The sequence below is a fragment of the Actinomyces ruminicola genome, assembly GCF_900103885.1.
Classification (GTDB): domain Bacteria; phylum Actinomycetota; class Actinomycetes; order Actinomycetales; family Actinomycetaceae; genus Actinomyces; species Actinomyces ruminicola.
On sequence record NZ_FNIM01000007.1, the window covers coordinates 57,672 to 115,342 of the forward strand.

The window sequence follows — 57,671 nt, forward strand, 5'->3', positions numbered from 1 at the left end:
GGATCAGCAGCGGCGGTCGGGGGTGAGCCGGGGGCCGCCAGGGCGGCGTCGTCGGGGGTGCCGACGGCGTCGGGACGCCGGTACAGGGCGGCGACGACGTGGGCGAGCAGGTCGGCGGGGTCGGGGGAGCCGGCGTGGGCGAGGCCGGCGAGGGCCTGGAGGGCAGGCGCGGTGAGGTTGCGCAGGTGGATCGGGTCGCCGAGCGCACCGGCGGGGACGGCGGCGCGGCGGGAGGCGACCCACTGCTCCAGGTCGGCGCGTGTCTCCAGGACGACGGCGTCGGCGGGCATGTCCACCCCGAACACGTCGCGGGCGAAGGCGAGCATGCGGGAGGGGTCGCCGCCGTCGCCCAGGGTGGCGGAGGTGGCCACGGGGCAGACGGGCCCGAGCGGGGAGGCGTCGAAGGCCTGCCGGCGCGGGTCGTCGTCGGGCAGGAGGTCGCGCAGGGCCAGGCCGAGGCGCCGCAGCAGCATGGCCACGTCGGTGCCCTGGGCGCCGTCGTAGGTGTGGAACTCGTCCAGCACCAGGTAGGTGAGGGAGGCGGCGGAGGCCCGCCACAGCTCGCGGTCCTCGGGGCGCAGCAGGAGCTGGTCGAGCATCTTGTAGTTGGTCAGCAGAATGTCCGGCGGGGACTTGCGCAACTGGTCGCGGTAGGTGATGAGGGAGTCGGCGGTGACGCGGCTGTGGTCCTGGGCGGTGTCACCGGTGTAGAGGCCGGCGGTGACACCTGCCAGGGCCGGGTCGGTGGCGAGCAGGTGGGCGAGGCGGGCGGCCTGGTCGGCGGCCAGGGCGTTCATCGGGTAGAGGATGAGGGCCTTGATGCCGGTGATGCCCTGGGCGCGGGCGCGCAGCACGTGGTCGAGGACGGGGTGGAGGAAGGCCTCGGTCTTGCCGGAGCCGGTGCCGGTGGTGACGATGGTCGGCTCGGGGCGGTGGCCGCCCTTGGTGGTCAGGCGGCGGTAGGCGTCGGCCTGGTGCCGGTAGGGGGCGAGGCCGGGGTCCCAGTCGAGGGCGTCGGAGCGGGCGCTCGCGGGCAGGTAGGGCAGGCGCAGCCGCACGTAGGGGCCCACGAAGATGCCCTGCTCGGGGTCCTGGAGGAAGTCGGCGAGGGCCCGCCGCGGCTCCGCGTCCGTGAGTGCGAAGTTGGTGGAGAGGTAGTCGACGATGGACCGGCGGATGCGTTCGGCCTGGAGGCTGGGCAGTAGGAGGGACACGGGTCAGCCTCGCGGGCCGTAGGGGCGGGGGAGGGGACGAAGGAGACTGAGCCCGGCGGTGGGGGTGAGGGTGAGCTTGATGGTGGGGGTGAGGCGGCGAGCCCCGGGCGGGGTGTTAGGACGCGGACGACGGGCCCGGTGGGAGATGCGGCTCACAGGGGCGAGGGTACCGCAGGGGTGGTGACAATCTTGGGAAAACGGGGTAGCGCGGTCTTGAGGGAGCTTTGCCAGAGGAACCTGAACAACCGCCTCTGACCAACTCTGGGCTCATGACAGAAACGGTACAGTAAGCATGCGGGACACATCGATGCGCAGACGTACGTTCAGGCTGATCCGTAGACCTCGAAGCCGCCCTTTGTGACCGTCTGCACATAGGACGCGGCACCCGCAATCAGACGTAGCTGTTCATCACTAGCTGAACCAATACTCATGCCCGGTTGTACGACGATCGTTGTGAACCGAGGAAACAGAGTAGGCGCCTTCTGCCTGATCGCGTGCAGTATCGCGCGGTCGCCTATCTCAAATGGAGAACGACCGAAGGTCTTTATGTAATTAGTGGTCCGGCGCGCAAGATGATCGAGAAGCGGTGAAGCTGCCTTGTCTCGCCATCGTGCGCCCCGCATCGCTTGACCGCAGACTTCATAAAGATCTGCGAGGCGAGCCCCGGGCGTAGGTTGCGACGAATACTTGCAGTGTACGAGAGTGACGTGCAGGTCGCCGCCCTCGACCCTGAGCCCGACTAGGTCGGCCGCTTCCCCGGACCTATCGTCGTCAATGAGAACGTCGAAAGTTCGGTTGTCCATTAGGTAGCGCGCCATAAACGCTTGAATCGAGTCTTTGCGTCGGTCTGGGCCTTGCGATTCGACCTTAATATCCACGCCGCCGCCGGCCCAGTTGAGCGGCCGCAATTGATCGCGCGGATATGGTGGTGGCTCGGACCGAGATTCCAATAACCTGCCATCGCCGGTGATTAGCCGGTCGCCGGCTAATAGAAGAGTGGGTTTATGGTTGTTCAACCACTTAGACAACGTAACAGCCTGCCTGCGCCCACCTTCAACGGTAGCTTCGTCTTCCACGGCGCGATAATGAACGCCTGAAGCGCCGAAACGCGCCTCATACTGAAGGTCCCAAAATGGTGTGACGATGGAGAAACGAAGCGGCCCCTCCACGCCATAATCATCGACCTTAAATTCAGCATCGGTCAAAAAGGTGTCGCGATTGTTGTAGACAATGTGGGGCAAGGTCTCAGTTCCAAGATAAAGGCTCCAGGGCCACTCGATCGCAAGGCACGGATAAGGTGGGCGTTCCTTGACATCGGTAGGGATGATCATATCGCGGAACAGGGAGTGGACGTCAATGGTTGAGTCGCGTAGCTTTCTGCCTTGTTCATGGCACCACCACCGCCATTCGGCGAGACTTGACGCGGTCCGTGTTGACCAAAAACGTCCCGACAATGCTGCTGCAATAGTGATGCGTTCCCCTTCCTGAAATGCCTTAGCTGCTATATGGGTGTTGGCTTTGTGAGAGCGTTCGGCTTCCGTGAGTGCGGTCTCGACGTCGCTGCCAACGTGCATGGAAAATCGTTTGTCTCGGTCTCTGGCATCAAGGAGTCCTATGTTCGTCGGTATAAGACGGTCGAGGTTGGAGAAGACCTTGAAAGTGTCGTAACCTTTGACAGGAATCGCCTCGTGGTCGAGTACCGCCTCGACCAGGTCATCTAGGGCACGTTTTGTATCGGAGCAATGGATATAGAGCAGCCCCAGTGCTCGGTCCAGAAAGAGCGCAATCAGCATATAGTCCGTCGTCCGTAAGGACGGAATACTCCCCCAACGGAGGTCTGTGACGTTCTCGATTACGAACCACGCCATAGTATTCTCGCGGTTGACGCTGATCGCATCGTCCAAGATTGCGTCGCCGTAGACGTCGCGTGCGGCGAATGGATCCCAGTCGTCTGTTGTTGTCGCAAAAGCGCGAGCGCTCATTTTCGGCTGTAGGAGGGCAACTGGTACCTCGGGCGGATTATCAATGAATGATCCCTCGAACCTACTGGCCTCATCGGCGCGTTCCGTTGCTCGCTCCGTTGTGTCACTGAGAACCTTGTCCCAATCGGGATCCTCACGCAGGAGGGACCGTAGCGGTGAGAGTGCATGCCTTGGTTCCTGCCGAATGAAGACGCTAGCTTTGCCGATTGGGACCGGGGCGGAAGTGCGAGCGAGTCGCCCGATGAGCTGGATCATAGGGCTGAGAGACTGGTGCGTGTCATGAAACGCTCCGATTTTGAGCGTGGGAAGGTCAAAACCTTCTCCGAGCATGTCGACACAGACAATAACCCGACTCAATCGATCCCGCATCGCTTGGACCGCTGCGTCCCGCTCGGCAGCAGGTAGCGAGTCGTAGATAACCTTAGGATGGAGATCGGGGGCGAGGGTGGAGTACAGTGCGTGGACCGCGTCGGCTCGCTGTTTCGTTCCAACTCTGGCCAACAGCAGGTGCTCATAGCCAGCTTGTAAATCTTCGCGAAGCCTGGTCAGGGCGGCGTTTGCGAGCGCTTCGTCGTCGTCATCAAGGTCGAGAACTGCAGTAAAATCGATTTTGCTGAAGTACCCTTCACGTTGTGCCTCACGGAGAGGAAATCGATAGATAATGCGCCCTGGCAGTGTTCGGCCATCGCGCCGGTAAGGAGTTGCGGTGAATAGCAGTACGGGACGCTCGTCGAAGGCGTGGATAATCTCCGCCCACGTTCGCGCGCACGCGTGGTGTGCCTCGTCGACCAGGAGATGGGTGAAGCCTGAGAAGAAGGACGCGCGAACGGATGATTTCGATGCGCGGATAGCGCTCGGAGTTGCGACAACGACGTTGCAGGCGGCTACGAAACTTGTAGCCGCCTCTTCGCTTTCGAATTGTCCCGCAACACGCCCGACCCGCGGTCTCAACGCGGTAGCGCTGACGATTTCCTCTCGTTGGAGGATTCCGAGAGTTTCGAACTTCGATGCGATCTGGTCTCGCAGGGCAGAGGAAGGGACCACTACAAGTACGTGTTCTGGGCGCTGTGTGACCAGCCACGCGAGCATCGTTTCGGTCTTACCCGTTCCTGTAGGCATGACAACGATCCCTGGTTCGGTCATTCCGGAAGATTGGTAGCCAATAATGGAATGTAATGCCCCGATCTGCGGGCGGCGGAGACTGTGTGGGCGGCTGTGTGGCGTGAACCCGATCGCTCCGTCGAAGGAGTTGCGAACGGCTTCTGTAGGTGTTGGCTCCCGCTGCCCGACCCAAGTGACTGTGGTGTCGGTGACGCCATCGGCGGGAATTAAGGCCCGGAGTTCGCCGTCTGCTGGAGTGACGTAATCGGGTGCTGTGGGCCACTCGCCGTAACGGCTGCGAATGCGCGGAGGCACTTCATTTGTCAGTTCAAGTCCGTCGTGTGCCGGAACGAGCAGCTGTCGGATTATGTTCTTGCCGACGGTGCTCACCTGTGCCCAGACCTCATCGGTTCTCAAAGAAACTGTAGCGGTCATGACTCGCTTCGTACCTCTCGCATCGGTTGTTCGTCGGGAGGAGTGAAGATGGCCGGTGGTTCCTGGAATACTGCGGGTTGTTGATGATCTTGCTGTTCTGGGTGAGGGACACCTTCAAGGTGAATGCTACAGCATGCGTGTATCCGGACGTGGGGGTGCAGGTGGGGCGCGTGGCGCCGGTGTGTGTGGCCGGTGTGGTACTGCTGGGAGAGACGGCGCTTGCTGTGGGTGTATGGGTGGGGCCTTGATCCGACGTTGGTGCTGTGGTGCGGAGATGGGGCTGTGCATGATCCGGGTGAGACCGCTTGCGATCTGGCGCTGAGTGTGGCTGGGGGCGGGGACTGCTAGTCGGACTTGGCCCGGTTCTGATGCGAGCTGGCGGCGCTCGGGCGGGTTGCATCGCATCCGGCGGAAACACGCTGGCGTAGGACATTGAGGCGGTTCAGGAGGCGATTATGAAGGCGCGCCCGAGTGCGGGAGCTGGCAGGCCGCTATGCGCTGGATGCCTTCATCAGTGCTGGAGGGGTCGGGTGGTTGACATGGAGTCACCTGGCCGACGCGCACTACGAGAAGCGGTACCAGGGGCGCATGGGCGGGGACTAGCGTATATGAGCAAGATGTACATCTTGGGCGTTATTGCTCATACTGAGCATCATGATCGAGATCAGTGTCTCCGCCGCGCGCAGCAGGCTCGCTGACGTCATTGATGACGCCCGCGTGCACCATGCACCCGTCTTCCTTACTCGCCGGGGCCGCCGTCTTGCGGCGGTCATCGATGCGGAGGACCTTGAGCGCCCGACCGAAGCCGCGGAGGACCTCGAGGACATCAAGGCGGCCGAAGCGGCTCGTGCGGAGGTCGCCGAGCACGGCACCATTCCCTGGGATGAGGTCAAGGCGGACCTCGGACTGGCATGACGTACCGGATCGAGTTCAGCCCCGCCGCCGCGCGACAGCTGCGCAAGCTGGATGGCCGAGCCCGGCTCCGGGTTCAGGCGGTGGTTGAGCTGCTGGCGCAAGAGCCTCGCCCCTCTGGCGCGAAGAAGCTGGTCAGAGGGCGGGGCGAGTGGCGCGTGCGCAGCGGCGACTACCGCATCGTCTACGAGGTCCACGATGGTGTGCTGCTGGTTCTGGTCCTCGCCGTCGGGCACTGCCGCGAGGTCTACCGGCGCAGGTAACGAGTAGTCGTAGGTGTTATGGCTCGAGAGCGCGCTGTGCGGCTTGCCGCTGCCCCGTGTGCCGGTGGGCGAGGGGTCTGGGGCATGTGGTGTCACAATTGATGACAAACGGGGGCGGCGGCGTTGGCCTCCTCGGACGAATCGCTGGAATCATGCGGGTGACGTACTGGCTCTTGAGGGCTGTCGGTGGTGTTTGTCATCGATTTTGACACCGGTACCCCTCGGGCGCGGCTGACGCTCGGACCGCCGTCGGTAGATGGTCGGTAGATGGCGTGTGTGACGGCTCGTCACCTGGACCGCCTCTACAGTGGTGTCAGGGTTTGAGTTGAACTGTGGCGTCTACGAACTCGGCCATCTCGTGATGCACTCCCGGCACCAGGACGAAGACGTCGAGGCACAGGCGAACGCCTTGGCTGCTGAGTTCCTGATGCCTGAGCATGTCATACGCCCCCAGTTGCGTGCGCTCACCCTCGGCGCCGTCAGTGCACAGGAGCGCCAGGACTTCTATAAGCGACTCTCGCGTCGCGGGTGGCGCAAGCAGGAGCCCGGCAGCGACACGTTGCCGCCAGAGACGCCCCGCCTGGCAGCGAGCGTCGGGAAGGCCCTTGCGGACGCCGGGCTCACCGACGCCGAAATCCGCGAGCTCGTCGGTGTTGCGCCTGGCAGGCCCTCGCCCTTCATTCCTGAGGCGCGTGGCTTGCACCTGGTCGCATGACCGGTTGGCATTTTAGACCCGGCAGACTGGCATACAACCGTCTGGGCTGGCGTCTGCCACCGGGCTCTTCGGTCAGCGTTGCTACTCTCACAGGTGAGACCAGGCCTAGCGCTGGCATGCCATGGTGGCGCGTGAGGCTGGCCGGTCGTGGCAGGCGATCGGCGATGTGCTCGGCATGGCCTGCGAATGAGCGAACAAACGGTTCCACGCCGTCCGGCTTTTGCCAGCATTGCGGGCAGCATCGGTGGGGTACCAGCCCTTGGCACACTTCTCGCGGATGAGTACCATGGCAGTACAACAGGCTCACAAGCGGAGGGGAATGGTGGAGCTCGACACGCGTATTCAGGTCCGTACCAACAGCCAGCTCAAGGAGCAGGCCACGAGGACTCTTGACCGGATGGGCATAGACATGCCCACTGCGATCAACATGTTCCTCAGCCAGATCGTCCACGACCAGAGGCTGCCCTTCCAGCCGAGTCTCACCCCATACGCCGATGCGATCCGCGAGGCCGAGGCGGAACCGGCTATCAGGGTCCGAGACGTCGACGAGTTGATGGACCTCATCGACCGTGCGTGAACGTGAGATCGCCTATCGTCCGGCCTTCCTACGCGACGTGAAACGGCTCAAACGCAAGCACTACAACATGGACGCGCTCAAGATCGCGATCCAGGCAGTCGCGGAACGGCGCACCGACTGGCTTAAGCGGCATCGCGACCACCAGCTCACGGGCAACCTTGCGGCCTACCGTGTACTACACATCGCGGCCGACTGGCTACTCCTGTACACCATCGATGCCGACGGCACCCTCATACTGGCGCGCACCGGCAGTCACGACGAGCTCCTTTGACGCAGCCCCAAGGGTTCTGGAGAGCCTGGGTACACCTTTCTCAGCGCTGAAAGATAACGGGCAAGAGTTCGTGTCGGAAGGCGAGGCGTGGGAACCTGGTGGAGGATGAGGCACCGGAGGGAGTGAGTCGTCTGTCTCGGATGGTGTTCGTGCGCCTACGGCCTACGAGGCTGCCGAGATGCTGCTACCCGAGCCGACAGAGCATGGCGTTGCGCTTCCTGCTCTTGGCTTACAAGGGCAGCATTCTTGGCCTCGCTGCGGAGGTCGCGGGCCTGCAGCGACCGACCGTGTTCTCCGCGTTAACCAATGGCCGCCAGACTGAAACATCTCGAAGATGCAAAACAGGGCTAGGGCGGGATGCTGAATTCAATCTGAGTGGTAACCTCAGATGCTTAGAGGTCCTCTTGAATGGTGAAGATCGCACATCCGAGAAAGGCCTTGATCGCCGTGCCGCCCACGGAGGGTAATTAATAGTCGGAACTGTCTCCACGAAACTCCTGCGCTTTCCGTATGGATTTGCGGGAAACTCGTGGTCGACGCATAGGTGCCGTCTACGCTGTGAATAACCCTCCAGAAGCACGATTGACAAGAATACCAAAGGCCACATTAGGAGAATGCTCGTGACCAAAACTATCTTTATCGCGTTCGCCATTGAGGATGAGCGCCAACGCGACCTCCTCAAGGGGCAGTCGCTTCACCCTCGTTCGCCATACGAGTTCATCGACATGTCCGTCAAGGAACCCTATGAGTCGGAGTGGAAAAAGAAGGTGCGTACACGCATCAAGCGTTCTGATGGTGTTATCGTTCTGGTGAGCAATAATTCGCTCACCTCCACCGGCCAGAAGTGGGAAATTCGCTGCGCCCAAGAAGAGGGCAAGCCAATCCGAGGCATTTGGGCGTACAGTTCTGATAGGACGCGCCTTTCAGGGGTAAGTACCTATACGTGGACCGACGCAAATATCGCTGGGTTTATCGACTCGCTATGAGGTGCAACCATGCGGAAAGCTCTAATCGTCGGGATTGATTACTACGACAATATCAGCTCTCTTCGGGGGGCGACTAATGATGCGCACAGCGTCGCGAACGTGCTTGGTCGACATGCTGACGGGACTGTTAATTTCAGCCAGCCTAAGCTCATGGTGAGCGCTGGTAGGGATACAAGAGTGACGCGCACGGAACTTCGCGAGGCGATTAAGGAACTGTTCTGTGACGACGGGGACATTTCCCTTTTCTATTTCTCAGGCCATGGATATATCGACAGTGTTGGAGGTTACCTATGTGCTAGCGATTGCGAGACGGGGGACGATGGCCTCGCTCTATCGGAAGTTATGTCATTCGCCAGTCAATCGCCTGCCAAGAACAAAGTCATCATTCTTGATTGCTGTCATGGCGGAGTCGCTGGTGGTAGTTCCATTTCCTCCGCGTTTGCCGAGATCAAAGACGGCGTTACGATCCTTACGGCATCGACTGCGGAACAGTACGCTATGGAGTCTGATGGTTCAGGCGTGTTCACTAGGCTCCTGGTCGACGCCCTTAATGGTGCAGCAGCGAACCTTGTGGGTGACATAACCCCAGGTAGCGTTTATGCTCACGTGGACCAGTCGCTCGGGCCTTGGGCGCAAAGACCAGTGTTTAAAACTAACGTTAAGAAGTTCGTCTCCCTGCGGAAGGCTGATGCACCGGTACAATTGTCTGACCTTCAGAAACTCACGGTGTTGTTCGAGTGTCCGTCGACGCAACTGCAACTCGATCCGTCATACGAACCGGAACGCAGCGGAACGGAGGGCGAGGGTACCCCGCTGCCCGACCCTGCTAAGAACGCAGATTTTGCCGTGCTGCAGAATTTAACGAAAGTAAACCTCGTCAGGCCTGTCGACGCTCCCCATATGTGGCACGCGGCGATGCAGTCAAAAGCCTGTGAGCTGACGGTACTAGGGCAGCATTATTGGAACCTCGTGAACAAGGGGCTCATTTGATGGAGTCTAATGCTCAGATTCTTACTGCTCTTCAACGCCCCCACGTAATGGAACAACTCGCTTACATTGAACACGACCGATGGGCGCACTGGCAACAGTATGTCCACGATCAGTGTGAGCGCTGCTCGGATGGTTCCTTGATCATCCCGGCCGATCTCGCCAGCCGCTGGCAACAACAGATAGACGCCCCTTATTCTGACCTATCGGAGGCTGAAAAGGAAAGCGATAGGGAACAGGTGCGGCGCTACCTGCCAGTCATAGCTGAGGTACTGAGTTTGTGCCGTGACGAGTGAGTGGAACCTGTGCTGGAATCAGCGAAGGCTGTTGTGGAGGGTGTCCTGCTGTTTTGCTCAACGGCGTTGGCCTGATATCGCCATGCGCTAATCCGGTCATGCGTGCTCCCGACGAAGTCGTGAAAAGCTCTAATAACGGGCGGTAGGGGCTACCTGAGGCGGAATCATATCCCACGCTAATCTCGTGACAAGATTGCGTTGATGCGGCGGAAGTCGGATTCGCGGTCGCGGGTGCGGAAGGGGAGCTCGTAGACGTAGGTTACGCCGGAGCCGGGATGGGTGTGGGTGCGCTCGTCCAGCGGCATGTCGGCGTCCGTCTCTGGGCGCTTGCGCTTTTCCCACGCCTGCCGCACCGGCGTGGGCACCTGACGCCCATTGGCGTCGTAAACATAAGGCTGCTTACTCTTGCTGGCAGCGTGATCGTTGTCGTAGAGCACCGCGAACTGCGTGCGATAGATCGTGCACAGATCCTCGATCGGGACCCCAAGCATGATCGCCACCATCACGTCGACCTCCGCCTGCGCGTTACGACGGTCCTCCGCACGACGGAGGGGAACGTCGGGCGTCCAGACCGGCCCTACCGGGCGCTCATCGTAGCGCTCCAGAATCGGCCCATCCTCAAGGAACGCCTGGTCCCAGCACGCGGCCCACAGGTCGGCGTAGGCGTCGGTCAGGCAGTTCAGACGGAGGGTTCGAAGGGTGGCGCGGATTGCGAGTGGGTGCGATCGTGGTGGTAAGGGAATACGCTCGAAGTCTTGGTTGATGATGTCATTACGGTTCCTCGAACGTACTTGAAAATCGGCAAGAAGCGACGAAGAGACAGCGGCGATCAGGGGTAGGGACGGTGTGTCGGTCAGACTCGTCGAGTAGATCGGATTAACGTGCGCGGCGCCGGGTGGGAGCATAGCCGGGATCAGCGTCCGCTCGCCGGTGTTGGCCGCCATACGGCGCCAGGCGATGCGGTAGTGGTCGCGGGCGGAGGTGGTGCCCCAGTGAGTGTAGAGGCGATCGTAGGCGGCGCGGTCGCCAGCAGGCTTGTACTGGGTGACCGGCTGCGCATCCGCAGGCAGGGCCTCGAAGTCGGTCGGAGTCCAGTCTTGGTTGTGCTTCATCGTCTCATTCGGCTGCTTGTACAGCGGCGTGGAAACATGCAGGTGCGGACCCTGCAGGATTGCGTCTTCCCATGAAGCTCGGCCCCACTCCTTGACGAAGCGGCCCTTCTCAAAGTCTGCTGTCTCGTGCCAACCGGCGGAGAACTCAAGGCCGAGCGACCCAATGCGCTGGCTACGTGACAGCGTTTCCAGAGTACGCGCGGCCGCCGAGTTGACCGTGGAGACCATCGGCGTAGAGCGCCAGTCATCCGCTTCGGTCACCGCCTGCCAGCTCCGAAGCGTGGAATTGTCGACCCGCTGGATGCGAGAGGCATGCGGGCGGAGATCCCAGGTGCCCGTGTGCGGGTCCTTGAATCCTGGCTCCTCGCCGGAGCCGTCGTGCTTGAGAGATCGGGTAACCGTGTTGGGGTGATATAGCGAAACGGCATGGAGAAATCGAGGTGATTGTTCTGAATTATAAATATGGATGCCGTAAATCTTGTGGTGCTCAATGTCGAACAGAAGTAACTCGTTGATAAATCGCCAGTGCCTCCGCAGGTGCCGATACGCGGCCGCACGTAGTTCTAGGGTCTTGGCATCCGTGAAGTGAGTCTCCATGTGGATGAGCCCCGAGGTGCCGCTGGGCTTCTGGTGCTCCCACACCTGGCACATGAAGGCGCGATACAGGTCGGGCTGCCCGCTCAGCAGCGGGTATACGGTCGAATCGCTGAGCAACTCGGACTGCACGATCTGCTCGGCGGTGCCGTCGATTACCAGGTTGCGTATGCCCAGGCGCGCCAGAGTTTCCGGGCGGCGCGCCCGCTTCGCCGCCTCCGAGGGCTTCTTAGACAGCGACCACCACGGGTCGCCCTCCGCCAGGAGTGCGTTCACATCGGTGCGGGGCCGCACCCACGGCGGGTTACCCACCTGCAGGTCAAAGCCGCCGCGCGCAAACACGGTGGCGAAGTCCAGCTCCCAGTGGAAGAAGCCCTGCTCGTCCGCGACCCGCTTGGCCACGCGCAGCCACGGCTGCTGCTCAAGCACCATCTCCACCTTCCGCGCACCGGCGAACTGGAGGTCCCAGGCCTCCGTCTCCTCCAGGCCCTCCCAGGTGGTCGCCTCGGCAAGCGGCACCGCGTTGGCGGGGGCGGCGTCGCCCGCGTAACCGAGCGTGTGCTCCAGCGTCTCCAGCCACTCCTCCAGGCTCGGCGGCTTAACGTCGGTGGTCAGCGGCCAGTACCACAGCGCGCACCACGCATCCATTACCAGCCGCAGGCGCCGGTAGGCCGAATCCGGGCTGGCCAGGTAGGCCTCGATCTGCTCCCGCGTCACCGCCGAACCCGCACCCGCCGGGGCCTGCCGGCCCCACAGGTCGATGCGGCGGGAGGCCTCCGCCTCCGCCACCCGCAGACGCCGCAGCGTCAACTCCCACAGCACCTCCACGCGCCGCGCCAGCGCCGTCAGCCGCTTGACCTGCTTATTCGGCTTGTCCTTCGGTGCCTTGGTGATGTCCTTGCGCCACTCCTTCAGAGCCTTCAAGCGCCCGGCGTCCACCAGGTCGCGCACCTGCTTGGGCACCTCCGTGGCCGAGCCCCAGCCGCCGGCGGGCAACAGGAAGTGATGCACCCGGTCGGTCACATCCAGCGCCTGCCCCAAGCGGTGCCCGGAGGCGGACGCGGCAGGCTCACCCCGGCCTGCGGGCAGACCTCCCGGGCCGGCCGGGCTCGACGGACCATCCGGGCCGACGCCGTCGGCACCCGCCGCACCATCAATGGCCTCGGCCACCTGCCGCAGCGGCTCGGCCACCGGCGTGGTGCTCAACCACTTCCGCTTGCTGCCCAGGGCACTGACCGGATACAGGGCCCGCCTGGCCCCAACCAGTGAATTGCCGCGCCGCAGCCGCAGGCCGAACCACGGCGCCGCCAGACCCTCCACCATCGTGTCCAGCCACAGGGAAATCTCCGCCAACTCCACCGCCGTAGCATTGAGGTCCACGCCGTAGACCTGATGCAGCGCCAGGTATGCCTTCACCTTGGCCAGCTCGCGCGGACGCTCCTCCGGGTCCACGCGCACGCCCAGCTCCCGCTCCCGGCGGGACAGGTACTGCTCGGCCAACTGGCGCACCGCCTCAATCGCGAAGGCGCCCGACCCCAGCGCCGGCTCACACACCGTCAGGTGCAGCACCTCCTCCGCCGTCGTCACCTGGCCGCCCTGATCCAGCAGCTCGGCCAGGGCCTGCTGCACCGTGAAACGCGTCAGCACCTCCGGGGTGTAGAAGGACGCCGACCGCTGCCGATCCCGGCCCGAGAGCCGGAACACGAACTCGCCCGGCTCATAGGTGACGTTGCGGCGCTCACCCGTCACCTCATCCTCCACCGTCACGAAGTCCTTCTCATCCAGGCCCTCCATGACATCCTCGGGCACCACCCACGAGCCCTTGGAGGCGTCCCCGCCCGGCGCCACCTCCCACAGGCGCTCGGTGGCGAAGGAACCCGTGTAACTCATCAGCCCCTCATAGACGGCGCCCAACTGGTTGATACCCAACTCCACATAGGAGATGAAGCCCCGGCCCGTCCGGCCGTTCTCCCTGGTCAGCAGCAGGTGCCGCAGCACCCGCAGCAGGGCCGCATTACCCAGCCCCACCTCATCAATCAGCGCCGTCGCCTCCGGGCGGAACAGGTCCGCCCGCATCGGCTGGAACACCAGGCCGTCGAAGGCCTCCTCCTGATCCGGCGTAACCCCCGTGTTCAAACCCGAATCCACCAGCCGGAACAGCAGCCCCAGGGACTGGTAGATGTGCGTGCCCGCCTGCGCCGTCTCCTCATGCAGCTCCCGCAGCGTGAGCTCCCGCAGTCGCTCCAGGCCGTAGCCGGCGTCGTACTCGGCCGCACCCACCGGCAGCACGCCCAGCTCCGGGCTCGCCTCCGCATACAGCAGGAAGATGATCCGGTAGATGTACCGCAACGACTGCAAAGCCAGCGGCTGCGCCTGCTCCTGGCCCAGCGGTTCCAGGTCCCGGGCGGCCCGACGCCGCACCACCTCGTTCGCGATGATCTCAATGGAGGAGCGCACGCCCTCACGCAGGTCCTTGGACACCCCCACCGTGTGGGCGGCCGAATCCGCGAGCGTGCCCGACCACCAGGTCTCACCCTCCGGAGTCGGCAGCAGGGAGCGGGCGTCCAGGCAGGTCAGTGCCCGCTCCACCTCACCGCCCCGCTTGGCGTCATTGCGCTCCACCACCAGCTGCACATTCACCGCCAGCCAGCGGCCCTCCGGCCACCGCTCCTTCTCCGCCACCAGCGCCCAACGACCCGCCAGCACCAGGGCGAAGGCCGGGCCGTGCTCATCGGTCATCAGCGTGGACAACGCCCGCGCCACCGAAACCACCGGCTCGGCGCCCTCCAGGGCGGGGGCGTCCGGGTCCTCCAGGTCCACTGGCTCCCACGGCTCGGCCAGCGTGGCCGCATCCTTGACCAGCAGGTCCTCCACCGTGGCCGCGGGGCGGGCCCGCAGCAGCGCCAAGGGCGCCGGGCCCTCATCACCGACCGGCCGCACCAGCGTCACCGGGCCCCGCTCAACCAGCCGGAACTCGGCGGAGGCGAAACCCAGAATCTCCCGCAGCGCGGCGTCCAGCTCCTCGGCGGCCCGCAGGACGGCGGCGGTCGGCGTGGCGGCGTCGTCGGGCAGGGCCGCCAGCAGCTCCTCCAGGTGCGGGCGCGCCGAACGGAAGCGGCTGCGCGGCGTGGACACCGGGGCGGCGCCGTCGGAGGGCTTCTCCAGCTCCTCCCACTCCTTGCGGCGCTCCAGCACGCGCGCCAGGAAGGACTCCTTCGTGGCGTCGGTGGTGAAGTAGTGCTCGCTGATCCAGTCCTCGCCCACTACGAGTGCATCCGACGCCGCCATTAGCGGTCCCCTTCCTTATCGAAGCCCTGCGGCACCACTACCAGCAGCGGTCGCACCAGCGTATGTGCGGGCAACTGCTGCTCCATCAGCGCATGCTCCGCCGCCACCGTCTGCCGCTGGGAACGCAGCTGCCGGTTCTGGATGAGGCGGCCCGCGTCGTCATCCCAGGAGTCCGCCCGCTGCGCCCAGGACTCCACCCGGGTGCGCGCCTGCTCCCGGGCCGCCTGCACCGTCAGCGCCATCTGCTTCTCGGCCGCATCCACCGCCGGGGCGATAAGCGCCTCCAACAGCGCCGTATCCGGGGCGCCGCCGGCATTGGTCAGCTCCCGCTCCACCCCCGCCGCAGCGAACATGGCAGCCGGGGAGCCATGCACCTGACCGATCGGCACCGCCTCCAGGGCCCGGCCCGCCTGCAGCTGCGCGCGGGCGGCGCCCAAGTCCAGGAATGGGAAGGCGGCGCTGACACTCACCAGGGAGATCGTGCGGCCCGCCAGGTTCGTGAGCGTGCCCAGCAGCAGCACCGTGGGCGACTCCACCTCCCCGTGCACCGCGAACACCGAGGAACGGCCCAGGCGGGCCAGCACCCGGTCACCCGCCCAGTCCAGCACCGGGTGCAGCGGGCCCAGGTAGTGGGCCTCTGGCCAGGAGGAGTCGGAGGAGTCCCGCAGCGCCTGCGCCAGCAGCGCCTTGCCCTTGCGCTGGCTGGTGGCCAGCAGCAGATGCTCCTGCACGTGCCGGTCCTGCAGGTAGGACTGCGGCAGCACCGCCAGGCGGGCGCGCAGGCCCGCGGGTGGCACCAGCTCCACCACATGGTCCTCATGCTCCCGCCAGGAGACGCCACCGCCGCCGGTCTGCCCGTGCTCGGCCTCCTCCGGGCGCTCATACAGCTCGGTGAGGGCCTGGCGCAGGTAATCCACCTGGGAGTCATACAGGGTGGAGGTCGGCAGCGGGGTCGCGGCGCGTGCCGACGGCGAGGGCCCGGCGGCCGGGACGATCGGCGAGGCAGTGGCGGCGTCCGCGGAGAGCGCGGCGGGCGACGACGCCGGGGGAGCGGCGGCGTCGGGGGCGGGGAGCACGGGCGGGACGGCGTCGGCTGGTGCGGGGAGGTCGTCGGTGGCTCCCGAACGGGCCTGGTCGGTGCCCGTCAGGGAGGCGAACAGTGCCGCCATCGGATCCAAATCCAGGGCCGCATCCGCGTCCGGCACCACCTGCTCGATGTCGGTGCCCTGCTGGAGGGCTTCGCGGATCGCCTTCTCCTCCTTCTCCCCGGAGTACAGGCCCATCAGGGAAGCGGCGTCGCCCAGCGCCCGGTGCGCCTGATCCTCCTTCTCCATCAGCCGGGTCAGTACGCGCACATCGCCGGAGAAGTGGGCGTCGGAGGGGTCCAGCAGCAGGGTGGTGATCTGCGGGCTGGTCTCCTGCCCGTAGCGGTCGATGCGGCCGTTGCGCTGCTCGATCCGGATCAGCGACCAGGGGATGTCGTAGTGGATCAGCTCATGGCACTGGGCGTGCAGGTTCACGCCCTCCGAGGCGACGTCGCCGGTGACCAGCACGCGCAGCGGCGTGTGCGCCTGCCGGAACTCCTCAACGATCTCCTGCTGCTCCACGTCCGACAGGCCACCGTGCATCACCCGCACCGCCCCGTCGCGCAGGCGCAGGTCGCGCCGGAGGTTCTCTGCCAGCCAGTTCAGGGTGGCCACGCGCTCGGCGAAGACCACCGCCCGCGCCGTCGAACGGGGGCCGACGCCGATGCGGTGCAGTTCCTTCAGCAGCGCCTGGTACTTGCCCGACGCGGTGGTGTTGGCCGCCTCGGCCAGCTTCCGCAGGCTGCTCAGGGCCTGGGACTGCTCGGAGGATTCCAGTGCCTCCTCGCCGGCGGCCCGGGAGCGACGCCGTGCCATGCGCTCGTCGATCGTCTGAATCAGCGCCGCCGGGGAGGACAGGAAGGCCTTCGCCAGTGTCCAGGAGAACAGGGCATTGCCGCCGTTGCCCGCGGTGCCCGGGTCAGTAGCACCCGGGGCGGAGGCGCCGTCGGGGCGGTGCAGCCAAGTGCGCGAGAGCTCACTGGCCACCGCGTCCTCCGCCGGGGAGGGCGCCACGAGCCGGTTGACCGGGGTCAACCGCTCCTTCCAGCGGTCGCCCACGACGTCGCGCACCTCCTCGGAATGGCGGTGACGGCGGATCACCAGCCGACGCACCGCCTCCTGATCCAGCGAGCCGTCCGCGCGGACCGCCGTCGGCTCCAGCAGGCGAATCAGCTCCGCGAAGGACTTCGGGTCCCCATTGTGGGGCGTGGCCGAGGCCAGGATCAGGGCGTCGGTCTGGCGCGCCAGGATGTCCGCCAGACGGTTGTTGAGCGTGCCCTTGTTAGTGACATTGTGCGACTCGTCAATGACCACCGCATCCCAGCGCTGCTTGCGCAGGTGATTGAGGTAGCGGTCGGACTTGAGCGTGTCGATGGAGATGATCGCCCGGTGGTAGACGGAGAAGGGATTGCGGGTGGCCGGGATAGTGCGCCGCACCCGCTGAATCCCCACCGAGTCCAGACGCACGAAGGGCAGGGCGAAGCGCGACCACATCTCATGCTGCATCTGCTCCAGCACGTGCCGGGGCGTGACGATCAGAATCCGGTCCCCGCGGCCCCGGCGCACCAGCTCCGCCAGGATCATGCCGATCTCCAGGGTCTTGCCCAGGCCCACCGTGTCCGCCAGCAGGATGCGCGGGCGCAGGTTGGCCGGGTCCAGCGCCTGCCGGACGGCCGTGAGCTGGTAGGGGAGTGGATCGGCCAGCATGTCACCCACCACCGCCAGCTCCGTGGAGCCGGCCGGCAGCGCCGTCTTGCGCAGCGTCGCCTCCAACCACAGGCGCGAGAGCCGATGCCGGGTAGAGGTGTCCGCGACCACGTGGGTGCGACGCGGGTCCACGGGCTCGATGCGGTCGATCCCGGCGGAGAACTGGGCGGTGACGTCCTGCACCAGCTCCGACAGCCCCTGCACCGTGACCAGGGTGCCGTCGGAGTTGGCGGAGACCTGGGTGACCAGCCAGTCCTCGTCGCGCACCCGCACCACCGACCCCGGGGCGACATCGAGCGACGGCGGGGGAGCGGGAGCGGACGGCGCGGCGGTGGGGGAGGCGGAGGAAGGGGCGGCGCTCGCGGGAGTGGCGCCGAAGCGGGCGGCGCTCGCGGCGGTTGGGTCGGAGGGGGTGGCCGTGGTCACGGGGACGATCCTAGGAAGCACCGTCGGCCAGGAGGGCGGGACGGACAAGTGTGTTCGAGGTGTGATTCGCGCTTGCCCGCCCGGCCGTGCGGCGGGCACAATAGTGGGGAGCCACCCGGCTGGGACCCGGATGACTCCCCGATGCGACCGGTCCTAGAACCAGCCGCGGAGGGAATCCATCAGGACACTAACGGCCCGGATCAGATGAGCGATGGAGTTAACGAACTCACTCATCTTCCGGGCCGTTTCCTGGTCCTGACGAACCTTGCGACGTCCGTCTTTCGACTTGGCCACAGCCCCTCACCTCCTCCCTGACCTCCTTCTTCCCCGGCCATCAGGACGATGCGTGATCCGGGAGAGGGTGCCGGAGAAGGCTCCCTCAGAGTAACGGTTTGTTATCCGGCTTGGGAGGGTGTGGATGGAGCAGGGAGTCGGCTCGCCCGCGTGCTTAGCGCTGTCGTCGTCTACGACGCCTGTTCGGGTTCTACTGCGCCAGAAGAGTGGCGACCCCCACCGGGTTTCACATATAAGTGAAGTCGTGTTGACGCAGGGTGTTCAGAGGGCTCTGTTGGCAGCCCTCGCCTCGATCGCCGAGCATGGCGAGGTCACTATCGGCCGTGTCCCTGACGAGCTCACCAGCACTGTTGCGGCCGACATGCTCGGTGTCTCGCGTCCTACGCTGCTGAAGTGGAGCCGCGACGGGGTGATCGACTCCTTCAAGGTCGGTACACACACCCGCTTCTGCCGAGAGGACGTAGTGCGGCTTCGGTATGAGCGCGAGCGCGAGCGTCGCCGTGCCTTCGAGGAGTTGCGAGCCCTGGATGCCGAAGGAACAGTCAGCATCTGACCGACCGGTCGCGCCGAACCTATTCGAACTCAATCTGACGAGCCCTGCTGAGCCGCGTCTGATAGGTGTCGATGTGCACGGTTTCCCCGCCGATCGTTTGGCCATCGTTGCCTGAGCAGTGCGTGTGGTGGAACTGTCCTCGTTTCGAGACGTGAGAGTGGGTCGGCGGGGCTCGGCAGGCGCTAACGTTCCCGCTGACTCATTACTCAAGGGCGAGAGGGGAATCAGTGGACACGAGCGGGGCCGGGAGTCCATCGGAGGCATCGCAGGAATCGAGTGAACCCCCTGTGCAGGCGGCCGCGGCGGTGACGCCGTCGTCGGCGTCGGATACGGGAGCGGAAGCACCGGCGCCTAATGCTGCCGCCGAATTGACGCTGCTGGAGGCCGCCCCCGGCGTCGCCGTCCTACTCGCCGACACGGTGCCGGACGGCTGGGAGATCGAGGCCTTCAATCTGGGGAAGCGGGCCAACACCGAGATCACCGATGCCTTCAGCAACGTCGCCGGTGCCCTCAACCTCGTTGCGCAGGGAGCGCAGGGGCTCGTCTCCGCGCAGGGACTGGTGCGACTCGCACCGGAGACTCTGCGCAACCTGCGCACCATGAATATGATCGTCAAAGACGGCTACAACCTCGGCGTCCTGACCCGCGGTGGTAAATTCGCGGCCCAGGTTCGCTGGGTCCCCGCCACCGGAGTTCAAGCCGCCACGGTGGCCGCGAGTGCCGGCCCGGCCTTCGCCCTGATGGCCATCAGTGCGCAGCTGACCTCGCTGTCCAAGCGGGTCGACCAGAATCTAGAACTGACTCGCGATGTCCTCCAAACCCTGCTGCGGGACCACTGGAACGCTCTCAGCGGCATGTATGACACCGTCGTCGGCGCTATTGATGAGGTGCGGGAGATCGGGGCCGTCACGCCGCGGGTATTTGAACCAATTGCGCACCTCGAGTCTGATCTTCGCGCCGAGTACAAGCACTTCGACGGCCGCCTGCAAAGTCACCTAAAGGCGCTGGGTGGGACCGCTGCCGAGCGGCGCGACTACCTGCGGGACCACGCCCAGGAGATCGCCGCGGACCTCCAAGGACTCGTCATGTCCGCCAACGCCCACTACGGGTACCAGTTGCTCGCAGCGGCCGAGATCGCCTCCGACAGTGAGCGCAGCGAGCAGGATGAGCAACTCATGCGGTACCGAGCCGAACGGATACCGGCCGAGCGGGCCGAAACCATGGCGAGGATCGCCCAGGTGCTCGGTCGGCTCGACGCGTACTGCCACCTGGCCGAGCTAACGGATGGACATGGCGCCGACCTCGCGCGTGTTGGCGCCAGAGTCGGCGAGCTGGCGGGGCAGGTCTCCGGGCGCGTCCCGGCGCTGCGCCGGGCGCGGCGGGGCGCGAGCACCGAGCAGATCGTCGCGGCCATGACCCAATACGTGGCAGCGCTGTGTGTCGGTGCCTATGAGGCCCCCGCGGCCCTGGAACCGAACCTCAAGGTCATTGAGGATGACGACGCCGTGGCGCACGTGCTCGACATTCTCAGGTGGGTGCTGCCCAATGGTGAGTCCCTGATCGCTCTGGTGGGATTCGCCAACGCGTCGGTGGGAGATATCGGCCTCAAGGGCGGATACCTGGGGGTGACGCCCACGCGGTTCTTCCTCGCCTCGCGCGGAGCGCTCGCCAGGGACGGGCTGATCGAACACGACTTTCCGCTAGCGGACGTGCGCTATGTCCGGTACCGGCAGGGCGGAGGCCGGCCGCGCCTAGACATCATTACCAAGGATGAGAACCTCGCAGCGCACTTCGCCGACTGGGCGGCCTCGGGCGATCCCGGCGAGCGGCTGCGGCGCGTAGCCGACGTGCTGATGACGGCCGTGAACCTGCCCGCGGAGGAGCGGCGATCCGACCCGCTGCTGGAGGCGACCGCTGCTCTCCCGTCATAGCTGCCGGTCGGTCGCCTCGCACGCACGGCAGCGGCGCGGAGGCAGCGCAAGGAGATGGCAGAGGCGCCGCGTTAGGCCGGCAAGGCCGGGTGTGAGCCTCCGGACGGCGCTGGCCTTTACGGGGCATTACGGCGATTTTGGCCGCCACATACTGCTAATATGGCGATCATGCACGCCATAAGGAGGTGTACATGCCCGGCTACCGGATCAATCGGCAGATGACCGCCTTCGGCGAGCACGTCCGTGGCTGGCGCATGGTGTTGGGGCTGACCGCCCAACAGGTCTCCGAGCGGGCCGACATCAGCCGCGACACCCTGCGCAAGATCGAACGCGGCGATCCCACCGTCTCCTTCGGCGCCGTCGCCCAAGTGCTGCGCGCCCTGGGCGTCCTCGACCAGATTGTCGACGCCGTCGACCCGCTATCCACAGACATCGGCCGACTGCGCGCCGGAAACCTGACGAAGCGGCGTGCCCGATGACCGACGTCGAAGTCCTTCTCGACACCGAATCGAAGCCGCAGCGCGTAGGGACCGCGCACTTCACCCGTTCGCGCGGTCAGGTTTCCACCACTTTCCTCTACGACCCCACATATCTGGCGTCTGGAGGCCCCAGCATCGACCCCTCCTTACGGCTTGATTCGGGCGTGCAGTACAGCCCGGATCTGCTGCGAGCCTTTGCGGACACCGCCCCAGACCGGTGGGGACGCAATCTGATTGTCAAGGCCGAACGCATCCGCGCCCGGGAAGCGAACCGTACCCCCCGTCGCCTGGACGAGGTCGATTACCTCCTCGGCGTCAGCGACAACACTCGTCAGGGTGCTCTGCGCTTCCGCCTGCTTGGCCAGGAAGAGTATCTGGGCGAGCCCTCCACCGTGCCCCGGCTCGTTTCCCTGCCTCACCTCCTCACTGCGGCCGACCAGGTGCAAGCGGATGATGATCCGGCCGCCGCCATCAAGCAACTCCTCGACACCGGCACCACCGGCCTAGGAGGCGCTCGCCCCAAGGCCTCCGTGAGACTGGACGACGGTGGCCTCGCAATCGCCAAATTCCCGCATGCATCCGACCGGTGGAATGTCATGGCGTGGGAAGCTGTCATGCTCGACCTCATGCAGGAAGTCGGGATCCGTTGCCCACAGCGGCGGCTGGTCGGTGTGGGGGAGCGCGGTGTACTCGTCCTGCGCAGGTTCGACCGATCCCATCTCAACCACCGGATCGGCTACATCAGTGCCATGACCGCAACTCAGGGGAAGGACGGTGAGCAGCAGGACTACCTCGACGTCGTCGACGCGATCCGCGACCTGTCCCGCTCTCCACGTGCCGACCTCCGCGAACTCTTCGTGCGTGTCGTGTTCTCCGTTGGTTTCGGCAACACAGACGATCATCTGCGCAACCACGGCTTCCTCATGGATCGGGGGTCTTGGCGCCTCAGTCCTGTATTCGACGTCAACCCCAATCCCGAGCTTGCTGCCAGTCGAGCGACGTCTATCGTTGGCGCCGATGTGTTCCCGGATGAAGCGGAGGCCTTGTTGCCACTTGCTGAGGACTGTGGCCTGAACAATGCGGCGGCTCGGGAGGCGATGGCTCGTGTTGCTCGCCTGGGTGAGTCTTGGCGCGACCGTGCTCGCGCCAGCCGGATTCCTGAGCACGAGATCACCTTCATGGCTGATGCTATTGCCCCGCGTATCGAGGCGCTTACCGCCGTCGCCAACCAGGAGCACGCATGATCACCGAACTCGCGATCCCGCAGGACCTCTTCGCCCTCACCATGCGCCTGGACGCACCGCTCTTCCAACGTCCCTACGTGTGGAACCGGGAGGATCAGTGGGCGCCCCTGTGGGAGGACGTCCGTGGCCTCGCCGAGGCCTGGCTCGGCCCTCACGTGCCCGGCCCCGGCCACCGGCCCGCAGAACCTCACTTCCTCGGCGCCGTCGTCCTCCAGGACCGCCAGACCTCCTACCAGGAGATGCGCGCGGCTACCATCATCGACGGCCAGCAGCGTCTGACCACCCTGCAACTCCTGCTCCACGCCCTCGCCGACGTGCTGGCCGCGCGCGGCCTGGACGCGCTCGCGGCCTCGGCTGCCCGCCTGACCCGAAATGACGACGCCACCGCCGCCCGCCTGGAGGACGCATTCAAGGTATGGCCCACCAACCGCGACCGCGGGGCCTACACCGCCGTCATGCTTGCTCGGGATCCAGCCGAGATCCCGGCGGCGCACCGCGAATCACCCTTCGCCCAGGCCGACGCCTACTTCCGCAGCGTCATGGGCGAGTGGCTGGCCGGAGTCGGCGAGGGCAATAAGCAGGACACCGACGCACTGGCGAATCGGGCAGCGGCCCTGCTCGGCGTCGTCACCCGCGGCCTGCGGCTGGTCATCATCCGCCTGGGCGCCGATGACGACGCCCAGGCCATCTTCGAGACCCTCAACGCCCGCGGCACGCCGCTGACCGCGATGGACCTGATCAAGAACTACCTGTTCCAGAAGCTCGACCCGCACGCCGCCGAGACTCAGGAGCTGTACGACCGCTACTGGAGTCGCTTCGAGACGCCGTTCTGGGAGCAGGAGATCAGTACGGGCCGCGTGAAGCAGGCGCGCGCCGTCGCCTTCCTCGGCTGGTGGCTGGCTGCCCGCACGCGCGCCGTCATTCCTGCGAGGACTACCTTCTCCGCCTTTAAGCGCCACACCCTCGCCGGCGGCGACGAGACGGCTGTCCTTGCTGACCTTTCTGCCGCAGCGCAGCGCTACGAAGCCCTCGACGCCGCCTCCCACACCCGGCACGGCGAACTCGATCCACTCGCCATGTTCAACTACCGCGTTGACGTGCTTGGCCTGGACGTGCTCAAGCCGCTGACCATCTGGCTGCAGGACCCCGTCGGCGGCGGCGCGCCCGCCGTGCCCGACGATCAACGCCGTCGGCTCCTTGCCGCCGTTGAGAGCTGGATCGTGCGCCGCGCCCTGGTCAAGGAGGCCTCCACCGGGATGAACCGGTTCGTCGTCGAGCGGCTCCTGCGGGCGGCGAGCGCCGAGCCCGACCGCATGGGTGAGCGGGTTGAGGCGCTGCTGGCGGCGCAGACCGCCTCCGTCTCCTACTGGCCCGATGACGAAGAGGTCCGCGCAGCACTGGCCACTGAGCGCATCTACCGGACGATGGCGCAGGCCCGCGTCCGCATGGTCCTTGAGGCCATTGAGGACCGCCGGCGCGGCTACTCCGACGGGCATCGCCGCGCCGAGGCCCCCGTCGTCCGCGGCACCTGCACGATCGAGCACCTCATGCCGCAGCAGTGGCGCCTGAACTGGGATGAAGGCGCCGACGAGGCCACCGCCGCTGAGTGTGACCACCTGGTACACACCCTCGGAAACCTCACGCTCGCCACCCAAGGCCTGAATTCCTCCCTGTCCAACGGTTCCTGGGAGGCCAAGCGGGCAGCGCTGGACACCACCACCGGCCTGCTGACCACCCGCGACGTGCTGCGTGAGCATCCGGAGGCATGGACCGATGACGACATTCGCGAGCGCACCGCGGTGCTGACCGAGGAGATCCTCGCCATCTGGCCGGTTCCTGCGGGGCATGTCCACCGCGTCCCGCAGCGGGCACTCAGCGTCAACAATGCGACGATGAAGGACCTGCTGGAGGCGGGCCTGCTGGCGGCCGGGGATGAGCTCGTCGGCGTCGCTCGTGATGGGCGGACGGTCCAGGGCGTCGTGGACGCGGCTGGGAGGCTGATGCTTGATGACGTGGCGTACGCCTACCCGTCGAAGCCTGCGAGCCGAGTGCGCGGTACCAGCGCGAACGGCTGGACCTTCTGGCACCTGAGGAGCTCCGACGGCCCCACTCTGGATGATCTGCGAGCCCGGCTGCTCACGCCGAGTGAATGAGGCGGGTGGGCCTTGGCAGTCAAAAGTGTCCATCGGTGACCACTTTGAGTGACGGCCTGCGTGTTGTGCTGGGAGCAAAATGGCTTCATGATGAGGAAAACTACGCGTACGCCGATCGCCCCGTGAGCCCTTATTCGGTCAAAGCGGTCACCGATGGACACTCGTTTCCTGGATCGCGGCGCGGAAGCCGGTTCGGTTGGTACCGCGGCGACACGTGGACGCGCGACGGACATCGTCACTGAGTACGGGCGGGGCAGATCCTCGGCGGTTCGCTCGCGTTCTGAAGGGCTCGCCCGTGTCCTTGGTGGACCCCGTCAGGCGCGTCCGCCTCTCCAGCCGGCTCAACACCGAAGCGACGATCCCGCCACCCCACCTGCGCACCCCGGACTCACACAACCGGGCCTAATGCTGTAGGAGCGCGCCGTGCCTGACTAAGCGCGTCCTGAGGCACCGTCGGCCGTGTCACCAGGCTGCCCGGGGCGCACCTCATCCCTGCCAGAGGTTCTGCAGGTACTCCGGCGGGCACGGGCGCCCCTCCCGGATGACGCCGGGATTGCCGATGACTGTGGACCCGGACGGGACGTCGGTGTTGACCAGCGCCCCCGGAGCGATGAGGACGTCGTCGCCGATGGTGATCCCGCCGACGATGACAGCATTCGTGCCGATCCACACGCGGTCTCCGATGGTGGGGGTGCCCGCGCGGCGTCCGGAGGGCACGGCGCCGATCGTCACCCCCGTGGCTATATTGCAGTTGCTGCCGATCACGGCGGCGGGGTTGATGATGACGCGACCGCGGTGCCCTATGTAGAAACCGGGCCCGATCCTGGTGGACCAGGGGATCTGGATGAATGTCGTCGCCGACAGGTGGCTGAGAGCCGCTCGGAACGCCTTCCGCGCTAGCGGTGAGTCGGCGTTCTGTGCATGCCGGAAGGTCCACAGGTAGCTCAGCACCTTGCGATCGCCTAGACGGGCCGTCATCGGTACGTCGGTGCGGCCGAAGTAGCGGAAGAGGTCTGAGCGGAAGAGCCGTTGCGCGGTCGAGGTCATGGCAGCACTCCTCAGGGACGGTTCAGGTGCGATCAGGGCTACCGGCGCCCGGTCCCGGACCAGGCCGTGTCGGAGGGTGCGACACGCGGACGCCGCCTCAAAAATGTGAGCTGTGACACCCACAAGAACTTGGGGGTGCGGCGGTCCGGGATCCCGCCGGATGGCGCCGACGGCGCGGGTCCGGCGCGAGCTAGACGCGGACTGCGACCACAACATGTTGTGGTCGCCAAGGAATAACGCTCCCAGATGATGTGTTGCATCTATGTAGTTCGTTGTCGCTTCAGGGGGTGTTCTGGAGTAGGGTCGAAGCCGTCGGCGGCGCCGACGCCTCGGGTCCCGCGATCCGGATCGGTGCCCCTCGTTCAAAGAAGACCACACGCAAAGCACTGGAGGCCCCTCGTGTCCGACAGCACCCAGACCCCGTCCGCCGCTCATCTGGCCGCCGCGCACCCCGAGCTCGTGGCCCGGGGCTCTGCCGACTCTGCTGTCGCCCACGGCTCGCGCCCCCAGGTGGACGCCGTCTCCACCATCACCGAGTACCTGGACCGCTCCGACTGGCGCGTGAACGCCAACGCCAACCAGGGCTACTCCCTGGGTGGCATGATCCTGAACACCTCCGGCAAGGTCATCGCCAACTACTGGCTCAGCCAGATCTACCCGCAGGCCGCCGGCGACGCCCACCGCAACGGCGACATCCACATCCACGACCTGGACATGTTCGCCGGCTACTGCGCCGGCTGGTCGCTGAAGAACCTGCTCCAGCAGGGCTTCAACGGCGTGCCCGGCAAGATCGCCTCCGGCCCCGCCAAGCACTTCTCCTCCGCCGTCGGCCAGATCGTCAACTTCCTGGGCACCCTGCAGAACGAGTGGGCCGGCGCGCAGGCCTTCTCCTCCTTCGACACCTACATGGCGCCCTTCGTCCGCCTGGACAACATGAGCTACGACGAGGTCCTCCAGTGCATGCAGGAACTCATCTTCAACCTCAATGTCCCCTCTCGCTGGGGCACCCAGACGCCCTTCACCAACCTCACCTTCGACTGGACCTGCCCGGCGGACCTGGCCGACGAGCACCCGCTGATCGGCGACGAGCTGTGCGACTTCACCTACGGCGACCTCGCCGAGGAGATGGGCATGATCAACCGCGCCTTCATGGAGGTCATGACCACCGGCGACGCCGACGGCCGCGTCTTCACCTTCCCGATCCCCACCTACAACATCACCAAGGACTTCGACTGGGACAGCCCCAACGCCGACCGGCTGTTCACCATGACCGCGAAGTACGGCCTGCCCTACTTCCAGAACTTCATCAACTCCGAGCTCGACCCCGGCATGATCCGCTCCATGTGCTGCCGCCTGCAGCTGGACCTGCGTGAGCTGCTCAAGCGGGGCAACGGCCTGTTCGGCTCCGCCGAGCAGACCGGGTCCGTCGGCGTGGTCACCGTCAACATGGCGCGCCTGGGCTACCTGCACGCCGGTGACGAGGAGGCCCTGGTGGCGGCCCTGGACCGCCTTATCGACATCGCCTCCGAGACCCTCGAGCTCAAGCGCACCGTCATCCAGCACCACATCGACACCGGCCTGTTCCCCTTCACCAAGCGCTGGCTCGGCACGCTGGAGAACCACTTCTCCACCATCGGCGTCAACGGCATGAACGAGATGGTCCGCAACTTCACGCACGACGCCTACGACCTGACCGACCCGCGCGGCCACGCCATGTGCGTGCGCGTCCTCGACCACGTCCGCGGACGCATGGTCGAGATCCAGGAGGCCACCGGCCACCTGTACAACCTGGAGGCCACCCCCGCCGAGGGCACCACCTACCGCTTCGCCAAGGAGGACCGCAAGCGCTACCCGGACATCCTCCAGGCCGGCACCGACTCCAACCCGTACTACACCAACTCCTCCCAGCTGCCCGTCGGCTACACCGACGACCCCTTCGAGGCGCAGGAGATGCAGGAGGAGCTGCAGACCAAGTACACCGGCGGCACGGTCCTGCACCTGTACATGAACGAGCACATCTCCTCGGCCCAGGCCTGCAAGGAGCTGGTGCGCCGCTCGCTGACCGCCTTCCGCACCCCCTACATCACCATCACGCCGACCTTCTCGATCTGCCCGACCCACGGCTACCTGGCCGGTGAGCACTTCACCTGCCCCAAGTGCGCCGAGCTGCACCCCGACGCCGAGCCGGTCGAGTGCGAGGTGTGGACCCGCGTCATGGGCTACTTCCGCCCCGTGAACTCCTTCAACATCGGCAAGAAGGGCGAGTACATGGAGCGGCAGATGTTCACCGAGGCCGCCGCCGGCGCCCACGGCAAGACCACCTCGCGCCTGACCTCCATCAGCGCCTGAGGGCCGGGTCTCCAACGGAGCAGGAGGGGTAGGTGGCGGACTGGATCGTCGAGTTCACTCCTCGCGCCGAGAATTCGCTGCGCCGACTCGATCGCAGCGTTCAGGTGCGTGTGGTCGGCAAACTGCGAGAGATCCAGGAGGCTGACGATCCGCGGAGTTTCCTGAAACCGATGACTGGCCCGCTTAAGGGACAATTCCGGCTCCGGGTCGGGGATTACCGGGTGGTCATCGACGTTCAGGCTGAGCGCTGCGTGATCCTCGCGATCGATGTCGGCCATCGTTCCACGGTCTATCGGTGAGATCGCCGGGCCTGTTCGCGACTCGGTTGCAGAGGCGCCGTAGCGCCTGCCGTATCAGGGGTGGGGCCCGGCGCTCGGTCTAGGGAGCCCTGAGTCCCTCGCCTTGTGGGCCGGGCTTGTCGGAAGCGAAGGTCGGCTCCTATGCTGTAAACATGTCTACAGCAGTTCTGAGCGTGCGGCTGCCGGAGGAACTCAAGCGTCGGCTCGATGACCTGGGGAGTCGGACCGGACGCCCGGCGACGTTCTATGTGCGTGAGGCCGTTGAGTCCTACATCGATGACTTGGAGTACGCGTACACGCTGAAGACTGAAGCGGAGGCGGCCAGGCGCGGTGAGATCAGGACGCGCCGCCTCGATGAGATCGCAGCGAGCCTCGGACTCGATGACTGAGACTCTCAAGAAGGGCGTCGCGCACCGCCCCGCCGACGATCTGCAGATCGCCGGGCTCGTGCCCATGTCCACCGTCGACTGGCCCGACCACCTGGTCGCGACGGTCTTCATGCAGGGCTGCCCCTGGAACTGCTTCTACTGCCACAACCAGGCCCTCATCCCCACGCGCACGCCCGGCGCGGTCGCCTGGGACGAGGTACGCACCCTGCTGGCTCGCCGCCGTGGCCTGCTCGACGGCGTCGTCCTAACCGGCGGGGAGGCGCTGCGCCAGGACGCCCTCGCCGACGCCGCCGCGGAGGTGAAGGACATGGGCTTCCAGGTGGGACTACACACCGCCGGCCCCTACCCGGGCCGCCTGCGCGACCTGGTGCAGCGCGGACTGGTCGACTGGGTCGGGCTCGACATCAAGGCGCTGCCCGAGCACTACGACGCCGTGGTCGGCCGCCCCAACTCCGCCGCCAAGGCCTGGGAGAGCCTGCAGGTGCTCGTAGACGCGGCCGCCCGCGGCAAGGGGATTGACTTCGAGGTGCGCACCACCGTGGTCCCCGGGGATGTCACCGCCGCCGACGCCGTGGAGGCCGCCCGCCGCGTCCATGACGCCGGCGCCCGGGTCTACGCCCTGCAGCAGGCCCGCGGCGAGGGCACCACCGGCGACTTCGCCGTGTCCGCGCCCGGCTGGGACGCCGAGTGCGAGCGCATGGCCGCCCAGATCGAGGCCCTCGGCTGGGACCGCTTCACCTACCGCCCCGCCTGAGAGCAGACGGCCGCTCCCTGCCGCTTCGACCGTGTAAAGCCTCGTCCGCATGACGAGCAATCACCCGGGAAATCCCGTGCGGCGCACGCGATACAACAACCTGTGCCCGCCGTGTCAGGCGTCGGATAGCGCCAGACGCGCGGCACCTGCCACCGCCGCCACCATCGCCCAGGCGAGCACGACGGCGCCGTCCGACCAGGCGCCCTCTCGCACCCAGTCCTGGGCGGCGGCCCCGGGCAGCCAGCGCGCCCACTGCCCGAGGTTCTGGGCGACCGCCGGGGCGACGACGACGAGCAGCAGAAGCAGCGAGGTCGCGCCGAGCACGCGTCTGAGTGCCGCGCCCACCCCGGCGGCGATCACCGCCACCGCTACGAGCCAGACCCCGGTGCGGGCCGCGGCCTCAGCCGAGGCTCGGCCCGGGTCGGTATCCAGGGCGAGAAGCGCCGTCGCCGCCAGCGCCGCAGCCGCCGGTAGGGACGCGCCCACCAGGACGGTCAGCCGCGCCGCCCAGACGGCCTGCCTCCGAGGCTCCACAAGCAGCGTCGTGCGTCCGAGCGCACTCGTGTGCTCCTTGGTGGACACGAGGATGCCGGCAGCAAGAAAACCGGTCTGGATGAGCCCAACCCAGGTCCACATACCCGCGGCGACGGCTTCTGCTGACACCGAGCCCGTGGAAGGCGCATCCCGGCGCAGGACTGCGAGAAGGAGGACGGAGACGATCGCCGTCAGTGCTGCCGTCCAGCGCAGCGCAGGTATGGTCGCGGCCTTGAGCATTTCCGCCCGCACCACGGTCATGACTGCACCTCGGGTGAGATGAGTGCGAAGAAGGCCTCCTCCAGATCGCCGTGGTCTCCGGCCACCTCGGTGAGCGTGCCGGTGGCTCGCACCCTGCCTTGGGCTATCACGACGACGTCGTCGGCGACCTCGGCTAGCTCGGACAGCATGTGACTGGAAACTAGGACGGTGCCGCCCGCGCAGGCGTGCTTACGCACGAGATCTCGCATCCAGCGGATACCTGCTGGGTCCAGGCCGTTAACGGGTTCGTCGAGGATGAGGATCTCTGGATCGCCCAGCAGGGCCGCCGCCAATCCCAGGCGCTGCCCCATACCCAGGGAGTAGGTACGTACCGGGCGCCTGGCGGCATCAGCCAGGTCTACGAGTTCAAGCACTTCGTCGACCCGACGGCGCGGAATGCCCGACCCCGCGGCTACCCAGCGCAGGTGGGCGCGGCCCGTGCACGAGGGGTGGGCGCCAGCGCCGTCGAGCATGGCGCCGACCGTGTGCAGGGGATGGCGCAGCTCGCGGTAGGGGCGCCCGCCCACTAGGGCGGTGCCGGCGTCGATCCGGTCCAGTCCCAGCAGGCAGCGCAGGGTGGAGGACTTACCTGCCCCGTTGGGCCCCACGAAACCGGTGACTCTGCCGGGCCGGGCCTCAAGGCTCAGGCCATGAAGTACGGTGCGCTCCCCGTGTCGCTTGGTGAGGGCGTCGATGGTGATCATGTTCAGGCGTCCTTCCTCGTCCAAACAACGGTTATCAGTGTCAGTGCAGCCAGCGCCCAGGCGGCCAGTGCGGTCCAGGCCGAGCCGGTAGACAATGCGGGGCCCTGGTAATCGGTGAGGGTTACGCTGAAGGCGGCGGCGTCGGGTAGCCAGGCCGCCAGATCCGTCGCTTTGGACAGCAGGAGGCTGGGAGAGACCAGCGAGGTGGTGGTCACACACCAGGCCAGGGGTACGAGTGCCCCGCGCGTGAGGCAGGCCAGGGCCATCGCCCCCAGTGCGTTGACGATCCACCAGGTGTATATCCCGGCGACTCGGGTCCAGGGTGCGGGCCACAAGGTCGGAGACCACTCACTCAGAGCCCTGGTCGTGATGGCGAAGGTTGCGGCACAGGTGACGGCGGCCAGTACGGCCGCCGTGGCCAGTACGAGGAGCACCTTGGCTGCCACGGTGATCGTGCGCCGAGGCTCGACGAGGAGGGTGGTGCTCACCTGGCGCGCCGAGCCGAGTGTCTGGGCGTTGGCGGTGTACTCCCCGGCCATGCTGACGGTGGCGAGGACTACTACACCTACCACCCCGTAGGTAGCGTCCATGACACCCATGTCGGGCAGCAACTCGTGCAGGTAGGAGTTCGGATCGGCAGCGAGTTCGGCGGTCATGCCCCGGGTGTTGAACAGCTCGAGACCCACTGGAATGGCCACCGTCAGGGCGGCTCCCAGTCGCGCCCCGGGCAGAGCAGCGAGCTTGAGGGCCTCAGCGTGCAGGGCACGCAGCGGAGCGGGACGCGTGATGAGGCGGTTGAAACTGCCGGGTTCGGCGGCACCGCGAGTGCGCGGACTTGCGTGGTTCATGGGCTCAGCCTGGCCGCGGTCGTGCGCGAGCGCATCGGCGCTACAGAGGAGTCGCGGGCTCTCGTGTCGGACTCAGGAGTGTCAGACTCTGGTCCGATGAGGCCACTGCCCTCCGGTCCTTAAACTGCTGAGCGTGTCCGTCGTTATTCGTTCCTGCGCCCGCCGGGCAGCCATGGTGCTGGGCCTCGCCGTCCTCTCTATGGTCGGCGTCGCACCGGGGCGCGAACAGGCGCCTTGGATTCAGATCCTCGCCTGGATCGTCCTTGTTGCGTTCGTGGCGACCCTTCTATGGTTGCGCCGTCGTGAGCGCATCGCCTACGAGGCGGCCCTGACGGAGCAGGCCGCCCGTGCCGCGGTGGCCGAGGATCGCTTGACCATCGCCCGGGACCTGCACGACCTTGTCTCCGGCAGCCTCGGCGCGATCACCGTGCGAGCCGCCGTCGCACAGCGTCTGGAGACCGACGAGGCCGGCTTGCGCACTGCCCTGACTGAGGTTGAGGCGACCTCGCGTGCCGCCACAGCTGACCTGCGCTCCATGCTCGCCGTCCTGCGTGGACAGGGCGCGGAGCCGCTGCCAGCGTCCTTCTCGCCGGCAGGGCCTTCCTCGCTGGCCGATGCTATTGAGCAAGCCGCGGCCGAAACCCGCGAGCTTGGGCTCGATGTGCGCACGCGTACTGAGCCCGGTGACGCGAACTCCGCTGCGAGCGCACTGGCCCTGGCGGTGGTGCGCGAGGGTCTGGCCAACGCAGCCCGGTATGCCGGGCCGGGGGCGGTGGATGTTACCGTGCGCGCCGATGACGAGCTGCTGCGTGTAGACGTAACCGACGCGGGCCCCGCCCCCGGCTGGGTGGTGCACCCAGGTACGGGTACTGGCCTGATGTCGCTGGCTGAGCGGTCCGCCGCCGTCGGGGCGCGGCTTAGTGCCGGGCCGCGGGATGGACATGATGAGTCGGCTGGGTTCCGGCTGAGCGCCCGGATCCCCCTGAACACGGAGGTTCGGCCGTGAGCGTACCGGTGCGGGTGCTCGTGGCCGAGGACCAGGCGCTGTTGCGGGCCTCCCTGGCCGCCCTGCTCGGCGCTGAGCCGGACCTGGAGGTCGTTGCCCAAGTCGCTGACGGCGCCGAGGCTGTGCGGCTGGCGACGAGGCTTCGTCCCGACGTCGTCCTGACCGATATCCGCATGCCGGTCGCCGACGGTATCGAGGCAACCCGCCTCATCCGGGCCGCGCTGTCGGATACCCGGGTGATCGTGCTGACGATGTTTGAGGACGACGAGTACATCCTGGGTGCGCTACGCGCCGGAGCCGCGGGTTTCCTGCTCAAGGACGCTGAGCCTCAGGCCGTTGTCGACGCCGTGCGTACGGTTCACGCCGGCCAGGCGCTGCTCAGCCCCCAGGCCCTTGCCCGGCTCCTCGGCCCGGTACCACCGGCACGCGGTGGCGGGATAGAGGGACTCACTCCGCGGCAACGTGAGGTGCTGACGCTGATCGCCCGCGGAATGTCGAACACCGAGATCGAGGAGGAACTAGGGATCACCCGCGCCACGCGCCGCAGTCACGTCACGGCCCTACTGTCGCGACTGGGTGCCCGGGACCGGGCGCAGCTGGTGATCGCTGCCTACGAGGCCGGACTGGTGAGGCCCGCACAGCAGGGGTCATAGCGGCGTAGCTGTCATGGAATGCACCACTTTCAATTGTCGTGGGCAAGGCCGCTCCCGCGAAGGCGCGTCACCAGGCGGATGGGGTGACTCGACTCGTCCGGGCGGAGGCAAAAGTGGTGCATTCTGTGCCAGTTCTGCGTCGCCGGCCCGCTGTCGGCTGGGTGCTTGAGTACGGGTCTTTGAGCGCCTATGCTTACTGGGTAAGCGTTACTCGGTAACCATCGTTGGAGCTGAGAGCCCTCATCCGGGAGACCGAAATGTCCGTAAAACACGCCCTGCTCGCCCTACTTGCGCGCGGACCCGCGGGCACCTACCAGCTGCGCAAGGACTTCGAATCCGCCACCGGAACCACCTGGCCCCTCAACATCGGCCAGGTCGCCACCACGCTGGCCCGGCTGGAACGTGACGGCCTGGTCACTCGTCTTGACCGCGGTCACGCCACAACCGGTTCCACCGCGCCGGGCTTGGCCTCCGCGGCATCCGAGCACTCCGTCCGGTCGCGCGGCGGCGCCGAGCCCGCTACCGCGGACGGGGTCGGCGACTCCTCGGGCACCTCGCCCGAGGCACCATCATCCAGGCCGACGACGCTGACCGCCTCCGGCCGCGACGTGGCCGCCTGGTCCCTGACCAACGCCGGCCGGGAAGAGCTCGCCGACTGGTGGGCCAGCCCGGTGGCTCGCCGCGCTCCCGAACGCGACGAACTCGTCATCAAGCTAGCGCTCGCCACCGCCTCCCCGGACGTCGACATCGCCGCGCTGATCCAGCGGCAGCGCCAGGCCACGCAAACCGTCCTCCACGAGATCAACCGCGCCCGCCGCGCCGCCGGGGACGAGGACCTGGCCGCCGCCCTGGTCCTGGACCACCACGTGTTCGTCGTCGAGGCCGAGCTGCGCTGGCTCGACGACGCGGAGGGCCGCCTGGCCCGCGCCGCAGCCGATGGGCGGCGGTCGTGATGCGCGAAGACACCCAGTGCCCCGTAGTCGAACTCCAAGGCGTTGGCCGCATCCACGGCAGCGGCGCCCGCGCCGTCACCGCCCTCGACGGGATCGACCTCACGGTCGCGCCCGGGGAATTCGTCGCCGTCATGGGGCCCTCCGGATCCGGCAAGTCGACCCTGCTGAACCTCGCCGGCGCCCTGGACCGCCCCACCACCGGGCGCGTGATCATCGCGGGCCGGGACCTGGCGGGCCTGGACCGCACCGCCCTGGCCGAGGTGCGCCGCCGCGCCATCGGCTTCGTCTTCCAGGACTTCAACCTCCTGCCCTCCCTGACCGCCGCCGAGAACGTCGCCTTCCCCCTCGAGCTCGACGGCTGGCCGGCCCGCCGCGCGCGGGCGGCCGCACTGACCGCACTGGAACAGGTCGGCTTGTCCGACCTGGCCGACCGCCTGCCCGACGACATGTCCGGCGGCCAGGCCCAACGCGCCGCCATCGCCCGGGCGATAGTCGGCCCGCGCCGCCTGCTGCTCGCCGACGAGCCCACCGGCGCCCTCGACTCCACCACCGGCACCGCCGTCATCGGCGTGCTGCGTCAGCGCGCCGACGACGGCGCCGCCGTCCTCATGGTCACCCATGAGCCCCGCTTCGCCGCCTGGGCCGACCGCACGGTCTTCCTGCGCGATGGCCGCATGGTCGGCTCCTCCGACCCGGCCGACATGGACGGGCTGCTGACCGCACCGGGGGAGGGGAGGTGAGCGCGGCCCGGCTGCGGGCCCTGCGTCCCGTCGTCCGCCTGGCCGCGCGCGACGCGCGGGCGCACAAGGCCCGCAGCCTGCTGGCGATACTGCTGGTGGCCGCTCCCCTGGTACTGATCGTCGGCTTCCTGGGCACGCGGCTGTCCACCCCGCCCACCCGGCAGGCCGCGCTCGCCTCCATCCCCGACGGCGCCCAGGCCGTGGTCACCGGCACCGCCGTCGACCCCGCAGAGGCCCCGTTCCGGCAGGTGCCCGAGGGCGCGCCCGGACCCTGGATGGACTCGCTGGAGCAGGTGCCGCTGAGCGCGGACGAGCTGGCCGACTACCTCCCGGAGCGCGATAGCGTCCTGCAGTTCTGGGACTCGGAGGACCTGCTCGCCCTGGCCGACGCCGACGCCGAGCCGGGGGTGACCACGACCGCAACCGAGGCAGACCTGCAGGGAACCGACTCCGGCGCTATCGGCACCTTCACCCTGCGGGAGGCAGATACCGAGGGGCTGGATCTCCTGCTGCCCCCGCTTACCGCCGGCGCTGCACCCGCCGACGACGCCGACGTCGTCATCACCACCGCCCTCGCCGAGCGCACCGGCGTGGACGTGGGGGAGACGCTCGCGCTGATCGCCCCGCCCTTCAGCGGCGGGTACTCCACCAACGGGCGCATCGCCGAGGTGCTGCAGGACTCCCGACGCACCTACCGCGTCACCGGCCTGGTCGACGCCGACGATTCCCGCGCCTGGGCGCTCCCGACCTGGCTGGCACCGGCGGTGCAGGACGACCCGGCCGGCGTCGACACCCACTTCCTGGTCACCGGCCCCGACCCGGTCACGTGGGAGACCGCCAAGCAGCTGAACGGCGAGATGGCCGTCGCCGTCTCGCGCCACGTGCTCACCAACTACCCGGAGGCCTCCGAGCTGTATCCGGTAGCCGTCAGTGCCGACTATGTCGTCACTGCCCTGGTCATGACCGTGATTGCCTGCGCCGCCGCCGCGGGCCTGCTGCTGGGACTGATCACCCCGGCCTTCGTGGTCGCCGCCGAGCAGCAGCGCCGCACTCTGGCCCTCGCCTCGGCCGCCGGTGCCGCACCGCGGCAGCTGGCGCGCACCATTACCCTGCAAGGAGCCGCCATCGGCTGCCTGGGCGGAATGCTCGGCGCCGGTGGTGGACTCGCCGCCGCCTGGACGGCCTACCGCATCTTCCAGCCCGAGGTGCAGGCGCTCGCGGGTCTGCCGTGGTGGCTGACGGCGCTCGCGGTGGCGGGCGCCGCCCTGGCCGGTTGGCTGGCCACACTCGCCCCTGCCCGACGGGTGGTGCACATGGAACCGGTCGAGGCGCTCAAGCGCGTTAACCGGACGGCAGACGCCAGCGGTCCGAGAATGCGTGGAGCCCGCCGCAGGTGGCGTCTGCTCGGCGGCCTGGTGATCCTCGCGGCGGCGACCGGCTGCGGCCTCGCCTCGCTGCGGACGCCCCTGCCCGCCTACGACGTGTCCGCGGAGATGATGTCTACACCCGGCACGCTGCCCGGAGGTGCGGCGGTGCCACTGCTGGTGGCGGCTCTGCTGCTCGGTGCGGTCGGGCTACTCATGCCGGCTCCGGTTGCGCTCGACGCCGCAGCTCGGACGCTGGTCAGGGGACCGCTGGCGCTGCGCCTGGCCGCACGGGACGTTGTCGCCCACCGGGGACGGGCCCTACCGGTTGCCGGGGCGATCGGCGTCGTCACCGCGCTTGCCTGTGGACAGACCGTCTATCTCGCCTCATTTGCCGCCAACGCCAATGACACGTCCACGTCCCTGGTAGCCCCCGGCTATCTTGCCCTGGGGCCGCGCGTGCCGGTCTCCGAGGAATTTGATGCCGCCGTCCTCGCCGACGGAGTGCAGGCGCTGCGACAAGCCGGCCTGCCCGTCACCGGCTCCGCGCCGGTCTGGTCGGATGCCGGCTCGCTCATGCTCGATATTGAACCGCCCGCGTCTTCTCGCTGCCCCCAGTTCAGCGAGCCGGACGTGGCCTCCGCCCTGGGGCTGACCGACACCGTGACCTGCGTGCCCGAGGGAAAGGGATACAACCCGGGAGTTATCACTCCGTGGATGCTGGGCAGTCAGGTCTTCATCATGGAACCCGAGGCGCTGCGCGCCACCGGCCTGGACGGCGCGCAGGAGGCCGCAGAGGTACTGGAGGCGGGCGGAGTGTTGGTCAACAACGCCGCCTGGATCAGCGCCGATGGCACGGTGCGCGTGGGGCTGTCCGACTTCAGCAGCGCCTCCAGCACTGTCCAGCACCCGCAGACCCGGACCGGCTTCCTCCTGCGGCGGATGACGTCCACCATTACGGTGTCGCCCGCAACCGCCGCCGAACTGGGCCTGACCGGGGCCGATGCGCCGATATACGTGGGCGAGATGGTGCAGCTGTCGCGGCCGCTGACCGCGGCGGAGACAGCCACCGCTCGGCGCGTCGTTGAAGAGCGAACCGACCTCGTCACCGTGGGGCTCAACTGGGACCTGCCCCCGTGGGGCGGCACCGCCGACTTCGTCGTGCTGGCGGTGCTGGCCGGCGTGGCGCTGCTGGCGCTGGTACTGAACCTGCTGCTGGCCCGTACCCAGCTGCGCGGGGACCTGGTCACCATGCACGCGGTCGGCGCCTCGCCCCGCTTCCTAAGACGGCTCATGGCCGCGCACGCTGCCGTGGTGCTGGCGCTGGGCGTGCCCGCCGGGGCGGTATGCGGCTGGGCGGTGGCCGCCTATGTGGTCCTCTGGAACCGGCATGTGCTCCTGGAGGGACCCTGGCTGCGCCTGGAGGGTCGGTGGGGCTGGCAGCTGGCGGGCCTGGCCGTATTCTTCGCCGCGGGTATGGGCGCGGCCTGGCTGCTGGGCGGCCCGCCACGCACCCTGGAGCGCCCCCGCGACGACTAGCCCGTCCTACCGCAGTACCCACCCCAGCCCCCATCGCCGAGATCGGTAGAAGTTACGTGCCCAGATCGGTAGAAGTGGCGGCCGACAGCGTCTCCCCCTTGCCTTGGGGGACACTGCACGACCTTGGGGTACGTTCCACGACCACCCCGGGGTCGTGGAACGTACCCCAAGGTCGTAAAACGTCATGAACGCCATCGGGGGCGAGCCGCGGTGACGACCAGGACCTTCACCGCCGCTCGCGGAACACCGCCCGCCGCTGGGCCAGGTAGCTGACCAGGTACAGCGCCCCGTCACCGAGCGGCTTGGCCAACCACAGCGGCACCCCAATCCCCGTGAGTACCCGCAGCAGCACATATCCGGCTGCCAGCAGCGCCAGCGCCAGCGCCACATACCGCACCGCCGTCCGCCAGACGGTGCCGGGCGCCGCCCGGAAGACCCGCCGGTTCATGAAGAAGTTGGCCGTCCCGCTGACCAGCCGCGCCCCCACCACGCTGGTCAGCAGGTTCCCGGTCAGCAGATGCAGCGCCATCACGCCGATCCAGTCGATGACGAAGGCCGACAGACTCGCCCCGATGAAGCCCAGCAGTGGCGCGTAGATGCGCGCCGAGTCCCGCAGCGGCCGGAAGTGGCTGGAGGCGTTGCCCGGCTCGTACACCGTGGCGATCTCCACCTCCTCCACCGCCAATCCGAGATCGTGGGCGTGCAGCAGCACGCTGAGCTCCCACTCGTAGCGCTCCCCGGGCACGTCCGCCAGCCAGGCGGTCTGCCCGGCCGGATAGCCGCGCAGCCCAGTTTGGGTGTCGCCCAGGCGCCAGCCGGTGGCCAGGCGGAACAGCAGCGCCGTAGCCCCATTACCGACTCGGCTGCGCAGCGGCACCGGCCCGGTGAAGCGCCGCACGCCCAACGCCATGTGCCCGGTGGCGTGTACGCGCCGCGCCACCGCCGCGATGTCGGCGGGCCGGTGCTGCCCGTCCGCGTCCGCGCACACCACATCCGCCCGTGGCCACAACTCCGTCGCTCGTGACAGCCCGGTGCGCAGCGCCGCCCCCTTGCCGCGGTTGCGCCCGTGGCCGACCACATCCGCCCCGCGCGCGCTCGCGGCCCGGAACACCTGCGCATACTCCGGCCCGGAGCCGTCGTCGACGACGAGCACCCGGCATCCGGGCAGCTCCCGCACCAGGTCGGTGACCAGCCCAGGCAGCCGCCCGTCGGGCCGATAGGCAGGAATCAGCACAACCAGCCCCACCCGAGAGGGCACCCGCCGGGCCGCCGCCGGCCGGACCCCGGAGGCCGCCCTCAGCCCGCCGCCGGGGCGCAGGCGCCGGGTGGGGAGAGAGCCGGTGTCGGCACGCGTCGGGGCACCCATCTCAGGCCCCCTGCGCGATGTAGAGGATGTCGGAGGTCTCCCGCTCCCCGCCGTTTGACGGCTGGTTGACCACCGAACCGTTGAACCACAGGGTGGAGGAACCACCGCCGTCGAGGTTGTAGGCGCAGTCGCAGCCCAGGTCCGCCATGATCTGTGCCAGCTCGGTCATGGTCGCTCCGCGCGAGTATCCCTTATCGCGCCCGTCGACGACGACGAACACGTAGTGCCCGTCCGCGATGGCGCCGACGGCGGTGCGTGGCTGGGTGCCCTGGATCGAGTGGTTGCCGAAGTTGGTGTCCACCTCCACGGCGTCGATGCCGTCCAGCACGGCGCCGCCGCGCACCAGCGCCGGCCCGAAGGAGAGGGTGTTCCACACGCCGGCGTCCAGAAGCGTCTGGGCGCTGGTGCTGGTCTCGTCGTATACCTCGACGCGGCCGTCGGTGTAGAAGGCGATGCCGTCGCGCACGCCGTCGTCGCGGTAGACGACGCCGTTGCGGATGAGGATGCCGTCGGTGCGGAAGCCGTAGTAGTCGCCGTTCACGGCGAGGATCGCGCCGTGCTCGGTGGCCATATCGCTGGGCAGGGCGGTGATGTTGGTGCCGTAGGCGTTGTCGGCGAAGGCACTGCGCACGGCGGTGGCGTCGGACACCCGGACGTCGGCGATGTAGTAGGTGATGGTGTCGTTCCCGGAGCCGGTGGAGACCTGCTCGACCTTGATGGAGGTCAGCGAGGACGTGTAGCTGTTGTCCGTGACGGTGACACCGGTGGCCTTCGCGGTCGCAGTGGCCGCGGCCGTGGCGGAGACCGAGGAGTTCATGGCCTCGTAGGCGGCCACGTCGTCGACCTCCACGTGGTCGATGACGAACCGGTTCAGCGCCCAAGCGGCGGTGCCGAGCAGGCCGGCGCCCACCAGGGCGCCGCCGCCCAGCAGGGCGCGTCTGCGCGAGTGGCGGCGCGGCGCCTGGCCCGCGGAGCCGGGCGGCGTGCGGGGCTGCGGGTTCTGGGATGCGGCCACCCGGTCCGACGACGCCGTGTCGAGGCGGCCGCCGACGGGCTCGGTCTGGGCGTCGGCGCTGCCGGATTCAGGAGTCGAAGTGTTGGACATGCCCCTAACCCTCGCGGGCGGCCGTGTGCGTCGGCCGGGGCCCGAGTATGGGCCGCCTGTGAATATGAAGCAGGCCGCGGAGCGCAGGCGGCTGCCACATCGGCCGATAACCTGGGCGAGTCATGAGAATGTTCCTGGTAAAGGCCGTTAATTCGCCGTGGTCCCGCCACTCCTCGCCAGCCGGTTTCATAGTCTCTTCTCATGACCGCTTTCCCCTCGACCGACCCCTCCCCTGAGCTGCGAGGCGAGGGCGCCGCCCCGCAGGCCGTCGGCGCGGGCACTCACGACGGCATGGCGGCAGACGCTCACGCCGTCGGCTCCGCCGATTCACGCGACGCGGGCGTGCGCACATCCTTCGCCCCGTCCCTGCTGATCTCCCTGGCGGCGCTGGCGGCCATCGCCCCGCTCGCCACGGACGCCTACCTGCCGGCCTTCAACCACATGGCCGCCGATCTGGGGGTCTCGGCGTCGACCACCCAGCTGACCCTGACCGCCTTCCTGGTCGGCGTGGCACTGGGCCAGCTGAGCATCGGCGTGCTGTCAGACCGCTTCGGCCGTCGTCCCCTGCTGCTGTGGGGCAGCGTGCTGGCCTTCGTCGCCGGGGTAGGCACGGCGGTGGCCCCCAGTGCCGCCGTGCTGCTGGCCGCCCGCTTCCTTCAGGGTCTCGGCGGGGCCGCTGGCATGGTGCTGGGACGTGCCGTCATCTCCGACCGCTCCCGCGGTATCACGGCGGCACGGGCCCTGAGCCTGGTGATGGCGATCCAGGGTATCGCGCCGGTGGTCGCCCCGATCCTCGGCGGGGCGCTGGTCGGGCCGGTTGGCTGGCGCGGCATCCTCGCCGTTGTCGCCGCCTTCCAGGGGCTGCTGGTGCTGCTGGTGGCCGCGTGGGTGCCCGAGACCCTGCCCGCGCAGCGGCGTCATGAGGGCGGGCTCGGCGTGCTCATTGAGGGCACGCGGGCGCTGGGCAAGGATCGCGTCTTCGTCCGGCTGACCATCATCAACGCGCTCGTCTACGCCCTGCTCACCTCCTACCTGTCCGCCGCCCCGTTCATGATGCAGGGCGTGCTCGGCATGAGCACGGCCGCCTACACCTCCGTCTTCGCCGTCTGCGGCCTGATGGTGACGGTGACCGTGGCGGTCTGCGGTGCCGCGGCCAAGCGGATCTCGCCCGAGCGGCAGATCCGCATGGGGCTCATCGCCGTCCTGGTCGTCGACGTCGTCTTTGCCGCGGTCTGCCTGCTGCGCCTGTCCGCGCCCGTGTCCTCGACACCGCTCATGATCGTCACCATCGCCCTGTTCATCGGGCATGTCATGACCCTGGGCATCTGTATGGGCAACCTGCCGGCCGTCGCCCTGGGACGCACGGGCCGCTGGGCCGGCACCGGCTCCGCGCTGCTGGGCTTCGTCCAGTTCATCTTCGGCGGTACCGCCAGCCCGCTGGTGGGGCTCACCGGCCATGCCTCCGGTGTCGCCTTCGGCGTCACGATCTTGGTACTCGCACTCGCGGCGAACGTACTGGCCGTCTTCGGCGTACGCAGCCGCGGCGAGAAGGAGCGGCAGCGGGCCGCCGCGGAGGCCAGGCGGGCCGCCCGGCTCGGCCGCGACCAGCTCGCCGCACAGGCCGCCCCGGCCTACGACGTCGCAGACGCCGCGGTTGACGTCGACTCGGACACTGGGGTCCCTGGAGCCTGACGGCTCGACGATGTGCCCGTGGGCTCGGCGGGGTGAGGCGCACCCTACTACGCCGGTTCGCCGTGTACTACGCCGGTTCGCCCTCTACTACGCCGGTCAGCGGTTGGTTGTACGGCTGTAGGTGGCGTAATAGACCGCTAACGGGCGTACCCAACGACCGAGTGGCGTACTAGAGGAGCGGGACGACGCCGTCGGTGCCCTACCAGCGCAGCAGATGCGGCCACGTGCTGGCTGACGTGCACCTGGAATGAGCGAGTTCCCACCCTCGCGCCGCCGAGGGTGGGCGATGGCTTCACGGCTGACGTGTCCACAGTGAGTCCCCGCCCTTGCGTTGTCGCCGGCCCGGCCAGCAGCGTCGTCGGCCCTATTCCTCCTCGGAGGCGTCCAGGCGGTAGCCGACGTTGCGGACCGTGCCGATCAGGTGGTCGTACTCGGTGCCGAGCTTGGCGCGCAGGCGGCGCACATGGACGTCCACGGTACGCGAGCCGCCGATGTAGTCCTCACCCCACACCTCGTCCAGCAGCGCCTGCCGGGTCAGCACCCGCCCCTGGTTGAGCGCCAGCGCCTTGAGCAGCTCGAACTCCTTGAAGGTCAGGTCCAGCAGCGTGCCGCGGATGCGAGCGGTGTAGGCGGTGGTGTCGATGACCAGGTCGCCCGCCTCGATCCGGTCCTCGGCAATCGGCTCCGGGGCGGTGGTGTGCACGCGCACCAGTCGCAGTCGGGCGCCGAGCTCGGCGGGCGTGGCCTGGGACATGACGAAGTCGGCGGCGCCCCAGTCGGGCTGAACCACGGCGGCGCCACCCTCCTGAAGCACCAGGATCAGCGGTGGACAGTCCATCGGCCCTGACAGCAGTTGGCACAGCGCACGGGCGCGCATCAGGTCCCCGCGCGCGTCGACCATGACCACATCGGCCTCGCCCACCGCGGCGTATGAGGCCGGAACCGGCTCCAGGCACTCGACCCGGCAGTCGAGGAATGACACGGCGGGGACGACGGCGGTGGCGTCCTTCTCTCGGGTGAACATGATGACGCGCACGGCTGCCGCCTCCTTCCGGTCCGGCTGGGGCCCGCACGTCAGTGAACCACATTTGGATTTGCGAGCGGATTACACGCCCCGACTACGTGCGCCGGTCACAGGTGTGGGACGATGCGACCGTGAGTATCCAGGATGTGCCCGGCATGGCGGACCCCGGCAGCTTCGGGACGCGTCGCGGCGGCAACCGTCCCATCGAGGTGGGGCTGGTTGACCCGGCCTGGACGCGGTTGGCCGTGGCCGGCGTCGTGCCCGTGCTCCTGGCCGTCTCCGCGGCCCTGCCAGCATGGATGCGGCTGATCGTCGTCGTCCTGCTGGTGCCGCTGACCGCGCAGGGGTGGCCGGCGCTCGTACGCACCCGGCACGACCAGGGCGCCACCGCCGTCATCACCCTGACCGGCTTGGCCGCCGCGGTGCTGGTGGCCGTCACCAACGACTTCGGCATGGCCGGCGTGGTCATGGCCTTCAGCGTTCTGGCCGCCTTCATTGCGCAGATGGCCCGCAGCGACGGGCGCAAGCACCTGGTGGAGGACTTGTCCGCCACCGTTACCGGCAACCTGGTCATGATCTCCGGGGCCGGCTGGTGCGCCCTGCGCACCGGGATCGCCGATCCCGCCGTGATCGTGCCGTGCACGCTCGCCCTGTTCACCGGCGCCCTGCTGACCACCTTGAACGTGCGTGCCACCGTGCTGGAGGTGCTCACCTCCACCGTTCCGGCCCTGGTGGCCGGTGCCGCCGGTGGAGCACTGGCCAGGGTGGGGTTCTTCGGGGCCAGCCATGTGGGCGTGGAGCCGGCGCTGCAGTCGGCCGCCGCCTGCCTGGTGACTGGATTCGTCGCCGGTGTGCTCATGGCGGTGGCCAATCGGGTGCTGTGGACCCACCGGTGGGTTCCCGGCGGGCGGGCCGCCGTGGCCAGCGCGATCGTGCCGATTCTGTCCCTGGGCGCCCCCGTGTACGCCATCGCCCGGGTCATGGGCAGTTTCGTCGCGGGCTGACGCCGGCTCCGTGGCGCCCGCCGGGCCCCGGCCGTACCCTGCACCCATGGCGTTCGCGATTCCCGACGATCTCGCCCCCGAGGTCTACCCGCTGGCCTGGCTGGTGGGCACCTGGCGCGGCTACGGCATCCTCACCTACGGGGAGACGGTCCCCGAGCAGGCCGTCTACCAGGAGATGGTCTTCGACCACGACGGCGGCCCCTACCTGCGGCAGACCACCACCATCTGGACCGTGGACGCCACCCGCAGCCAGGACCTCGACTTCGAGATGCCCGGGCTGGAGGGTGCCTCCCGCCTGACCCCCGCTCAGATCTGGTCCACCGAGACCACCTTCTGGCGCCCCGTAGGCCAGGAGAAGCCCGCCAACGACGGTGGAGGGGACGACGGCGCCGCGGGCCCGGCCTCGAAGACGCCCATCACCTCCCTGGAGCTGGTGTCCACGGACCCCGCCGGGCACGTCGGCGTCTGGGAGGGATGGATTCAGGGGCCGCGCGCCCAGGTCGGCACCCAGGCCGTGGGACGTACCCGCACGGCCGCCGACGTCACCGAGATGACCCGCATGTTCGGGCTTGTGGGCGGGGAGCTCATGTGGACCCAGGACATGGCCGCCTTCGGCCAGGAGGAGCCGCAGTCCTACGCCTCCGGGCGCTTGGGCCGCGTGGAGGCCGAGGACGACGCCGACCCCGGGGCGGCCCTGCGCGAGGCCATCGCCGCCGATGAGGCCGCCCGCAAGGCAGCAGCCGGCACGGCGGCCCCCTCAACGGACGCCACCGCCTGATGCGTCCCAGCCCCCTGCTCGCCCGCGCCGACGCCGTCGCCAACCCCGCCGGCGACCTGGACGCAGCCGTTCCGGCCCGCTACGACGACCCCCTGCGCGAGCAGAACGCGCTGACCGGCGGCCGTGCCGCCTGCGCGCTCGCCCGCGACGTCGTGGCCGTGACCGGCCCCGACCGGCTCAGCTGGCTGACTACCCTCTCCAGTCAGCAGCTGACCTCCCTTACTCCCGGCGACGGCGGCGTGGAGGCGCTGCTGCTGGACGCTCAGGGGCGCATCACCCACGCCCTGGCCTGCGTCGACGACGGCGAGGTCCTGCTGCTGGTCACGGAGGCCGGTCGTGGGGCGGCGCTGGCCGAGTTCCTGGAGTCGATGCGCTTCATGCTGCGCGTAGAGGTGGCCGTGCGCGAGGACGTGGCCGTGCTGGCCGCGCTGGGCGAGGGCTGTGCGGCTCTGGAGGAGGCCGCCCGGGCAGCGGGCGCCCACGTGGCCACCTGGCGCGACCCCTGGCCGGGCGTGGTCGAGGGCGGCACCAGCTACGACGTCGGGCTGGGGCGGGAGCACCCGGGCGCGGGCTACCGGGCCGCATGGGTGCTGGTGGACGCCGAGGCCGTGGGGGAGGTAGCGCAGGCGTTCCTGTCTGGCAGCGACAAGGCGGACCGCGCCGCGTCCGGTGCCGGCGGCGTCGTGGCGGGCGTATCCGGGCGGAGCCCGGCGGGAACGCTCGCCTGGGAGGCCCTGCGCGTGGAGGCCGGGCGGCCGCGGTGGGGGCGCGAGGTGGATGCGCGCACGATCCCGCACGAGCTGGACTGGCTGCGCACCGCCGTGCACCTGCACAAGGGCTGCTACCCGGGTCAGGAGACCATTGCGCGCACCCTCAACCTGGGGCGTCCGCCGCGCCGCCTGACGATTCTGCAACTGGACGGCTTCACCGGGCAGCTGCCGACGCCGGGTGCGGTTGTGCGCCTGGGGGAGCGGGCTGTTGGCGCGGTGACCTCCGTGGCCCGGCACGTCGACTACGGGCCGATGGCGCTGGCGCTGCTGCGCCGGGGCGTGCCCGTGGATGCCCCGCTGACCGTGGACGTCGCGGAGGCGGATGCCGCGGAGGGTGCGGCTGCGACGACTGGGGCTGCGGGCGCGGAACCGATTGCGGTTTCCCGGGTGGACGCCGCTCAGGAGCCACTGGTGTCCCCCGAGGGCCGGGCGCAGGCCAGCCCCGCCGAGCGCCCCGGAGCCGGGCTGGGCCGCGTCTCCCTGTGCCGAGATCGGTAGCTATAACCGCCGAGATCGGTAGAAGTTACGTGCCGAGTTCGGTAGGTATGGCTGCAGCTGGTGGGGCGCACCGCCGGGCTCAACAGGGGCAGGCCCCGGTGTGCTCTCAGACGGTCCAGACAGCGGCAGGCGATCCAAGATGTCATGGCTTGTGGCGTCGGGCGCAGTCGCGTGGTGGACGGGGCGGCCGGGTGCGCCTTCCCGGTGGGATGATGGGTGCGTGAGTGCGCGTGCTTGTTCTTGGGCTGTGCCGATCCTTATGGCGGGCGTCGGCGCTGTCTACGTGTCCCGCCGCCTGCGCCCGCGCGGCGATGACGCCGAGCCCCTGCCCGGTGACGAGATCCTGCCCGGTGCGGACGTCATCGAGACTCACGAGACGGTGCTGGAGGCGCCTGCGCCCACGGTCTGGCCCTGGCTGGCCCAGATGGGCTATGGGCGTGGCGGCTTCTACAGCTTCGATGTGCTTGAGCGGTTGGCCGGAGTGGGCATTTCCAATGCGGATGCGATCAACCCGGCGTGGCAGAACCTCGTCGAGGGCGATTCGGTGCGCCTGGCCGAGGAGGTCGCCCTGGTGGTTGCGCGTGCGGAGCCGGATCGGTGCCTGGTCCTGTCGTCCGAGGGCGGCTGTGCGCCTGCTGAGGCTGGTATGGATTTCGACTTCACCTGGGCATTCGTCCTCACCCCGGAGGAGCCGGGCTCCTGCCGCCTGACGGTGCGCGAGCGGTACGCGCCCCACACGCCGGCCGCGCGCCGAATGGTGTGGGCCGCCCGCCCGGTGGCCCGGCTCATGACCCACGGCATGCTTCACGGTCTGCGGCGTCGCGTCCGGCGCTGAGGACGAGGGCCGACGACGACCACCGGTGTGCCGGGTCAGAGTACGTCCCGGCGCAGCCCGGCGCGCAGTCGGGCGACGGCGTGCCGAGTGGCGCCCAGCCCGACCCCCGCCCAGGCGAGCGCGACCAGCAGGTCGCGGGCCAGCAGCGGCCCGACGGCGTCGGCCCCCGCATCAAGGGCCGTCACCGTGCCGCTCATGGGCAGGAGGGTGCCGAGCGCGCGCAGCCATGCCGGGCACAGCGACAGTGGCACAATCACGCCGGTCAGCAGCGGCAGGAAGGTGGAGACAATGGTCGCGCCCAGGTAGGGGTCGGGCAGGTCGACGCCGATACCCGCCGCGCCGACCCCCAGCAGCAGCCCGCAGACGACGGCGATAGGCGCCAGGGCCACGACCCGCCCGAGCATGGCGGCGTCGTGGGCGGGGGAGAGGACGAATACCGCGCCGATCGCGGCTGCGCCGGTGGCTGCCGCCAGCAGCGCGGGCACGGCGGCGACCGCCAACCAGTAGGCCGGGTCCGCACGGCGACGCGTGTGCACCTCCTGGAAGACGCCCAGGTTGCGGTCGGTGGCGGCGGTGCCTACTACCCCGGCGCACACGGAGCTCGCCAGGGCCACCAGCGCGGCGGCGTAGCCGGTGCGCACCAGGTCGGGAGCGGACAGGTCCGCACCCAGCAGCACGTCGTAGGCGATGCTCAGCAGCGGCAGCACCAGCAGCGTCACTACGGCCGTGCCTAAGGTGGCGAAGGCAGTTGATGACGCCCACGTCACGCGCACCCCCGAGGCCAGGCGCCGGATGAACAGCCCCATCAGATCACTTCCAGGGTGCCAGCGCGCGTGGCCAGCCACAGCGCCCGCCGCCCCAGCACTGCGGCCAGGCCCAGCCAGGCGGCCACGCACACCAGCCAGCCGACCGCGTCCATGGCGCTTACGGCGCGCCCCAGCAGCAGGTCGAAGGGTGCGGACAGGGGCAGGAACCGGCTGATTCCGGCCAGCCAGGCGGGCGGCGAGGCGGCGGTGAACAGGATGCCGGAGGCGATGAACGCCGGCACCAGCAGCAGCTCCTCGTAGGCAATCGCGTTGGGCGTGAGCACGAACAGGGCCGCGATCACGAGGCTCAGCGCCAGGCAGCCCGCGAGCAGCGCGCCGGCGGCCAGGACCATGCGGCCTGCCCCCATCCACCCGGGGACGGTGAAGTCCACCGACCCGGAGGCTACTGCCCAGGTACACCATGCCACCGGCAGCGCCGCCAGGCCGAAGGAGGCGGCGGCGCAGACGACGGCCGCCAGCGACCGCAGGGCCCCGATCGGCGCCATTACCAGGTGCGCGAGGGTGCCCTTGTGCCGCTCGAAGCCGATGATGCCGGCGGCGCAGGTGGCCGTGGTCCACATGCCGATGACCCCGCCGCGCACCCAACCCTGGGTGGGGGTGATCCCGCCCCAGGCGCGGGCGGCGAGGAACTGCACCAGCGTGGTGACGATCGTGGTGAAGACCATGAGCTGAATGAAGTAGGGGACGGACACGAACTGGCGCACGTGGAAGGCCGTCATGCGCAGCTGCCGGATCATCGCGCGAGCCTGTCCGCCAGGGCCAGGTAGGCCTCCTCCAACGACGCCGGGCGGGTGACCAGATCCGCGGGCGCCTGCGTCCCAATCTCGGCCAGGGCCGCGGCCAGGGCGGCGTCGCGGGCCTCCCGATCCGCGCGTGAGTCGTCCACGGCCCAGTAGACGGTTACCGCCCAGCGGCCGGACGCGGGCCGCTGCGCGACGACGGCACCATCCCCCAGTTGCTCTTGCAACCGGGCGGCGGCATCCGCGTGGCGGGCTGGCAGGGTGAAGCCGCTGATCATGCCGATGCCCGCGTACGCGGCGAGGTCGCGGACCGTGCCGCGGGTGACGATCCGCCCCGCCCCGATCACGCTGATCAGGTCGGCGAGTTCCTCCACTTCCGGCATGGAGTGGGAGGTCAGCAGCACCTCGGTGCCGTCTGCGGCAAGTTCCCGGATCAGGTCGCGTACCTGCAGGGCGACGTCCGGGTCGAGTCCCGTGGTCGGCTCATTCAGCAGGAGCAGCGGGGGAGAACCGAGCAGGGCGCGCGCCAGGTGCAGGCGCTGCAGCATGCCGCGGGAGAACGCTCCGGCCTTGCGGGTGGCCACGTCGGCCAGGCCCATGCGCTCCAGCGCCGTATCCACGGCTTGTCTGCGCCGGCGCCGACTCAGCCCCTGCAGGTCGGCGAAGAACAGCAGGTTGTCCCGGGCGCTGGCGCGCGGGTAGAAGCCGAGCTCACCGCCGAGCACCAGCCCCACGCGGGCGCGCGCCGCCTCAGGGTGGCGGACGGCGTCAATGCCGTCCACCTGGATCTGGCCGACGGTGGGAGTCAGCAGGGTGGCGCACATGCGCACGGTGGTGGTCTTGCCCGCCCCATTGGGGCCGAGCAGCGCATGTACCTGGCCAGGTTCGACGCTCAGGGAGAGGTCGTCCACGGCGACGAACCCCTCCTTGCCGAAGGTGCGCCTCAGGCCGGTGGCCGCTAGAACCGGGGTAGTGCCGGCAGTTTGCGTTGATAACACGCGGAAACTATGACATGAGCCGAGCCTGGCTAGACCGACGGGTCCACGGCGCTGCCGGGATCGACAGAGGTGAGCGTGAGGGCGCTTCCGGTCACCTTGCACACCGGAGCTGTCAGGACAAACTTGTGCGATCAGGGTTTTTCGTTGGAATTACGGGGAAACGGTGGGGATGCCAGAAGTCGGTGGCATGCCTCCCGTGTGCAATGAGGGCTCCGGCGCACACGGGAGCCCCTCAGAGATTCAAGGTGAGTGTGCAAAAGCGCGGAATTGTGCGGTTTTCGGAAAATGTCCCGAAGCTCCGGTGTGCAACGTGCGGTTGCGCACCCGTACGGCTCTGCCGGAGGCTGCCCGATGGGGCATCGAAGCAATACGTAGGTCGTTATAGGGGCACAGCGGGTACGAACCTCCACCCGCCCTACCGCGTACATGATTAACCTCATAGAGTCGGCGCAATGCTGCCTGTACTCCCTGAGGAGGAGCCATGAAGATCCTGCACTCACAGTTCACCGCCAAGCCCGGACTCGAGGACGAGGTCGCCCAGATGATCCGCGACTACGGTGAGAAGGTCCGCACCGAGCCCGGCAACCGCGTCTTCGACGTCTACCGCCACAGCGACGACCCCGCGAAGTTCTTCGTGATGGAGGCCTACGTGGATGAGGACGCCTTCCAGATCCACCTGGGCATGCCCTACGGCGACCCCTTCAACGCCCGCCTGGAGGAGCGCATCGAGGAGCCGCACTCGGTGCTGACCTTCCTGGACCAGATCGGCTGAGGCCGCCCGCATCGCCCGCGCCGCCCAGGCGGGCCGGCCCGTCAATCAGCGCCCTCTGGCTGCGCGTGTCCGCGGTGGCCTGTTGCTGGTAGTGGTCGAGTGTGGAGACGTCGGGGGTTGCGCTCCTTGTAGGCGGCGATGAGCGTGGCCAGGGCGACGGACTCCGACGCTGAGGTCCACCAGGACGACACCTCGGCTGAGCCGGTGAGGGCTGGAGGGAGTGGAGGAGCCCACGGGGGATGACGCTCGCGGCGCCGCGGGGCGGCGGCTACAGTGGATTCGTGGACATTCTGGTGCTAATCGCCTACTACCTCGCGCAGGCCGTCTTCTGGATCTGGCGGCTGGCGCAGCTCACCGCTGTGGTGCTGGGCGCGTGGGCGCTGATCGACACGCTGACGCACGACGCCGCGCACTTCGTCGCGGCCGGCAAGCGCACCAAGGGCTTCTGGCTGGGCGCCAACGCCGCCGGCATCGCGGTGGTGCTGCTCATGGGCGCCAACTCCATGCTGGGTCTGCTCGGCGTGGTTGCCAACTCCGTCTACCTGGCCGACGTCCGCCCCGCCCTGAAGTACTACTCGCCGGTGCGGGTGCGCTCGAACATCCGCTTCCCGGGTAACGGTGGCTCTCGGGGCGGTTCTTCGCGTGGACCCGGCCCGCGCGACTGGACTCCCGGCCGCTGATGCGCGCCGTTCTGCAACGCGTGCGCCGGGCGGCGGTGCGCGTGGACGGCGAGGTGGTCGGCGCTATTGATCGCCCCGGGCTGCTGGCGCTGGTCGGTGTCACTCACGACGACGGCCCCGCGCAGGTGGCCACGGTGGCCCGCAAGATTGCCGAGCTGCGACTGTTCGACGGCCCCGGCGACGACGGCGATGCGCCGGGCCGGGAGGTGTCGGTGTCCGACCTGGGGGCGCCGGTGCTGGTCATCTCCCAGTTCACCCTGTACGCCGACGTGCGCAAGGGGCGCCGCCCCTCCTGGAACGGTGCGGCCCCGGGCACGGTGGCCGAGCCCCTGGTGGAGGCCGTGGTGGAGGAGCTGCGCGGACGCGGCCTGGAGGTGTCCACCGGCTGCTTCGGCGCCCAGATGGACATCGACGCCGAGCTCGACGGCCCGGTCACCATACTCGTCGAGGCCTGATGGCGGCCCCGGAGTCGGAGTCGCCCGCTGCCGCAGGAACGCACCTGCTGGCCGCGCTCATGCCGCCGTCGGTGCGCGTCGCCGAGGCGAACCACGACGTTGACGCCCCACTGCTGCCGCCGGAGGCGGCCCACATCTCGGGGGCCTCGGCGCGCCGCCGCGCCGAGTTCGCCACGGTGCGCTACCTGGCCGGGCGGGCGCTGGCCGAGCTGGGGCTGGCCCGCCCCGTCATGGTGCCGGGGCCGATGGGGGAACCCGCTTGGCCCGACGGCGTGGTCGGCTCCCTGACCCACTGCCTCGGTTACCGGGCGGCGGCGGTCGCCCGCGCGCGCGAGGTAACCGCGCTCGGCATCGATGCCGAGCCGAGTCGGCCACTTGCGCGCGGCGTGCTGGAGCGGATCGCCTCTCCTGCGGAGCGGGAGAACGTCTGCGCGCTGGCCGAGGCGCTGCCGGGCGTGGCCGGGGACCGGTTGTTGTTCAGCATCAAGGAAGCGGTGTACAAGGCGTGGTTCCCTCGCGCCCGCAAGTCGCTGCGCTTCGCAGACGCCGAGGTTGACATCCGGCCCGACGGCGCCTTCATGGTGAGGCTGGCCATGGGACCCGATGGCTGCGCAGAACTGACCGGTCGCTGGGCTGCGGGCGGCGACCTCCTGGCGAGCGCCGTCGTAATGAAGGCCTCGGTGTAATCGGATTCACTGTTGGACGAGCAAAGGGTCGTCTATGTTGGGTCATCCCGCGAGCTGTTGGGCGTGAGTTGCTGTGCGTGCTCAAGGGCTCCCCAATACGTCAGGGCGCCCATGTCGCAGTGGGTCTGGTTGCTTGCGGATCCTGGTGTTACCCTTGAAATTGCGCGGAATTATGTGTGCGCCGAGTTCAAGGAGGAACCGGTATGTCTACGTCCGTATTCTCTCAAGTGCAGCACCCGGAGTTATTCGAGCCCACCCGGGTGGGCAGCATCGAGGTCAAGAACCACTACGCCATGGGGCCGATGGGGCCCCTGGGCTTCTCCACCGCGGAGGGCGGCTGGAACCAGCGGGCGATCGAGTTCTACGCCACGCGGGCGCGCGGCGGGATCGGCCTGATCATCACCGGCGTCTGCCAGGTGACCAACCCGGCCGACGGCGTCCCGCCGGGACTGATCCCGAACCCGACCCTCTCGCCAGGACTCTTCCTCACCACTAGCCGAGACCTGACCGAGCGCGTCCACGCATACGACGCGAAGATCGTGCTGCAGGTCGGGGCGGGCTTCGGGCGCGTGATCATTCCCGGGGTGCTCGGCGGCCGCAGGCCGGTAGCCCCATCGGAGATCCCCTACCGCTGGGACCCCTCCATCACCTGCCGGGAGATGACGGTGGAGGAGATCCAGGGGATCGTCGCGCAGTTCCGCATCGCCGGGATGGTGGCGCGCGAGGCCGGATTCGACGGCATCCAAGTGCACGCCGTGCACGAGGGCTACCTGCTCGACCAGTTCGCCATCTCATACTTCAACCACCGCACCGACGCTTACGGCGGCTCGCTGGGCAACCGGCTGCGCTTCGCGCGCGAGGTGGTCGAGGCCATTCACGAGTCCGCCGGCGCCGACTTCCCCGTCCAGCTGCGCTTCTCCCCGAAGTCCATGATCAAGGACTTCGGCGTGGGCGCCATGCCCGGTGAGACCTTCGACGAGATGGGACGGGACATGGACGAGGGCATCGAGGCCGCCCGCCTGCTCGTGTCCTACGGGTACGAGGCGCTCGACGTCGACGTCGGCTCCTACGACTCCTGGTACTGGAGCCACCCGCCGATGTACCAGGCCAAGGGCCTGTACGTTCCCTACGCGCGCCAGTTGCACGAGGCCTGCCCCGAGATCCCGCTGATCGTGGCCGGGCGCATGGACGATCCGGAGCTGGCCGCCGCGGCCACGGCCGACGGCACGGCCACGCTGGTCTCGCTGGCCCGCCCCACCCTCGCGGACCCGGAGATCGTCAACAAGCTCCAGCGGGGCAGGCGCGACCTGGTCCGGCCCTGCATCTCCTGCCAGGAGGGCTGTATCGGCCGCATTGAGAAGTACTCGTCGCTGCGCTGCGCGGTCAATCCGCTGGCTGCCCGGGAGCTCGAGCGCCCCCTGCCGCAGGCGACCGACCGCACTCGCATGCGCGTGCTGATCGTCGGCGGCGGCGTGGCCGGCATGGAGGCGGCCCGCGTGCTCGCCGAGCGCGGCCACCTCCCGGTGCTCCACGAGGCCTCCGAACGCCTCGGAGGCGTGGTCATCGCCGGCGGCCAGCCCTCGTTCAAGGAGGACGACCTCGCCCTGATCGCCTGGTACGAGCGGCAGTTGGCGGAGCTCGGGGTCGAGGTGCACCTGGGCTCCCGGGTCGACGCCGAGCTGATCCGCCGCTCCGGAGCCGACCACGTGCTCATCGCCACCGGCTCCACCCCGCGGCTACTCGACCTCGGTGAGGGCGTGCCCGTGGTGGAGGCCACCGACGCCCTGCTCGATCAGGACTCCCTCGGCGAGCGGGTGGTCATCGTCGGCGGTGGTACCAGCGGCTGCGAGCTGGCCATCTCCCTGCGCGAGCGCGGCATCGAGGTCACCATCGTGGAGGCGCTGGCCGACGTGCTGAAGAAGAACGCGCCCACGTGCATGGCCAACCATGCGATGCTGCACGACCTGGTCGCCTACCGCGGTGTCGAGGTGCTCGCCGGCGTCCGCGCCGAGCACGTCACCGACGCCGGCCTGCTGGTGAGCGTCGACGGCGAGGAGCGGCTGGTCCCGGCGCAGACGGTGGTCACCGCGATCGGCTACAAGCCGCGCCATGAGCTGGAGGCCGAGGTCAAGGCCGCCGGCATCCCGTACCACGTCATCGGCGATGCGCGCCGGTGCGCAAACATCATGTACGCGATCTGGGACGGCTTCGAGGTCGCCAGTCAGCTGGCCAAGTAGCGTCCCGCGGCGAAGGCAACGGCGTCGGCGGGTGATGCCCGGATGGGTGCCGTCCCGTCGGCCCGGTTGCCACAATGGAGCCATGATGCGAATAGAAGCGGTACGCGGAGACATCACCACCCAGGAGGTGGACGCCGTCGTCAACGCGGCCAACTCCGGGCTGCTCGGGGGCGGCGGGGTCGACGGCGCCATCCACCGCGCCGCCGGGCCGCGCCTGCTCCAGGCCTGCCGCGAGCTGCGCGCCACGAGCCTGCCCAGTGGCCTGCCGGTGGGGGAGGCCGTGGCCACGCCCGGCTTCGACCTGCCCGCCCGCTGGGTCATCCACACCGTCGGCCCCAACCGGCACGCCGGCCAGACCGACCCCGCCCTGCTGCGCGCCGCCTTCCGCTCCAGCCTGGAGCTGGCGCAGGAGCTCGGCTGCCGCAGCGTGGCGGTGCCGGCGATCTCCGCCGGCGTGTACGGCTGGGACGCCGAGTCCGTCGCCCGGGCCGCGGTGGCCGATGCCCGCGCCCTGGCGGCCCGGGCGGACACCGCCAGCGGCGTCGAGGTGTGCGGCACCGACGTCGTCGACGCCGCCGCGGCGCAGCCGGGCGGGCTGGAACTGGTGCGCTTCGTGCTCTTCTCCGAGCGGCTGCTGCGCGCCTTCCGGGTGGCCCTGGACGCCTGAGCGGCCTGGACGGCGTCGGCGTCATGCGTCGTCCGCATGTGCCTGGACGCCACTTATTCCTGAGTCGGGTTGACTCAACCCTGCTCACGCCCACTGCGAACAGGGGCATGACCGCCTCGCCCTCCCCGTTAGCCTTATCAGCGCGTGCCCCGCGTTTTCCTCCCGGTCTAACCTCCGGGCCCGGGTAACGCGACCACCAACCGCACGTGCCGAGGAGCAATCAGCGATGTTCGAACGCTTTACCGACCGCGCCCGCCGCGTCGTCGTCCTGGCCCAGGACGAGGCCCGCGCGCTCAACCACAACTACATCGGCACCGAACACCTCCTTCTGGGCCTCATCCACGAAGGCGAGGGGGTCGCCGCCAAGGCGCTGGAGTCGATGGACATCTCCCTGGACGCCGTGCGCGCCCAGGTCGTGGAGATCATCGGCGAGGGGCAGTCGGCCCCCTCCGGTCACATCCCCTTCACGCCGCGCGCCAAGAAGGTGCTGGAGCTGTCCCTGCGCGAGGCGCTGCAGCTGGGCCACAACTACATCGGCACCGAGCACATCCTGCTCGGCCTGCTGCGCGAGGGCGAGGGCGTGGCCGCCCAGGTGCTGACCAAGCTCGGCGCCGACCTGTCCACCGTCCGCCAGACCGTCATGCAGATGCTCTCCGGGTACGAGGGCAAGGAGACGGTCACCGCCGGCGGCTCCAACAAGGAGGGCACGCCGTCGGGCTCGGCCATCCTGGACCAGTTCGGCCGCAACCTCACCGCCGCCGCGCGCGAGGGCAAGCTGGACCCGGTCATCGGCCGCCACAAGGAGATGGAGCGCGTCATGCAGATCCTCTCCCGGCGCACCAAGAACAACCCCGTCCTCATCGGTGAGCCCGGCGTCGGCAAGACCGCCGTCGTCGAGGGGCTCAGTCAGGCGATCGTCCACGGGGACGTGCCCGAGACCCTGCGGGACAAGCAGCTGTACTCCCTGGACATGGGCTCGCTCGTGGCCGGGTCCCGCTACCGCGGTGACTTCGAGGAGCGCCTGAAGAAGGTCCTCAAGGAGGTGCGCACCCGCGGCGACATCATCCTGTTCATAGACGAGATCCACACGCTCGTCGGTGCCGGTGCCGCCGAGGGCGCCGTCGACGCCGCCAGCATCCTCAAGCCGATGCTGGCCCGCGGCGAGCTGCAGACCATCGGCGCCACCACCCTGGAGGAGTACCGCAAGATCGAGAAGGACGCAGCCCTGGAGCGGCGCTTCCAGCCGGTCACCGTCGAGCAGCCCTCCATCCAGGAGACCATCGACATCCTCGGCGGCCTGCGCGACCGCTACGAGGCCTTCCACCGCGTGGTCATCACCGACGACGCCATCGAGGCGGCCGCCAAGCTGGCCGACCGCTACATCAACGACCGCTTCCTGCCCGACAAGGCCATCGACCTGATCGATGAGGCGGGCGCGCGCCTGCGCATCCGCCGCATGACCGCCCCGCCGGAGCTGCGGGAGATCGACGACCAGATCGCCGCCGTCAAGCGGGAGAAGGAGTCGGCCATCGACGATCAGGACTTCGAGCGGGCCGCCTCCCTGCGCGACGACGAGCGCCGCCTCGGCGAGGAGCGCGCCGCCAAGGAGAAGGCCTGGAAGTCCGGCGACCTCGACCAGGTGGCCGAGGTCGACGAGAACCTGGTGGCCGAGGTGCTGGCCATGTCCACCGGCATCCCGGTGGTCAAGCTCACCGAGACCGAGTCCGCCAAGCTCCTGGGCATGGAGGCCGAGCTGCACAAGCGCATCATCGGACAGGACAAGGCCATCGAGGCGCTGTCCAAGTCGATCCGGCGCACCCGCGCCGGGCTGAAGGACCCCAAGCGCCCCGGCGGCTCGTTCATCTTCGCCGGCCCCACCGGCGTGGGCAAGACCGAGCTGGCCAAGGCGCTGGCGGAGTTCCTCTTCGACGACGAGGACGCCCTGATCCAGCTCGACATGTCCGAGTTCGCCGAGAAGCACACCGTCTCGCGGCTGTTCGGCGCGCCCCCCGGCTACGTCGGCTATGACGAGGGCGGGCAGCTCACCGAGAAGGTGCGTCGGCGTCCCTTCTCCGTGGTGCTGTTCGACGAGGTGGAGAAGGCCCACCCGGACATCTTCAACTCGCTGCTGCAGATCCTGGAGGACGGTCACCTCACCGACGCCCAGGGGCGTGTGGTCGACTTCAAGAACACCGTCATCATCATGACCACCAACCTCGGGTCCAAGGACATCGGCAAGTCCGTGGCCACGGGCTTCCAGTCCACCGAGGGCGGCACCATGGACTACGAGGAGATGAAGGCCCACGTCAACCGCGAGCTCAAGCAGCAGTTCCGGCCCGAGTTCCTCAACCGCGTGGACGACCTCATCGTCTTCCCGCAGCTGACCAGGGCCGAGGTCCGCCAGATCGTCGACCTGATGATCAACCGCCTGGCCGCCCGCCTGGCCGAGCAGGAGATGAGCATCGAGCTGACCGATGCCGCCAAGGCGCTGC

The 57,671-nt window shown here is 68.4% G+C and carries 48 protein-coding genes (2 of these 48 cut by a window edge); 33 read left to right on the top strand and 15 right to left on the bottom strand.

Annotation, left to right across the window (positions count from 1 at the left end; all coding sequences use genetic code 11):
* The 3 genes from BLR49_RS13865 to BLR49_RS07215 form a co-directional block, all read right to left on the bottom strand.
* A protein-coding gene (locus tag BLR49_RS13865; RefSeq protein ID WP_092535645.1) for a DEAD/DEAH box helicase crosses the window boundary here: on the bottom strand, positions 1–1,214 show its beginning. Its footprint begins 5,341 nt before the window's first position; the window shows 1,214 of its 6,555 coding nt (coding positions 1–1,214); the start codon lies at positions 1,212–1,214; the stop codon falls past the left edge of the window.
* Between the two features lie 3 nt (positions 1,215–1,217).
* A complete protein-coding gene (locus BLR49_RS13255) occupies positions 1,218–1,370 on the bottom strand; it encodes a hypothetical protein (protein ID WP_176765808.1) in 153 nt (50 codons plus the stop codon).
* Positions 1,371–1,537: 167 nt separating this feature from the next.
* Positions 1,538–4,732 carry a DEAD/DEAH box helicase gene (locus tag BLR49_RS07215; RefSeq protein ID WP_092535648.1) on the bottom strand — a complete coding sequence of 1,065 codons (3,195 nt, stop codon included), beginning with the start codon at positions 4,730–4,732 and terminating at the stop codon, positions 1,538–1,540.
* Positions 4,733–5,386: 654 nt separating this feature from the next.
* Between BLR49_RS07215 and BLR49_RS07220 the strand changes: the two genes are divergently transcribed.
* From BLR49_RS07220 to BLR49_RS07250, 7 genes are all read left to right on the top strand, one after another.
* Positions 5,387–5,647 carry a type II toxin-antitoxin system Phd/YefM family antitoxin gene (locus BLR49_RS07220; protein ID WP_176765809.1) on the top strand — a complete coding sequence of 87 codons (261 nt, stop codon included), beginning with the start codon at positions 5,387–5,389 and terminating at the stop codon, positions 5,645–5,647.
* Entirely contained in the window at positions 5,644–5,907 is a 264-nt protein-coding gene (locus BLR49_RS07225) for a type II toxin-antitoxin system RelE family toxin (RefSeq protein WP_092535651.1), read from the top strand. Before BLR49_RS07220 ends, BLR49_RS07225 begins: the two co-directional genes overlap by 4 nt.
* Before the next feature lie 325 nt (positions 5,908–6,232).
* Positions 6,233–6,622, top strand: coding sequence for an ImmA/IrrE family metallo-endopeptidase (locus BLR49_RS07230; protein ID WP_143013723.1), 390 nt, complete (start codon positions 6,233–6,235; stop codon positions 6,620–6,622).
* Between the two features lie 286 nt (positions 6,623–6,908).
* A complete protein-coding gene (locus BLR49_RS07235; protein WP_218121322.1) occupies positions 6,909–7,199 on the top strand; it encodes a type II toxin-antitoxin system RelB/DinJ family antitoxin in 291 nt (96 codons plus the stop codon).
* Positions 7,192–7,470: a type II toxin-antitoxin system RelE/ParE family toxin gene (locus tag BLR49_RS07240; RefSeq protein ID WP_092535660.1), complete on the top strand. Its 279-nt coding sequence runs from the start codon at positions 7,192–7,194 to the stop codon at positions 7,468–7,470. Before BLR49_RS07235 ends, BLR49_RS07240 begins: the two co-directional genes overlap by 8 nt.
* Before the next feature lie 620 nt (positions 7,471–8,090).
* Positions 8,091–8,456, top strand: coding sequence for a TIR domain-containing protein (locus tag BLR49_RS07245; protein ID WP_218121323.1), 366 nt, complete (start codon positions 8,091–8,093; stop codon positions 8,454–8,456).
* A 9-nt stretch (positions 8,457–8,465) separates the two neighbouring features.
* Positions 8,466–9,446 carry a caspase family protein gene (locus tag BLR49_RS07250; protein ID WP_092535666.1) on the top strand — a complete coding sequence of 327 codons (981 nt, stop codon included), beginning with the start codon at positions 8,466–8,468 and terminating at the stop codon, positions 9,444–9,446.
* Positions 9,447–9,915: 469 nt separating this feature from the next.
* Here the strand turns inward: BLR49_RS07250 and BLR49_RS07260 are convergent, their stop codons facing one another.
* Together BLR49_RS07260 and BLR49_RS07265 are read right to left on the bottom strand one after the other, a co-directional pair.
* The gene (locus BLR49_RS07260; protein ID WP_092535672.1) at positions 9,916–14,733 is read right to left on the bottom strand and encodes a serine/threonine-protein kinase; all 4,818 of its coding nucleotides are present in this window, start codon (positions 14,731–14,733) and stop codon (positions 9,916–9,918) included.
* Entirely contained in the window at positions 14,733–17,951 is a 3,219-nt protein-coding gene (locus BLR49_RS07265) for a helicase-related protein (RefSeq protein ID WP_092535675.1), read from the bottom strand. Before BLR49_RS07265 ends, BLR49_RS07260 begins: the two co-directional genes overlap by 1 nt.
* A 568-nt stretch (positions 17,952–18,519) precedes the next feature.
* Between BLR49_RS07265 and BLR49_RS07270 the strand changes: the two genes are divergently transcribed.
* The 5 genes from BLR49_RS07270 to BLR49_RS07290 all read left to right on the top strand — a co-directional run bounded on the left by BLR49_RS07270 (position 18,520) and on the right by BLR49_RS07290 (position 24,605).
* A complete protein-coding gene (locus BLR49_RS07270) occupies positions 18,520–18,798 on the top strand; it encodes a helix-turn-helix domain-containing protein (RefSeq protein WP_218121324.1) in 279 nt (92 codons plus the stop codon).
* Positions 18,799–19,085: 287 nt separating this feature from the next.
* A complete protein-coding gene (locus BLR49_RS07275) occupies positions 19,086–20,729 on the top strand; it encodes a hypothetical protein (protein WP_143013724.1) in 1,644 nt (547 codons plus the stop codon).
* Positions 20,730–20,920: 191 nt separating this feature from the next.
* Positions 20,921–21,208: a helix-turn-helix domain-containing protein gene (locus BLR49_RS07280; RefSeq protein WP_092535683.1), complete on the top strand. Its 288-nt coding sequence runs from the start codon at positions 20,921–20,923 to the stop codon at positions 21,206–21,208.
* Entirely contained in the window at positions 21,205–22,452 is a 1,248-nt protein-coding gene (locus BLR49_RS07285) for a type II toxin-antitoxin system HipA family toxin (RefSeq protein ID WP_092535686.1), read from the top strand. Before BLR49_RS07280 ends, BLR49_RS07285 begins: the two co-directional genes overlap by 4 nt.
* The gene (locus tag BLR49_RS07290) at positions 22,449–24,605 is read left to right on the top strand and encodes a GmrSD restriction endonuclease domain-containing protein (RefSeq protein WP_092535689.1); all 2,157 of its coding nucleotides are present in this window, start codon (positions 22,449–22,451) and stop codon (positions 24,603–24,605) included. The genes BLR49_RS07285 and BLR49_RS07290 overlap by 4 nt, the downstream gene beginning before the upstream one ends.
* Positions 24,606–25,091: 486 nt before the next feature.
* Here the strand turns inward: BLR49_RS07290 and BLR49_RS07295 are convergent, their stop codons facing one another.
* Positions 25,092–25,652, bottom strand: coding sequence for a serine acetyltransferase (locus BLR49_RS07295; RefSeq protein WP_218121325.1), 561 nt, complete (start codon positions 25,650–25,652; stop codon positions 25,092–25,094).
* A gap of 399 nt (positions 25,653–26,051) precedes the next feature.
* On the opposite strand from BLR49_RS07295, the gene BLR49_RS07300 reads away from it, so the two are divergent.
* From BLR49_RS07300 to BLR49_RS07315, 4 genes are all read left to right on the top strand, one after another.
* Positions 26,052–28,001, top strand: coding sequence for a ribonucleoside triphosphate reductase (locus BLR49_RS07300; protein ID WP_425425760.1), 1,950 nt, complete (start codon positions 26,052–26,054; stop codon positions 27,999–28,001).
* Positions 28,002–28,033: 32 nt separating this feature from the next.
* Positions 28,034–28,300, top strand: coding sequence for a type II toxin-antitoxin system RelE family toxin (locus BLR49_RS07305; RefSeq protein ID WP_092535692.1), 267 nt, complete (start codon positions 28,034–28,036; stop codon positions 28,298–28,300).
* Between the two features lie 152 nt (positions 28,301–28,452).
* Positions 28,453–28,689 (top strand): type II toxin-antitoxin system RelB family antitoxin, encoded by a 237-nt coding sequence (gene relB, locus BLR49_RS07310; protein WP_092535695.1) that lies wholly within the window; start codon positions 28,453–28,455, stop codon positions 28,687–28,689.
* Positions 28,682–29,443, top strand: coding sequence for an anaerobic ribonucleoside-triphosphate reductase activating protein (locus tag BLR49_RS07315; RefSeq protein WP_092535697.1), 762 nt, complete (start codon positions 28,682–28,684; stop codon positions 29,441–29,443). The genes relB and BLR49_RS07315 overlap by 8 nt, the downstream gene beginning before the upstream one ends.
* 114 nt (positions 29,444–29,557) lie before the next feature.
* Here the strand turns inward: BLR49_RS07315 and BLR49_RS07320 are convergent, their stop codons facing one another.
* From BLR49_RS07320 to BLR49_RS07330, 3 genes are read right to left on the bottom strand one after another with little or no spacing between them, the layout of a single operon-like run.
* Positions 29,558–30,238 (bottom strand): hypothetical protein, encoded by a 681-nt coding sequence (locus BLR49_RS07320; RefSeq protein ID WP_092535700.1) that lies wholly within the window; start codon positions 30,236–30,238, stop codon positions 29,558–29,560.
* Positions 30,235–30,942, bottom strand: coding sequence for an ABC transporter ATP-binding protein (locus BLR49_RS07325; protein WP_092535703.1), 708 nt, complete (start codon positions 30,940–30,942; stop codon positions 30,235–30,237). The genes BLR49_RS07320 and BLR49_RS07325 overlap by 4 nt, the downstream gene beginning before the upstream one ends.
* Before the next feature lie 2 nt (positions 30,943–30,944).
* Positions 30,945–31,790, bottom strand: a complete 846-nt coding sequence (locus BLR49_RS07330) for a hypothetical protein (protein WP_092535706.1) — start codon at positions 31,788–31,790, stop codon at positions 30,945–30,947.
* 133 nt (positions 31,791–31,923) lie between these two features.
* On the opposite strand from BLR49_RS07330, the gene BLR49_RS07335 reads away from it, so the two are divergent.
* From BLR49_RS07335 to BLR49_RS07355, 5 genes are all read left to right on the top strand, one after another.
* On the top strand, positions 31,924–32,796 hold the full coding sequence (locus BLR49_RS07335; protein WP_143013725.1) for a sensor histidine kinase: 873 nt from the start codon (positions 31,924–31,926) through the stop codon (positions 32,794–32,796).
* Positions 32,793–33,449 carry a response regulator gene (locus BLR49_RS07340; protein WP_092535712.1) on the top strand — a complete coding sequence of 219 codons (657 nt, stop codon included), beginning with the start codon at positions 32,793–32,795 and terminating at the stop codon, positions 33,447–33,449. The genes BLR49_RS07335 and BLR49_RS07340 overlap by 4 nt, the downstream gene beginning before the upstream one ends.
* 257 nt (positions 33,450–33,706) lie before the next feature.
* Positions 33,707–34,402, top strand: a complete 696-nt coding sequence (locus BLR49_RS07345) for a PadR family transcriptional regulator (protein ID WP_092535715.1) — start codon at positions 33,707–33,709, stop codon at positions 34,400–34,402.
* Complete coding sequence (locus BLR49_RS07350; protein ID WP_092535718.1) at positions 34,402–35,142, top strand: ABC transporter ATP-binding protein; 741 nt, start codon at positions 34,402–34,404, stop codon at positions 35,140–35,142. Before BLR49_RS07345 ends, BLR49_RS07350 begins: the two co-directional genes overlap by 1 nt.
* Positions 35,139–38,045, top strand: a complete 2,907-nt coding sequence (locus BLR49_RS07355) for an FtsX-like permease family protein (RefSeq protein ID WP_092535721.1) — start codon at positions 35,139–35,141, stop codon at positions 38,043–38,045. Before BLR49_RS07350 ends, BLR49_RS07355 begins: the two co-directional genes overlap by 4 nt.
* 226 nt (positions 38,046–38,271) lie before the next feature.
* Here the strand turns inward: BLR49_RS07355 and BLR49_RS07360 are convergent, their stop codons facing one another.
* A complete protein-coding gene (locus tag BLR49_RS07360; protein WP_092535724.1) occupies positions 38,272–39,411 on the bottom strand; it encodes a glycosyltransferase in 1,140 nt (379 codons plus the stop codon).
* Position 39,412: 1 nt separating this feature from the next.
* Positions 39,413–40,516 carry a phosphodiester glycosidase family protein gene (locus tag BLR49_RS07365; protein WP_092535727.1) on the bottom strand — a complete coding sequence of 368 codons (1,104 nt, stop codon included), beginning with the start codon at positions 40,514–40,516 and terminating at the stop codon, positions 39,413–39,415.
* A 201-nt stretch (positions 40,517–40,717) separates the two neighbouring features.
* On the opposite strand from BLR49_RS07365, the gene BLR49_RS07370 reads away from it, so the two are divergent.
* Entirely contained in the window at positions 40,718–42,208 is a 1,491-nt protein-coding gene (locus BLR49_RS07370) for a multidrug effflux MFS transporter (protein ID WP_281241805.1), read from the top strand.
* Between the two features lie 364 nt (positions 42,209–42,572).
* Here BLR49_RS07370 and BLR49_RS07375 read toward each other — a convergent pair whose 3' ends face one another.
* Positions 42,573–43,244, bottom strand: coding sequence for a winged helix family transcriptional regulator (locus tag BLR49_RS07375; RefSeq protein WP_092535730.1), 672 nt, complete (start codon positions 43,242–43,244; stop codon positions 42,573–42,575).
* Between the two features lie 143 nt (positions 43,245–43,387).
* Here BLR49_RS07375 and BLR49_RS07380 point away from each other — a divergent pair, with 143 nt between their 5' ends.
* The 4 genes from BLR49_RS07380 to BLR49_RS07395 all read left to right on the top strand — a co-directional run bounded on the left by BLR49_RS07380 (position 43,388) and on the right by BLR49_RS07395 (position 47,117).
* Entirely contained in the window at positions 43,388–44,236 is an 849-nt protein-coding gene (locus BLR49_RS07380) for a tellurium resistance protein TerC (protein ID WP_245690548.1), read from the top strand.
* 46 nt (positions 44,237–44,282) lie between these two features.
* The gene (locus BLR49_RS07385) at positions 44,283–45,014 is read left to right on the top strand and encodes a heme-binding beta-barrel domain-containing protein (protein ID WP_092535736.1); all 732 of its coding nucleotides are present in this window, start codon (positions 44,283–44,285) and stop codon (positions 45,012–45,014) included.
* Complete coding sequence (gene ygfZ / locus BLR49_RS07390) at positions 45,014–46,282, top strand: CAF17-like 4Fe-4S cluster assembly/insertion protein YgfZ (protein ID WP_092535739.1); 1,269 nt, start codon at positions 45,014–45,016, stop codon at positions 46,280–46,282. Before BLR49_RS07385 ends, ygfZ begins: the two co-directional genes overlap by 1 nt.
* Before the next feature lie 247 nt (positions 46,283–46,529).
* Positions 46,530–47,117, top strand: coding sequence for an SRPBCC family protein (locus tag BLR49_RS07395; protein ID WP_245690539.1), 588 nt, complete (start codon positions 46,530–46,532; stop codon positions 47,115–47,117).
* Between the two features lie 35 nt (positions 47,118–47,152).
* Here the strand turns inward: BLR49_RS07395 and BLR49_RS07400 are convergent, their stop codons facing one another.
* From BLR49_RS07400 to BLR49_RS07410, 3 genes are read right to left on the bottom strand one after another with little or no spacing between them, the layout of a single operon-like run.
* A complete protein-coding gene (locus BLR49_RS07400) occupies positions 47,153–47,923 on the bottom strand; it encodes an ABC transporter (protein ID WP_092535742.1) in 771 nt (256 codons plus the stop codon).
* The gene (locus BLR49_RS07405; protein ID WP_176765810.1) at positions 47,923–48,681 is read right to left on the bottom strand and encodes an ABC transporter permease; all 759 of its coding nucleotides are present in this window, start codon (positions 48,679–48,681) and stop codon (positions 47,923–47,925) included. Before BLR49_RS07405 ends, BLR49_RS07400 begins: the two co-directional genes overlap by 1 nt.
* Positions 48,678–49,682: an ABC transporter ATP-binding protein gene (locus BLR49_RS07410; protein WP_092535745.1), complete on the bottom strand. Its 1,005-nt coding sequence runs from the start codon at positions 49,680–49,682 to the stop codon at positions 48,678–48,680. The genes BLR49_RS07405 and BLR49_RS07410 overlap by 4 nt, the downstream gene beginning before the upstream one ends.
* Before the next feature lie 481 nt (positions 49,683–50,163).
* Here BLR49_RS07410 and BLR49_RS07415 point away from each other — a divergent pair, with 481 nt between their 5' ends.
* From BLR49_RS07415 to BLR49_RS07445, 7 genes are all read left to right on the top strand, one after another.
* A complete protein-coding gene (locus BLR49_RS07415; RefSeq protein WP_092535748.1) occupies positions 50,164–50,454 on the top strand; it encodes a putative quinol monooxygenase in 291 nt (96 codons plus the stop codon).
* A gap of 281 nt (positions 50,455–50,735) precedes the next feature.
* Entirely contained in the window at positions 50,736–51,134 is a 399-nt protein-coding gene (locus BLR49_RS07420) for a DUF2516 family protein (RefSeq protein ID WP_092535846.1), read from the top strand.
* A complete protein-coding gene (gene dtd, locus BLR49_RS07425; protein WP_092535751.1) occupies positions 51,134–51,589 on the top strand; it encodes a D-aminoacyl-tRNA deacylase in 456 nt (151 codons plus the stop codon). Before BLR49_RS07420 ends, dtd begins: the two co-directional genes overlap by 1 nt.
* Positions 51,589–52,275, top strand: coding sequence for a 4'-phosphopantetheinyl transferase family protein (locus tag BLR49_RS07430; RefSeq protein WP_245690540.1), 687 nt, complete (start codon positions 51,589–51,591; stop codon positions 52,273–52,275). Before dtd ends, BLR49_RS07430 begins: the two co-directional genes overlap by 1 nt.
* A 203-nt stretch (positions 52,276–52,478) precedes the next feature.
* Positions 52,479–54,512 carry an oxidoreductase gene (locus BLR49_RS07435; RefSeq protein ID WP_092535754.1) on the top strand — a complete coding sequence of 678 codons (2,034 nt, stop codon included), beginning with the start codon at positions 52,479–52,481 and terminating at the stop codon, positions 54,510–54,512.
* Between the two features lie 85 nt (positions 54,513–54,597).
* Positions 54,598–55,179 carry an O-acetyl-ADP-ribose deacetylase gene (locus BLR49_RS07440; RefSeq protein ID WP_092535852.1) on the top strand — a complete coding sequence of 194 codons (582 nt, stop codon included), beginning with the start codon at positions 54,598–54,600 and terminating at the stop codon, positions 55,177–55,179.
* Positions 55,180–55,405: 226 nt separating this feature from the next.
* Positions 55,406–57,671 carry the 5' portion of an ATP-dependent Clp protease ATP-binding subunit gene (locus BLR49_RS07445; RefSeq protein ID WP_092535757.1) on the top strand. 254 nt of this gene lie beyond the right edge of the window, so the window shows 2,266 of its 2,520 coding nt (coding positions 1–2,266); its start codon is at positions 55,406–55,408; the stop codon falls past the right edge of the window.

Bases quoted from the DNA above. Each gene is read 5' to 3' on its own strand.
- BLR49_RS07215 (WP_092535648.1), bottom strand. From the start codon at position 4,732: ATGACCGCTACAGTTTCTTTGAGAACCGATGAGGTCTGGGCACAGGTG.
- BLR49_RS07220 (WP_176765809.1), top strand. From the start codon at position 5,387: ATGATCGAGATCAGTGTCTCCGCCGCGCGCAGCAGGCTCGCTGACGTC.
- BLR49_RS07225 (WP_092535651.1), top strand. From the start codon at position 5,644: ATGACGTACCGGATCGAGTTCAGCCCCGCCGCCGCGCGACAGCTGCGC.
- BLR49_RS07235 (WP_218121322.1), top strand. From the start codon at position 6,909: ATGGCAGTACAACAGGCTCACAAGCGGAGGGGAATGGTGGAGCTCGAC.
- BLR49_RS07250 (WP_092535666.1), top strand. From the start codon at position 8,466: ATGCGGAAAGCTCTAATCGTCGGGATTGATTACTACGACAATATCAGC.
- BLR49_RS07260 (WP_092535672.1), bottom strand. From the start codon at position 14,733: ATGGCGGCGTCGGATGCACTCGTAGTGGGCGAGGACTGGATCAGCGAG.
- BLR49_RS07280 (WP_092535683.1), top strand. From the start codon at position 20,921: ATGCCCGGCTACCGGATCAATCGGCAGATGACCGCCTTCGGCGAGCAC.
- BLR49_RS07285 (WP_092535686.1), top strand. From the start codon at position 21,205: ATGACCGACGTCGAAGTCCTTCTCGACACCGAATCGAAGCCGCAGCGC.
- BLR49_RS07290 (WP_092535689.1), top strand. From the start codon at position 22,449: ATGATCACCGAACTCGCGATCCCGCAGGACCTCTTCGCCCTCACCATG.
- BLR49_RS07295 (WP_218121325.1), bottom strand. From the start codon at position 25,652: ATGACCTCGACCGCGCAACGGCTCTTCCGCTCAGACCTCTTCCGCTAC.
- relB (WP_092535695.1), top strand. From the start codon at position 28,453: ATGTCTACAGCAGTTCTGAGCGTGCGGCTGCCGGAGGAACTCAAGCGT.
- BLR49_RS07315 (WP_092535697.1), top strand. From the start codon at position 28,682: ATGACTGAGACTCTCAAGAAGGGCGTCGCGCACCGCCCCGCCGACGAT.
- BLR49_RS07320 (WP_092535700.1), bottom strand. From the start codon at position 30,238: ATGACCGTGGTGCGGGCGGAAATGCTCAAGGCCGCGACCATACCTGCG.
- BLR49_RS07325 (WP_092535703.1), bottom strand. From the start codon at position 30,942: ATGATCACCATCGACGCCCTCACCAAGCGACACGGGGAGCGCACCGTA.
- BLR49_RS07330 (WP_092535706.1), bottom strand. From the start codon at position 31,790: ATGAACCACGCAAGTCCGCGCACTCGCGGTGCCGCCGAACCCGGCAGT.
- BLR49_RS07345 (WP_092535715.1), top strand. From the start codon at position 33,707: ATGTCCGTAAAACACGCCCTGCTCGCCCTACTTGCGCGCGGACCCGCG.
- BLR49_RS07350 (WP_092535718.1), top strand. From the start codon at position 34,402: ATGCGCGAAGACACCCAGTGCCCCGTAGTCGAACTCCAAGGCGTTGGC.
- BLR49_RS07360 (WP_092535724.1), bottom strand. From the start codon at position 39,411: ATGGGTGCCCCGACGCGTGCCGACACCGGCTCTCTCCCCACCCGGCGC.
- BLR49_RS07365 (WP_092535727.1), bottom strand. From the start codon at position 40,516: ATGTCCAACACTTCGACTCCTGAATCCGGCAGCGCCGACGCCCAGACC.
- BLR49_RS07370 (WP_281241805.1), top strand. From the start codon at position 40,718: ATGACCGCTTTCCCCTCGACCGACCCCTCCCCTGAGCTGCGAGGCGAG.
- BLR49_RS07380 (WP_245690548.1), top strand. From the start codon at position 43,388: ATGGCGGACCCCGGCAGCTTCGGGACGCGTCGCGGCGGCAACCGTCCC.
- BLR49_RS07385 (WP_092535736.1), top strand. From the start codon at position 44,283: ATGGCGTTCGCGATTCCCGACGATCTCGCCCCCGAGGTCTACCCGCTG.
- ygfZ (WP_092535739.1), top strand. From the start codon at position 45,014: ATGCGTCCCAGCCCCCTGCTCGCCCGCGCCGACGCCGTCGCCAACCCC.
- BLR49_RS07400 (WP_092535742.1), bottom strand. From the start codon at position 47,923: ATGGGGCTGTTCATCCGGCGCCTGGCCTCGGGGGTGCGCGTGACGTGG.
- BLR49_RS07405 (WP_176765810.1), bottom strand. From the start codon at position 48,681: ATGATCCGGCAGCTGCGCATGACGGCCTTCCACGTGCGCCAGTTCGTG.
- BLR49_RS07415 (WP_092535748.1), top strand. From the start codon at position 50,164: ATGAAGATCCTGCACTCACAGTTCACCGCCAAGCCCGGACTCGAGGAC.
- dtd (WP_092535751.1), top strand. From the start codon at position 51,134: ATGCGCGCCGTTCTGCAACGCGTGCGCCGGGCGGCGGTGCGCGTGGAC.
- BLR49_RS07430 (WP_245690540.1), top strand. From the start codon at position 51,589: ATGGCGGCCCCGGAGTCGGAGTCGCCCGCTGCCGCAGGAACGCACCTG.
- BLR49_RS07435 (WP_092535754.1), top strand. From the start codon at position 52,479: ATGTCTACGTCCGTATTCTCTCAAGTGCAGCACCCGGAGTTATTCGAG.
- BLR49_RS07440 (WP_092535852.1), top strand. From the start codon at position 54,598: ATGCGAATAGAAGCGGTACGCGGAGACATCACCACCCAGGAGGTGGAC.